This window comes from Amycolatopsis eburnea (assembly GCF_003937945.1).
Taxonomy (GTDB): domain Bacteria; phylum Actinomycetota; class Actinomycetes; order Mycobacteriales; family Pseudonocardiaceae; genus Amycolatopsis; species Amycolatopsis eburnea.
On the sequence record NZ_RSEC01000036.1, the window covers coordinates 725365 to 781507 of the forward strand.

General features: G+C 71.2%; 57 protein-coding genes (1 of these 57 cut by a window edge). 24 read left to right on the top strand and 33 right to left on the bottom strand.

The window, feature by feature from the left end:
- Positions 1-187 precede the first annotated feature (187 nt).
- Both EIY87_RS16085 and EIY87_RS16090 read left to right on the top strand, forming a co-directional pair.
- Positions 188-376 (top strand): DUF3073 domain-containing protein, encoded by a 189-nt coding sequence (locus tag EIY87_RS16085; RefSeq protein WP_125308707.1) that lies wholly within the window; start codon positions 188-190, stop codon positions 374-376.
- Between the two features lie 105 nt (positions 377-481).
- Complete coding sequence (locus tag EIY87_RS16090; protein WP_225439897.1) at positions 482-1336, top strand: 3-hydroxybutyryl-CoA dehydrogenase; 855 nt, start codon at positions 482-484, stop codon at positions 1334-1336.
- On the opposite strand, the gene EIY87_RS16095 is transcribed toward EIY87_RS16090, so the two are convergent.
- The 4 genes from EIY87_RS16095 to EIY87_RS16110 form a co-directional block, all read right to left on the bottom strand.
- Positions 1327-2121, bottom strand: coding sequence for an ECF transporter S component family protein (locus EIY87_RS16095; RefSeq protein ID WP_125308709.1), 795 nt, complete (start codon positions 2119-2121; stop codon positions 1327-1329). The genes EIY87_RS16090 and EIY87_RS16095 overlap by 10 nt on opposite strands.
- A gap of 505 nt (positions 2122-2626) precedes the next feature.
- Positions 2627-4225 (bottom strand): ABC transporter ATP-binding protein, encoded by a 1599-nt coding sequence (locus tag EIY87_RS16100; RefSeq protein WP_125308712.1) that lies wholly within the window; start codon positions 4223-4225, stop codon positions 2627-2629.
- A complete protein-coding gene (locus EIY87_RS16105; protein ID WP_191984114.1) occupies positions 4222-5292 on the bottom strand; it encodes a CbiQ family ECF transporter T component in 1071 nt (356 codons plus the stop codon). Before EIY87_RS16105 ends, EIY87_RS16100 begins: the two co-directional genes overlap by 4 nt.
- The gene (locus EIY87_RS16110) at positions 5282-5902 is read right to left on the bottom strand and encodes a hypothetical protein (protein WP_125308715.1); all 621 of its coding nucleotides are present in this window, start codon (positions 5900-5902) and stop codon (positions 5282-5284) included. Before EIY87_RS16110 ends, EIY87_RS16105 begins: the two co-directional genes overlap by 11 nt.
- A gap of 77 nt (positions 5903-5979) precedes the next feature.
- Here EIY87_RS16110 and EIY87_RS16115 point away from each other — a divergent pair, with 77 nt between their 5' ends.
- The 3 genes from EIY87_RS16115 to EIY87_RS16125 all read left to right on the top strand — a co-directional run bounded on the left by EIY87_RS16115 (position 5980) and on the right by EIY87_RS16125 (position 8685).
- Positions 5980-6885: a Gfo/Idh/MocA family protein gene (locus EIY87_RS16115; RefSeq protein ID WP_125308718.1), complete on the top strand. Its 906-nt coding sequence runs from the start codon at positions 5980-5982 to the stop codon at positions 6883-6885.
- A gap of 238 nt (positions 6886-7123) precedes the next feature.
- Positions 7124-7780 carry a VanZ family protein gene (locus EIY87_RS16120; RefSeq protein ID WP_125308721.1) on the top strand — a complete coding sequence of 219 codons (657 nt, stop codon included), beginning with the start codon at positions 7124-7126 and terminating at the stop codon, positions 7778-7780.
- A gap of 170 nt (positions 7781-7950) precedes the next feature.
- Positions 7951-8685, top strand: coding sequence for a GNAT family N-acetyltransferase (locus tag EIY87_RS16125; RefSeq protein WP_125308724.1), 735 nt, complete (start codon positions 7951-7953; stop codon positions 8683-8685).
- Here EIY87_RS16125 and arfB read toward each other — a convergent pair.
- The 6 genes from arfB to EIY87_RS16155 form a co-directional block, all read right to left on the bottom strand.
- Entirely contained in the window at positions 8682-9113 is a 432-nt protein-coding gene (arfB, locus tag EIY87_RS16130; RefSeq protein ID WP_125308727.1) for an alternative ribosome rescue aminoacyl-tRNA hydrolase ArfB, read from the bottom strand. The genes EIY87_RS16125 and arfB overlap by 4 nt on opposite strands.
- Positions 9114-9116: 3 nt before the next feature.
- Complete coding sequence (purM, locus tag EIY87_RS16135; RefSeq protein ID WP_125308730.1) at positions 9117-10187, bottom strand: phosphoribosylformylglycinamidine cyclo-ligase; 1071 nt, start codon at positions 10185-10187, stop codon at positions 9117-9119.
- Between the two features lie 25 nt (positions 10188-10212).
- Positions 10213-11739 (bottom strand): amidophosphoribosyltransferase, encoded by a 1527-nt coding sequence (gene purF, locus EIY87_RS16140; RefSeq protein WP_125308733.1) that lies wholly within the window; start codon positions 11737-11739, stop codon positions 10213-10215.
- A 118-nt stretch (positions 11740-11857) separates the two neighbouring features.
- Positions 11858-12163, bottom strand: coding sequence for a hypothetical protein (locus tag EIY87_RS16145; protein WP_125308736.1), 306 nt, complete (start codon positions 12161-12163; stop codon positions 11858-11860).
- Positions 12150-12389, bottom strand: coding sequence for a DUF397 domain-containing protein (locus tag EIY87_RS16150; RefSeq protein ID WP_125308739.1), 240 nt, complete (start codon positions 12387-12389; stop codon positions 12150-12152). The genes EIY87_RS16145 and EIY87_RS16150 overlap by 14 nt, the downstream gene beginning before the upstream one ends.
- A 374-nt stretch (positions 12390-12763) precedes the next feature.
- Positions 12764-13642, bottom strand: a complete 879-nt coding sequence (locus EIY87_RS16155) for a helix-turn-helix domain-containing protein (RefSeq protein ID WP_125308742.1) — start codon at positions 13640-13642, stop codon at positions 12764-12766.
- 200 nt (positions 13643-13842) lie between these two features.
- Between EIY87_RS16155 and EIY87_RS16160 the strand changes: the two genes are divergently transcribed.
- Entirely contained in the window at positions 13843-14640 is a 798-nt protein-coding gene (locus EIY87_RS16160) for an SAM-dependent methyltransferase (protein WP_191984115.1), read from the top strand.
- 12 nt (positions 14641-14652) lie between these two features.
- Here the strand turns inward: EIY87_RS16160 and EIY87_RS16165 are convergent, their stop codons facing one another.
- On the bottom strand, positions 14653-15033 hold the full coding sequence (locus EIY87_RS16165; protein ID WP_191984116.1) for a sterol carrier family protein: 381 nt from the start codon (positions 15031-15033) through the stop codon (positions 14653-14655).
- Between the two features lie 61 nt (positions 15034-15094).
- Between EIY87_RS16165 and EIY87_RS16170 the strand changes: the two genes are divergently transcribed.
- The 5 genes from EIY87_RS16170 (at position 15095) to EIY87_RS16190 (ending at position 19866) form a co-directional block, all read left to right on the top strand.
- Positions 15095-15784 carry a type VII secretion system-associated protein gene (locus EIY87_RS16170; RefSeq protein ID WP_125308748.1) on the top strand — a complete coding sequence of 230 codons (690 nt, stop codon included), beginning with the start codon at positions 15095-15097 and terminating at the stop codon, positions 15782-15784.
- A 105-nt stretch (positions 15785-15889) separates the two neighbouring features.
- Positions 15890-16684: a lysozyme gene (locus EIY87_RS16175; RefSeq protein ID WP_125308750.1), complete on the top strand. Its 795-nt coding sequence runs from the start codon at positions 15890-15892 to the stop codon at positions 16682-16684.
- A 193-nt stretch (positions 16685-16877) separates the two neighbouring features.
- Positions 16878-17747, top strand: coding sequence for a lysozyme (locus tag EIY87_RS16180; RefSeq protein ID WP_125308752.1), 870 nt, complete (start codon positions 16878-16880; stop codon positions 17745-17747).
- A gap of 174 nt (positions 17748-17921) precedes the next feature.
- On the top strand, positions 17922-18806 hold the full coding sequence (locus EIY87_RS16185) for a hypothetical protein (RefSeq protein ID WP_125308754.1): 885 nt from the start codon (positions 17922-17924) through the stop codon (positions 18804-18806).
- Between the two features lie 4 nt (positions 18807-18810).
- The gene (locus EIY87_RS16190) at positions 18811-19866 is read left to right on the top strand and encodes a pentapeptide repeat-containing protein (RefSeq protein ID WP_125308756.1); all 1056 of its coding nucleotides are present in this window, start codon (positions 18811-18813) and stop codon (positions 19864-19866) included.
- Between the two features lie 37 nt (positions 19867-19903).
- Here the strand turns inward: EIY87_RS16190 and purL are convergent, their stop codons facing one another.
- On the bottom strand, positions 19904-22210 hold the full coding sequence (purL, locus tag EIY87_RS16195; RefSeq protein WP_404800045.1) for a phosphoribosylformylglycinamidine synthase subunit PurL: 2307 nt from the start codon (positions 22208-22210) through the stop codon (positions 19904-19906).
- A 232-nt stretch (positions 22211-22442) separates the two neighbouring features.
- On the opposite strand from purL, the gene EIY87_RS16200 reads away from it, so the two are divergent.
- The 4 genes from EIY87_RS16200 (at position 22443) to EIY87_RS47630 (ending at position 26874) form a co-directional block, all read left to right on the top strand.
- Complete coding sequence (locus EIY87_RS16200; protein WP_125308758.1) at positions 22443-24077, top strand: ABC transporter ATP-binding protein; 1635 nt, start codon at positions 22443-22445, stop codon at positions 24075-24077.
- Complete coding sequence (locus EIY87_RS16205; protein ID WP_125308760.1) at positions 24074-25819, top strand: ABC transporter ATP-binding protein; 1746 nt, start codon at positions 24074-24076, stop codon at positions 25817-25819. The genes EIY87_RS16200 and EIY87_RS16205 overlap by 4 nt, the downstream gene beginning before the upstream one ends.
- Positions 25820-25881: 62 nt before the next feature.
- Positions 25882-26310: a pyridoxamine 5'-phosphate oxidase family protein gene (locus EIY87_RS16210; protein ID WP_125308762.1), complete on the top strand. Its 429-nt coding sequence runs from the start codon at positions 25882-25884 to the stop codon at positions 26308-26310.
- A 105-nt stretch (positions 26311-26415) separates the two neighbouring features.
- The gene (locus EIY87_RS47630) at positions 26416-26874 is read left to right on the top strand and encodes a hypothetical protein (RefSeq protein ID WP_158641307.1); all 459 of its coding nucleotides are present in this window, start codon (positions 26416-26418) and stop codon (positions 26872-26874) included.
- A gap of 37 nt (positions 26875-26911) precedes the next feature.
- Here EIY87_RS47630 and purQ read toward each other — a convergent pair whose 3' ends face one another.
- Together purQ and purS are read right to left on the bottom strand one after the other, a co-directional pair.
- On the bottom strand, positions 26912-27589 hold the full coding sequence (gene purQ, locus EIY87_RS16220) for a phosphoribosylformylglycinamidine synthase subunit PurQ (protein WP_125308764.1): 678 nt from the start codon (positions 27587-27589) through the stop codon (positions 26912-26914).
- The gene (gene purS / locus EIY87_RS16225; RefSeq protein ID WP_125308766.1) at positions 27586-27825 is read right to left on the bottom strand and encodes a phosphoribosylformylglycinamidine synthase subunit PurS; all 240 of its coding nucleotides are present in this window, start codon (positions 27823-27825) and stop codon (positions 27586-27588) included. Before purS ends, purQ begins: the two co-directional genes overlap by 4 nt.
- Before the next feature lie 167 nt (positions 27826-27992).
- Here purS and EIY87_RS16230 point away from each other — a divergent pair, with 167 nt between their 5' ends.
- Positions 27993-29561: a GMC family oxidoreductase gene (locus tag EIY87_RS16230; RefSeq protein WP_125308768.1), complete on the top strand. Its 1569-nt coding sequence runs from the start codon at positions 27993-27995 to the stop codon at positions 29559-29561.
- On the opposite strand, the gene EIY87_RS16235 is transcribed toward EIY87_RS16230, so the two are convergent.
- Entirely contained in the window at positions 29558-31054 is a 1497-nt protein-coding gene (locus EIY87_RS16235; RefSeq protein ID WP_125308770.1) for an aldehyde dehydrogenase family protein, read from the bottom strand. The genes EIY87_RS16230 and EIY87_RS16235 overlap by 4 nt on opposite strands.
- A 33-nt stretch (positions 31055-31087) precedes the next feature.
- Complete coding sequence (locus tag EIY87_RS16240) at positions 31088-32227, bottom strand: MFS transporter (protein ID WP_125308772.1); 1140 nt, start codon at positions 32225-32227, stop codon at positions 31088-31090.
- A 61-nt stretch (positions 32228-32288) separates the two neighbouring features.
- On the opposite strand from EIY87_RS16240, the gene EIY87_RS16245 reads away from it, so the two are divergent.
- A complete protein-coding gene (locus EIY87_RS16245; RefSeq protein WP_191984118.1) occupies positions 32289-33221 on the top strand; it encodes an ArsR/SmtB family transcription factor in 933 nt (310 codons plus the stop codon).
- Between the two features lie 235 nt (positions 33222-33456).
- Here the strand turns inward: EIY87_RS16245 and EIY87_RS16250 are convergent, their stop codons facing one another.
- Complete coding sequence (locus tag EIY87_RS16250; protein WP_125308776.1) at positions 33457-34335, bottom strand: hypothetical protein; 879 nt, start codon at positions 34333-34335, stop codon at positions 33457-33459.
- Positions 34336-34588: 253 nt separating this feature from the next.
- Here EIY87_RS16250 and EIY87_RS16255 point away from each other — a divergent pair, with 253 nt between their 5' ends.
- The gene (locus tag EIY87_RS16255; RefSeq protein ID WP_125308778.1) at positions 34589-35224 is read left to right on the top strand and encodes an MBL fold metallo-hydrolase; all 636 of its coding nucleotides are present in this window, start codon (positions 34589-34591) and stop codon (positions 35222-35224) included.
- 17 nt (positions 35225-35241) lie between these two features.
- On the opposite strand, the gene EIY87_RS16260 is transcribed toward EIY87_RS16255, so the two are convergent.
- Positions 35242-36180 carry an SDR family NAD(P)-dependent oxidoreductase gene (locus tag EIY87_RS16260; protein WP_225439898.1) on the bottom strand — a complete coding sequence of 313 codons (939 nt, stop codon included), beginning with the start codon at positions 36178-36180 and terminating at the stop codon, positions 35242-35244.
- Between the two features lie 89 nt (positions 36181-36269).
- Between EIY87_RS16260 and EIY87_RS16265 the strand changes: the two genes are divergently transcribed.
- Positions 36270-36920 carry a TetR/AcrR family transcriptional regulator gene (locus EIY87_RS16265; protein WP_125308780.1) on the top strand — a complete coding sequence of 217 codons (651 nt, stop codon included), beginning with the start codon at positions 36270-36272 and terminating at the stop codon, positions 36918-36920.
- A 36-nt stretch (positions 36921-36956) separates the two neighbouring features.
- Here the strand turns inward: EIY87_RS16265 and EIY87_RS16270 are convergent, their stop codons facing one another.
- From EIY87_RS16270 to EIY87_RS16280, 3 genes are all read right to left on the bottom strand, one after another.
- Positions 36957-37652: a DUF2334 domain-containing protein gene (locus EIY87_RS16270; RefSeq protein ID WP_191984119.1), complete on the bottom strand. Its 696-nt coding sequence runs from the start codon at positions 37650-37652 to the stop codon at positions 36957-36959.
- Positions 37653-37726: 74 nt separating this feature from the next.
- Positions 37727-38191 (bottom strand): NADPH-dependent FMN reductase, encoded by a 465-nt coding sequence (locus EIY87_RS16275; RefSeq protein WP_125309843.1) that lies wholly within the window; start codon positions 38189-38191, stop codon positions 37727-37729.
- Positions 38112-39107 carry a phosphoribosylaminoimidazolesuccinocarboxamide synthase gene (locus EIY87_RS16280; protein ID WP_125308782.1) on the bottom strand — a complete coding sequence of 332 codons (996 nt, stop codon included), beginning with the start codon at positions 39105-39107 and terminating at the stop codon, positions 38112-38114. The genes EIY87_RS16275 and EIY87_RS16280 overlap by 80 nt, the downstream gene beginning before the upstream one ends.
- A gap of 47 nt (positions 39108-39154) precedes the next feature.
- Between EIY87_RS16280 and EIY87_RS16285 the strand changes: the two genes are divergently transcribed.
- Complete coding sequence (locus tag EIY87_RS16285; RefSeq protein ID WP_125308784.1) at positions 39155-39961, top strand: SAM hydrolase/SAM-dependent halogenase family protein; 807 nt, start codon at positions 39155-39157, stop codon at positions 39959-39961.
- Here the strand turns inward: EIY87_RS16285 and EIY87_RS16290 are convergent.
- Positions 39844-40725, bottom strand: coding sequence for an MOSC domain-containing protein (locus tag EIY87_RS16290; protein WP_191984120.1), 882 nt, complete (start codon positions 40723-40725; stop codon positions 39844-39846). The genes EIY87_RS16285 and EIY87_RS16290 overlap by 118 nt on opposite strands.
- A gap of 117 nt (positions 40726-40842) precedes the next feature.
- Here EIY87_RS16290 and EIY87_RS16295 point away from each other — a divergent pair, with 117 nt between their 5' ends.
- A complete protein-coding gene (locus tag EIY87_RS16295) occupies positions 40843-42069 on the top strand; it encodes a glycosyltransferase (RefSeq protein WP_125308786.1) in 1227 nt (408 codons plus the stop codon).
- Between the two features lie 10 nt (positions 42070-42079).
- On the opposite strand, the gene EIY87_RS16300 is transcribed toward EIY87_RS16295, so the two are convergent.
- The 10 genes from EIY87_RS16300 to EIY87_RS16345 form a co-directional block, all read right to left on the bottom strand.
- A complete protein-coding gene (locus EIY87_RS16300) occupies positions 42080-42820 on the bottom strand; it encodes an amino acid ABC transporter ATP-binding protein (RefSeq protein ID WP_163046638.1) in 741 nt (246 codons plus the stop codon).
- Entirely contained in the window at positions 42817-43584 is a 768-nt protein-coding gene (locus EIY87_RS16305; protein WP_125308789.1) for an amino acid ABC transporter permease, read from the bottom strand. The genes EIY87_RS16300 and EIY87_RS16305 overlap by 4 nt, the downstream gene beginning before the upstream one ends.
- Positions 43585-43590: 6 nt before the next feature.
- Positions 43591-44370, bottom strand: a complete 780-nt coding sequence (locus EIY87_RS16310; RefSeq protein ID WP_125308791.1) for an ABC transporter substrate-binding protein — start codon at positions 44368-44370, stop codon at positions 43591-43593.
- A gap of 7 nt (positions 44371-44377) precedes the next feature.
- Entirely contained in the window at positions 44378-45145 is a 768-nt protein-coding gene (locus EIY87_RS16315; protein WP_125308793.1) for an ABC transporter substrate-binding protein, read from the bottom strand.
- A 1-nt stretch (position 45146) separates the two neighbouring features.
- Positions 45147-45965 (bottom strand): substrate-binding periplasmic protein, encoded by an 819-nt coding sequence (locus tag EIY87_RS16320; protein WP_125308795.1) that lies wholly within the window; start codon positions 45963-45965, stop codon positions 45147-45149.
- A gap of 115 nt (positions 45966-46080) precedes the next feature.
- Positions 46081-47508, bottom strand: a complete 1428-nt coding sequence (gene purB / locus EIY87_RS16325) for an adenylosuccinate lyase (RefSeq protein ID WP_125308798.1) — start codon at positions 47506-47508, stop codon at positions 46081-46083.
- Positions 47505-48350, bottom strand: a complete 846-nt coding sequence (locus tag EIY87_RS16330; protein ID WP_125308800.1) for a DUF4380 domain-containing protein — start codon at positions 48348-48350, stop codon at positions 47505-47507. Before EIY87_RS16330 ends, purB begins: the two co-directional genes overlap by 4 nt.
- On the bottom strand, positions 48344-49489 hold the full coding sequence (dgoD, locus tag EIY87_RS16335; RefSeq protein ID WP_125308802.1) for a galactonate dehydratase: 1146 nt from the start codon (positions 49487-49489) through the stop codon (positions 48344-48346). Before dgoD ends, EIY87_RS16330 begins: the two co-directional genes overlap by 7 nt.
- 13 nt (positions 49490-49502) lie before the next feature.
- Positions 49503-50186: an SDR family NAD(P)-dependent oxidoreductase gene (locus EIY87_RS16340; RefSeq protein ID WP_125308804.1), complete on the bottom strand. Its 684-nt coding sequence runs from the start codon at positions 50184-50186 to the stop codon at positions 49503-49505.
- Between the two features lie 14 nt (positions 50187-50200).
- A complete protein-coding gene (locus EIY87_RS16345; protein WP_125308806.1) occupies positions 50201-52240 on the bottom strand; it encodes a glycoside hydrolase family 27 protein in 2040 nt (679 codons plus the stop codon).
- Positions 52241-52352: 112 nt separating this feature from the next.
- On the opposite strand from EIY87_RS16345, the gene EIY87_RS16350 reads away from it, so the two are divergent.
- From EIY87_RS16350 to EIY87_RS16360, 3 genes are all read left to right on the top strand, one after another.
- Positions 52353-52970, top strand: a complete 618-nt coding sequence (locus EIY87_RS16350) for a bifunctional 4-hydroxy-2-oxoglutarate aldolase/2-dehydro-3-deoxy-phosphogluconate aldolase (protein ID WP_125308809.1) — start codon at positions 52353-52355, stop codon at positions 52968-52970.
- On the top strand, positions 52963-53964 hold the full coding sequence (locus tag EIY87_RS16355; RefSeq protein WP_125308811.1) for a lactonase family protein: 1002 nt from the start codon (positions 52963-52965) through the stop codon (positions 53962-53964). The genes EIY87_RS16350 and EIY87_RS16355 overlap by 8 nt, the downstream gene beginning before the upstream one ends.
- Before the next feature lie 191 nt (positions 53965-54155).
- Positions 54156-54764 (top strand): hypothetical protein, encoded by a 609-nt coding sequence (locus EIY87_RS16360; RefSeq protein WP_125308813.1) that lies wholly within the window; start codon positions 54156-54158, stop codon positions 54762-54764.
- A 13-nt stretch (positions 54765-54777) separates the two neighbouring features.
- On the opposite strand, the gene EIY87_RS16365 is transcribed toward EIY87_RS16360, so the two are convergent.
- Positions 54778-56143: the 3' portion of an alpha-galactosidase gene (locus EIY87_RS16365; protein ID WP_225439899.1), read on the bottom strand. 644 nt of this gene lie beyond the right edge of the window; 1366 of the gene's 2010 nt are visible here — the last part of the coding sequence; the start codon falls outside the window, past its right edge; the stop codon is at positions 54778-54780.

A 56143-nucleotide genomic window follows, 5' to 3' on the forward strand; every position in this document is an offset into this window, starting at 1 on the left:
ACCTGCGCCGATCGTCACCGACCGGCCGGTAACCGGTGTCCGGCCGACACTGTCACCACCGGCACACCGTGCCACGTCGCATCGAACCCCCCGGACACGGTACGGTGTGAGCAGGAAAGAATTGTCGAGACGATGCGGGGCCGCCGATTCCCCCGGCCGCCCCGCCCCTGTGCGAGGGGGTCGAGCCATGGGGCGCGGCCGGGCTAAGGCCAAGCAGACGAAGGTGGCGCGCGAGCTCAAGTACAGCTCGCACGAGACCGACTTCGATGCTTTGCAGCGCGAGCTGTCGAGTAACTCCTCCAGCGGTCATCACGAGGAGTCCGACAGCGAAGATCAAGACCCGTACGACGACGGGTACGACGAGTACCGTCGTTGAGCACGCGTAACCGCGCGAGGGCGAGCCGGGCAAAACCCGGTAACCGCCCTCGCGCGCTGCGTGCTGCCCAAGAACGGGCCTGCGAAGCGATGAAGGAGTGAGCCGGTGGTCAGTCGAGTCGGAGTCGTCGGAGCGGGCCTGATGGGGTCCGGCATCGCCGAGGTGCACGCCAGGGCCGGGTTGGACGTCGTGGTCACCGAGGTGAACCAGCCGGCGCTCGACGCGGGCAAGGCGCGCATCGAGAAGTCCCTGCAGCGCGGCGTGAAGAGCGGCAAGCTGTCGGCCGAGGACGCCGACGCGGCCCTCGGCCGGGTCCGGTTCACCACCGACATCGCCGAGTTCGCCGACCGCGAACTGGTCGTCGAGGCGATCCTCGAGCAGGAGCAGGCGAAGGTCGACGTCTTCCGCCAGCTGGACAAGATCGTCGAGGCGGAGGACGCGGTGTTCGCGTCCAACACGTCGTCGATCCCGATCATGAAGCTGGGCATGGCGACGAGCCGGCCGCAGCAGGTGGTCGGCATCCACTTCTTCAACCCGGTGCCGGTGCTGCCGCTGGTGGAGCTGGTGCCCTCGCTGCTGACGAGCGAGGAGACTTCCCGCCGCGCGGAGGAACACGCGACGACGGCGCTGGGCAAGACCGTGATCCGCTCGCAGGACCGCGCCGGGTTCATCGTGAACTCGCTGCTGGTGCCGTACCTCCTTTCGGCGATCCGCATGATCGAGTCGGGCTTCGCTTCGGCGGAGGACATCGACCGCGGCATGGAGCTTGGCACCGCCCACCCGATGGGTCCGCTGCGGCTGTCCGACCTGATCGGGCTGGACACGATCAAGGCCATCGCGGACTCGATGTACGCGGAGTTCAAGGAGCCGCTGTACTCGTCGCCGCCGCTGCTGCTGCGCATGGTGGACGCGGGCCTGCTCGGCAAGAAGACCGGCCGCGGCTTCTACTCCTACAGCTGAAAGGCCGCCCGCCGCGCGGCTCGGCGCAGCACCGCGAGGATGGCCGGCCCGAGGAAGACGATGGCGACGGCGTTGGTGATCGCACGCCCGGTGTCCCAGCCGAGGGTCGAGGTCAGCACGGTGTACACCGCGAACCGGTGGAGGTTCTCCACCAGCGGCGCGCCGGCGACGAAGCCGAGCTGAGCGCTGTCACCGGCGAGGAACGGCCACGACCACAGGCTCATGAGCAGCCCGAAGAAGTAGGCCGCGAACACGCCGTACGCGACGAGCAGCGCGATCTCGGCCTTGCCGCGCGCCCGCGGCAGCAGCCCGGCACCGAGCCCGATCAGCGACGACGCAAGCATCTGGAACGGCAGCCACGGCCCGACCCCGGCGGTGAGCAGCGCGCTGGTGAACAGCGACGTCGAGCCCAGCACGAACCCGAACCCGGGCCCGAAGACCCGCCCGGCGAGCACGAGCAGGAAGAAGACCAGCTCGATGCCCCCGGTCCCGGCCCCGAGCGGCCTCAGCCCGGCGTTGACGGCGGAGAGCACCCCGAGGAGGGCGAGCGCCTTGGCGTCGATCCCCCCGCGGGACAGCTCGGCGAGGACGACGAGGATCAGCACCGGCAGCGTCGCCATGAAGACGAACGGCGCGTCGGCGGTGTGGGCGGCGGCAGTGGGTTGCGGGTGGGCGAAGAGGGGCCAGCAGAACATGGCCAGGCCGAGGAGGCTCGCGGTGGTGAGGACCAGCGCGGGCCTGGGGGTGAGGCGGATGGTGCGGGAGGCCGGGAGGAAGTCGGTCATGGCGCCGGCTTCGGTGCTGGTTCGGGGGCTTGGGGTGTTCGGGGCACGCCGGTGGCCGACCCAGCTCGAGCAGCTCGAGGCACCCAGGTAGCCGACGCAGCACCGGCAGCACCGGCAGCACCGGCAGCTCCGGCAGCTCCGGCAGCTCCGGCAGCTCCGGCAGCTCCGGCAGCTCCGGCAGCTCCGGCAGCTCCGGCAGCTCCGGCAGCTCCGGCAGCTCCGGACGAGCCTGCGCCGCTCGCTGGCCGTGCTCGGCCGCGGCTCGGCGCCGTGCAGGGCGCGGCTGGGTAGCCGGGCACGCTGAAGCCCGCGCCGACCTGCGGCTGGGGCGCCCCAACGCCCCTGGCCGACCGTGCTCCGGCAGCTCCGGGCACGCCGGTGTCCGGCCTTGCGCGGCCGCAGCTCGGCGCGCCGGGCACGACCGGGCGACCCGCCGCGCTCACTCGCGCGGGGGCGTGCAGCCCGGCCGGCGTGGGCGGGCGTGGCGGTGGTGCCGTCGGAGGTCTCATGCCAAGGCCTCCGCGACCTCGTCCACCGTCAGCCACCGCTCCGGCGCCAGGATCTTCGCCACCTGCGGGGCGAACGCCGGTGAGGCGACGATGACCTCCTTGGTCGGGCCGTCCGCGACGATCTCGCCCTCGGCCATGACCACCACGCGGGTGGCCACCGTGGCCACGAACTCGACGTCGTGGGTGGCCAGCAGCACCGCGTGGTCCTGCGAGGCCAGCTCTCGCAGGACCGCCGCGAAGCGCCGTTTCGCGTGGTAGTCCAGGCCGCGGGTGGGCTCGTCCAGCAGCACGACCGGCGGTGCCGCGGCCAGCTGGACCGCCAGCACCAGGGCCAGGCGCTGTCCCTCCGAGAGGTCGCCGGGGTGCGCTTCGCCGGCGATTCCCGGGGACAGCCGGTCCAGCAGCTCACGCGTCGTTCCCGCCGCCACCCGCGATTCGGTGTCCGCCTGTGCGCACTCGGCGGCCACCGAATCGAGGTACAGCAGGTCCGCCGGTGTCTGCGGGACCAGCCCCACGCGCTGACGGGCCGCTCGTGGCTTGAGCGACGCGGGATCCGCGCCCCCGACGTCGACCTTCCCCGCCGACCTCGGGCCGCTGCCCTGCACCGCCCAGAGAAGCGACGACTTGCCGGAGCCGTTGCGTCCCATCAGCGCGATCACTTCCCCCGGCCCGGCACGCAGGTCCACCCCGCGCACCGCCGAGACATCTCCGTAGCGGACCACCACCCCTCTCACGTCCAGTGCTTGACCGGTCACCGACAGGCTACGACCCACCACCGACAATTTCTGCAGCCTCGATCGCAGGGGCCCCGCGACGCGCCGCGCGTCCCGGACCGACAGCGGCAGCGGTGACCAGCCCGCGAGCCGTCCCAGCTCGGCGATCGGGGGTGCGATCGAGGACGTCGCCAGGATCTCCGCGGGCGGCCCGGACCGGACCGAGCCGTCACCCGGCAGGTACAGCAGGCGGTCCGCGTACTGCGCGACGCGCTCCATCCGGTGCTCCGCCACGACCACCGTCGTCCCGAGGTCGTGCACCAGCCGGGTGATCGCCGCGAGCACGTCCTCGGCCGCGGTCGGGTCCAGCGCCGACGTCGGCTCGTCGAGCACGACCACGGACGGGTGCGCCGTCAGCACCGAGCCGATCGCGACGCGCTGCTGCTGGCCACCCGAAAGCGTCCGAAGTGGACGATTGCGCAGGTCTGCGATGCCCAGCAGGTCCAAGGTTTCCTCGACCCGCTTGCGCATGACGTCCGGCGGCACCGCCAGCTGCTCCATCGCGTACGCGAGCTCCTCCTCGACGGTGTCCGTCACGAACCCGGCCAAGGGGTCCTGCCCGACGACGCCGACGACCGAGGCCAGCTCGCGAGGGGGATGCACCGCGGTGTCCAGCCCGGCCACGAGCACCCGGCCCGCCATGCGGCCGCCGGTGAAGTGCGGGACGAGCCCGTTCAACGCGCCGAGCAACGTCGATTTCCCCGCCCCGGTCGGCCCCGCGACCAGGCACAGCTCGCCTTCCTCGACCTCCAGCGTCACGTCGGAAAGCACCGGGCGCGAGGCGTCCGGGTAGGTCACCGTGACCCGCGAGAACTCGATCACCGGACGACCTCCGACAACGACGGCGGCGGGGGCGCGACGAACGCCGGCAGCGCCGCGACCAGCACGGACAACGCGTGCACCCAGGAAACCTCCGGCCAGCGCAGCGGGCTCAGCGAGGGGAACAACCGGCCGGGGTCGATCCGCGCGGTGGCGAACAGCAGCGCGCACGCCCCGACCCCGGACGCGACGACCAGCGTCTCCGGCCACCGCCACGGGTCGGGCCGGTACGCCGTCCGCCGGACGCGCCGCCCGCCGAGGACGAACCCCACGACCGCCACCACCAGCCCCGCGGCCAGCAGCGGGATCCCGAGCCACGACGACGTCCCGTCGAGCACGCCGTAGACGCCGACGCACACGCCGACCAAGCCGGCCAGGACGCAGGTGGCGATCAGCGCCCGCAGGCCGAGGCTCAGGTACGCCCGGCGCCCGTAGCCCCGGGAGTCCATCGCGGCCGCCAGCCGCAGCGAGCGGTCCATCGCGTCCTCCAGCACCGGCACCACGATGCCCTTGACCGCCCGCGGCCCGCGAGTCCGGCCCGCCCGCAGCCGCCGCGCACGCCGGACGCGTTGCACGCTTTCGACGAGCTGGGGCGCGACCGACAGCGCCACCGTCACGGCCGTGCCCACCTCGTACAGCGCGCCCGGGACCGCCTTGAGCAGCCGTTTCGGGTTCGCCAACGCGTTCGCCGCGCCGACGCAGACCACCATCGTGGCCAGCCGCAGGCCGTCGTAAAAACCGCCGAGCAGCTCCTCCGCCGACGTCGGCCCGAGCAGGGACAGCCCGGCGGCGAGCGGGATCCGCGGCAGCGAGAACAGCACGTGCCCGCCGTCGTCCCCGCCGACCAGGATGCGGAAGACCACGCGCGAAGCGACGATCACGGCGCCGACGTACGCGTAGAGCCGGAACGCCAGCGCCCAGGGCGCGTCACTCCGCCGGTTCGCGACGACGAACCCGGCGACGGCGATGATCAGGCCGAGCAGCAGCGGGTTCGTCGTGCGGCTCGCCGCGACGGCCAGCGCGAGCGCCCACGCCCACCAGGCGCCGGGGTGCAGCGCCCTACTGCGCACGCCGGCGACGGGCGACGACGATCCCGGCGCCGCCGACCACCACGATCACGACCGCGCCGATCACCAGGCCCCACGGGAACGAACTGCCCTGCTCAGCGGGTGCGGGAGCAGCCGTCGCGGCCTGCCGCACCGGCGCCACCCGCGGCGGCGTGGGCAGGTCGTTCGCCGACTTCGGCCGCGCGAACGCCCAGCCCTCGAACCCGCCGGGCGCCGGCTTCGCGGTCTGCGCGCCCTCCTGGCTCGACGTCCAGCTGCCGCCGGCGGAGGCGTGCCAGTAGCTCCAGTACGCCGTCGCCGACGGCATCCCCGCGCACGACTCGACGTCGGGTCCCGGCTTGCCCGCGATCCGGCAGGCCACGGCCAGGCCGTACTTCTGCGAGCCGGCGACCTCGATGCCGGCGTCCTGCAGGGCCGCGATGCCGTTCGCCGGCGTGCCGGGGGCGCAGCGGACCAGCGGCTGCGGGCCCAGGTCGCCGAAGTCGACGACCACCGTGACGCCGCCGCCCTCCGGGCAGGTCCCGTCCGTGCCCGCCGCCGATGCGGGCGCGGCGCCCACGAAGGCGGCACCGAACAGGAGTGCGCAGACGACGGCGAACCGGGAGGCGATCATGCAGGCACTTTATCCAGCGCGGCCCCCGCCGAAGGTGCGGTTCCGGCGCGACGAGCGACACACCTAGACTGCGGGCCGTGGGACAGCTCATCGCGGACGGACAGCTGCGCGTCGGCCTGATCGGCGCCGGCCCGTGGGCGAAGACGGTGCACGCACCGGGCCTCGCGGACCACCCCGGCACGGCACTGACCGCGGTCTGGGCGCGGCGGCCGGAGGCGGCGCAAGCGCTTGCGGAGGCCCACTGCGCGAACACCGCGGGCAGCGTCGAGGAGCTGTTCGAGCAGGTCGACGCGGTCGCGCTGGCCGTCCCGCCGTCGATCCAGGCCGAACTGGGCGTGCGCGCGGCCGAAGCCGGGAAGCACCTGATCCTCGAGAAGCCGATCGCCGCCGACCTCGACGGCGCGCGACGGCTGGCCGACGCGGTCGCTGCCGCCGACGTCGCCGCGCTCGTCGTGCTGACCCTGCGGTACTCGACGCAGACCCAGGAGTGGCTGGCCGGCCTCGCCCAGGCGGGCGGCTGGGCGGGCGGGGGCGCGCGCTGGCTGTCCGGTGCGCTGCTCGGCGGCCAGTACGCGGCGTCGGAGTGGCGCCAGGACGACGGCGGCGCGCTGTTCGACATCGGCCCGCACGCGCTCGACCTCCTCGACGCCGCGCTCGGCCCGATCACCGGCGTCGTCGCCGCGCGGCGGAGCCCCGGCGACCTCTGGCACCTGATGCTCGCCCACGACGGCGGCGTGATCAGCACCGCCACGCTCTCGCTGCGGCTGCCGGTGCAGCCGACCGTCGTCGAACTAGCCGTCTGGGGCGAGCACGGCTACCGGACGCTCGGCCGCAAACCGGGCTCGGCGCAGGAGTCCTACACCGCGCTCCTGGACGACTTCGCGGCGATGATCGCCAGCGGCACGACGGCCCACCCGTGCGACGTCCGGCGCGGCCTGCACCTGCAGACGCTGCTCGACCAGGCCCGCCGGCTCGCCGAGTAGTACACAGGCTGCTCGCGCGCGTTTCCGTTGCCGAACAACGGTTTCCGCCACCATCCCCCATTTCTTCCACAGGGTTGTCCACAGTTTCCACTGTGGACAGTGTGCCTCCCGACCGAACCACGGCGGGGCGGACTCCGCCACCGGAAAGATCACCGAATAGTGCGGCTCGCTCGGACTGCCGAGTCGATCTTGCAATGCGAAGGTGATTTCAGTGGAGGGGTTCCGAGAGAGGAGGCGCATGGAAGCCCTGCTTCGCGCCTTCTGGGGGATGATTCCGATAACCGCCATCGCGCTGCCGTACGCGCTGCTCGGCTGGCCGCTGCTCGCGGCCCGGCGCCGCCGAAGACTCCCGGCCCGCTTCGCGACCGCGACAGCCGGCGTCGACTGCGCCGCCCTGCTCGTTGCCCTTCTGGTGTTTTGCCTGGTCATCATGCCGGTCGGCGACTCTTCCGAGAGCACCCTCGATCTCGTTCCCGGCTCCGACATCACCGCGGCGTTCGCCGACGACGGTTCACTCTGGCAGGTGATCGGCAACGTCCTGCTCCTCTGCCCGCTCGGCGCCCTGCTCCCCCTCCGGATGCGGCGGCTGCGCACGCTCGCGCGCGTCGCGCTGGCCGCGTTGCTCGCGTCGCTGCTGGTGGAAGGTACGCAATATCTGATCCACTCCGGCCGGGTGACCTCGACCGACGACGTCCTGCTGAACACCGCGGGCGCGACCCTCGGCGCGGCGCTGAGCCGCCGCGGCTGGCGCGCGCTGGACCCGCCACCGCCGGTGCCGGTCGCCATCCCGGCGCAACGCAGGCGGATCTGCGAGTCGCCCACGCTCCGCACGCGCGTGCCGCGTTCGGTGTGGGACACGCGCTACGCCGCCATCTCGCACCAGAAGCGCCGATAATCCGGTTGAAGCCCGTGCGAAACTGAGCGCGAAGAGCCCCTTCGAGTCAAGGACTGACCGCCTATGCCTGGCGCCGCTTCCGGCGTCGGCCTCCGCTAGGCCCGACGCCCGGCGATCCACCCGCGAGCCCACCGGGCCGCGGTTCCTTGACGTGCTTTCGAAAGGCTCGAATGTCCACCATCCAGAACTACGTCCGCGCAACGGCGCCGCGCGGCCGCGAGACCGAGCGGGTCGGCCCGTTCCTGGCGACCTACTCGCCGGGCACGGCGCACACGATGCTCAACTACGCGATCCCGGACGACGGCGCGAAGCCGGCCGCGGCCGAGATCGCCGCGCTCACCGCGGCGTTCCGGCGGCGGGACCTGCTCCCGCGGCTGGAGTACTTCACCGACGTCGCCCCCGACCTGGAGAACCTGCTGGTCGAGGCGGGGTTCGCGCTGGAACGGCGGGTGCCGCTGATGACGTGCGGCCCCGCCGACCGGGTCGACAAACCGGCACCGGCGGGGATCCGGCTGCGCGCTCCGGAGTCCGGCGAAGACTTCCGGCGCCTGCGGGCGGCGCAGAACACGGCGTTCGGCGAGCCCGCGGAGATCGGTGACGACGAAGTCGAAGAGCCGAGGTCCGGCGTCCGGCACCTCCTCGCGGAGGCCGACGGCGTGGTCGTCGGCGGCGGCCTCGCGCTCGAGGTCGTCGACGGCACCACCGAGATCGCCGGCATCGCCGTGCTCGAGCCGTACCGGGGCCGCGGGATCGCCGCGGCGCTCACCGCGCGGCTCACCCGGGAAGTCCACGAAGCCGGCGCGCACACGGCGTTCCTCACCCCCGGCGACCTGGGGATCGGGAACGTCTACGCCCGGGTCGGCTACCGGCCGGCCGGGGAGTGCGTGCACCTCTCGCTGGCCTAGTCGTCGAAGCGGCCGGAGCGGCCTCGTTTCACGTCGCTCCGGCGCTTCTTCGACGCCAGGCGGCGTTCCTTCGAACCCCGCGAGGGTTTCGTGGGGCGCCGCTTGGCCGGCGGTGGTGCCGACGCGTCGAGCAGCAGGTTCGCCAGCCGGCCGCGCGCCGCTTCGCGGTTCTGCAGCTGCGAGCGGTGTTCGCTGGCCGCGATGGTCAGGACGCCGTCGACCAGCCGGTTTTCGAGCGCGGCCAGCACGCGGTCGCGCAGGTGCTCCGGGATCGACGGCGACGCGGCGACGTCGAACGACAGCTCGACGCGCGAGTCCGTGGTGTTGACGCCCTGACCGCCGGGGCCGGACGAGCGCGAGAAGCGTTCGCTCAGCTCGGCTTCCGGGATGACGAACCGGGAGCCGACCACGACGTCCCCGGTGGCCACGCCTCAGAACCGCGGGTGGTCGCCCGAGAGCACCGCGCGCGGGCCGTCGACGTCACCGGCCGGCTGGACGTCGCCCAGGATCCACGCCGGGACGTGCCGCGCGGTCAGCATGGCCAGCGCGCGGTCGACGTCCTCGGAGCCGACGATCGCGACCATGCCGACGCCCATGTTGAACGTCTTTTCCAGCTCGGCTCGCTCGACCTTGCCGCGCTGGCCGATCAGGGCGAACACCGGCGCCGGCGTCCAGGTGCCGCGCTCGAGGCGGGCGACCAGGCCGCGCGGCATGACACGGGCGAGGTTGGCCTCCAGGCCACCGCCGGTGATGTGCGCGAACGTCCGGACCTCGGTCTCGGCGGCGAGCGCCAGGCAGTCCTTCGCGTAGATCCGCGTCGGCTCCAGCAGCTCCTCGCCGAGCGTGCGGCCGAACTCCTCGACGTGGCCGTCGAGCGGCATCCGCGCGATGTCGAGCAGCACGTGCCGGGCCAGGGAGTACCCGTTCGAGTGCAATCCGGACGAGCCGAGGGCCAGCACGACGTCACCCGGACGGACCTTTTCCGGCGAGAGCAGCTGCGCCGCCTCGACCACGCCGACGCCGGTGGCCGACATGTCGTAGTCGTGCTCGCCCATCAGGCCCGGGTGCTCCGCGGTCTCGCCGCCGAGCAGGGCGCAGCCGGCCTGGACACAGCCCTCGGCGATGCCTCCGACCAGGGCGGCGACCTTCTCCGGGTGCACCTTGCCGACGGCGATGTAGTCCTGCAGGAACAGCGGCTCGGCGCCAGTCACGACCAGGTCGTCGACCACCATGGCGACCAGGTCGATGCCGACCGTGTCGTGCTTGTCCAGCGCCTGCGCGACCGCGATCTTGGTGCCGACGCCGTCGGTCGAGGACGCGAGCACCGGCTCCTTCCACTTGTCGAGCTTGAGGGAGAAGAGCCCGGCGAAACCGCCGACACCGCCCATGACCTCGGGCCGCGTGGCCCGCTCGGCGTGCGGCTTGAGCAGCTCGACGGCTTGGTCGCCGGCGTCGATGCTGACTCCGGCGGCGGCGTACGTGGCGCTCGTGGACTCGCTCACGGTGGAAGGACTCCCTACTGGACTGTCACGGACGCCGGACGGCGTCTTCGGCACCGTACCCGGCGGGGCTGACGGGAGTTGCCGCACCATTGACCGAGTCGAGGCTTTCGAGCAGGTGCTTCCCGATCAGCGCGTCCTCCGGGAGCGCGATCGGGTACTCGCCGGAGAAGCACGCCGTGCACAGCCGCGACTTCGGCTGTTCCGCCGCCGCGACCAGGCCGTCCAGGGAAATGTAACCCAGGGAGTCGGCCCCGATCGAGCGCCGGATGCCGTCGAGGTCGACGCCGTTCGCGACCAGCTCGGCGCGCGAGGCGAAGTCGATGCCGTAGAAGCACGGCCAGCGCACGGGCGGTGACGCGATCCGGACGTGCACCTCGAGCGCGCCGGCCTCCCGCAGCATCCGGACGAGCGCGCGCTGGGTGTTGCCGCGGACGATCGAGTCGTCCACCACGACCAGGCGCTTGCCGCGGATGACGTCGCGCAGCGGGTTCAGCTTGAGGCGGATGCCGAGCTGGCGGATGGTCTGCGACGGCTGGATGAACGTGCGCCCGACGTAGGCGTTCTTCACCAGGCCGGTGCCGTAGGGGATGCCGGAGCCCTGCGCGTACCCGATCGCGGCGGGCGTCCCGGATTCCGGCACCGGCATGACCAGGTCGGCCTCGACCGGCTGCTCGGCGGCCAGGCGGCGGCCGATCTCGACGCGGGTGGCGTGCACGCCGCGGCCGGCGATCGTGGTGTCGGGGCGGGCGAGGTAGACGTACTCGAAGACGCAGCCCTTGGGGTCCGGGTTCGCGAACCGCGAAGAGCGCAGGCCCTCGGCGTCGATCGCGATCAGCTCACCGGGCTCGACCTCGCGGACGAAGGACGCGCCGACGATGTCGAGGCCGGCCGTCTCGCTCGAGACGACCCAGCCGCGCTCGAGCCGCCCGAGCACCAGCGGGTGGACGCCGTGCGGGTCACGCGCCGCGTACAGCGTGTTCTCGTCGGAGAACACCAGGCAGAAGGCGCCCTTCAGGGTGGGCAGCAGCTCCATGGCCGCGGCCTCGATGCCCTTGTCGGCGGCGTTCGCGGCGAGCAGGCCGCAGATCAGGTCCGAGTCGCTCGACGAGCCGGTCAGGCCCGCGTGCGGCTTCAGGCCCGCCTCGATGGTGCGTTCGCGCAGCTCGGCGGTGTTGACGAGGTTGCCGTTGTGCGCGAAGGAAAGGCCGCTGCCGGTCTCGGTGGTGCGGAAGATCGGCTGCGCGTTCTCCCAGATGGTCGCGCCGGTGGTCGAGTACCGGCAGTGCCCGACGGCGATGTGCCCCTGCAGGGACTGCAGGATCTGCTCGTCGAACACCTGGCTGACCAGGCCGAGGTCCTTGAAGACCACGATCTGCGAGCCGTCGGAGACGGAGATGCCGGCGGCCTCCTGGCCCCGGTGCTGCAGGGCGTAGAGGCCGTAGTAGGTCAGCTTCGCGACTTCTTCCCCGGGAGCCCAGACGCCGAAGACGCCACACTCCTCGCGGGGTTCCGGTTCGGGCTGGTCGGACACGAGCTGGGGGTCGGAAACCACCGAGGAGCTCCTGGGAAGACGTGGTCAGGCCGGTTTCAGTGTAGACGGTGCGGACATGACTCAGGCCCCGCCCGGAGTGGTTCTGACCACTTCGAACGGGGCCTGAAAGCTTGGGTTCCTAGCACGCGTCCGGCAACGAGAGGATCTCGGAGAGCACCTGTGCGCCTTCGCCACGGCGGCGCCACAGCCACCGCTCCGGCTCGAAGATGTTGTCTTCGGTGCCGGGCATCCGGGTCGCCACCACGTCGTCCTCGGCATTGAGCCGGACCACGTCCACCACGTCGTCGTGCACCCGCACGCCGACGACGGCGAGGACCTCGCCGGTCTCGTCGGCGGGGTGGACGAACTGGTAACCGCGAGCCACCAGCTCCTGCAATCCGGTTTCGATGTCGAAGACGGAGGCGACAGCCTCAGCCGAGGACATCGTCGAATTCACCGTCCTTGGCGCCGGCCAGGAAGGCCGCCATCTCCGCGCGCGTGTAGACGAGCGCCGGACCGGTCGGGAAGCGCGAGTTGCGCATCGCGATCTCGCCGCTGGCCAGCGGCGCCACCTCGACGCAGTTGCCCACCGCGCCGCTGTAGCTCGCCTTGCGCCACTGGGCGCCGGAGAGCCGATCGGCCGGGATGCCGTTCTCGAATCGCTCAGCCATGTTCCCACCTCTCGAAGCGGAATATGCCCTCGGGCACTGCATCTGCATGTGCATTTGCCCGCGTATCGAAGGCTAGCACGTGTGCCTGCAACGGTAAATGCACGTGCAGAATTTCTTGCAAAGTTCTCCGACGGTAAAGAATCACCTGGTCACGGTTAACCTATCGGGTGATAGGTGGATGCCCTTTCGGGTTAACCACTACGAGTAGTTACCGGTGACCGGGGCTGGTTTGGCCGGAGACTCCGGAGAGTGACGACGGAACGCGGCAGGCTGGGATGTCGTGAAAGGGTCGTTCATGTCGTCTGGCGAGGTGAACGACTCGTTCATGTCATTGCGGCCGGCGTCGAAGCCGCGCGTCAGATCGACTCTGCGCGTCAGATCTCCGCGCGTCGCTTCGCCAGCAGGGCCCGGCTCCGCTCCGGCGTCTCCGAGTCGACCGCCAGCATGTCGAGCGCCCGGCTGTACTTCTCGATCTCTTCGCGCTTCTCGATGTAGTGCGCGCCGGTCAGGTATTCGACGTAGGCGATGTTCGGCAGTTCCGGTTCACCGAACCGCAGCAGCGAAAACGCGTGTTCCGCGGACAGCCCGCTGCGGCTGTACGGCAGCACCTGGACCGATACGTGCGGCAGCGCGCTCATCTCGAGCAGGTATTCGATCTGCTGCTTGAGCACCTTCACGCCGCCGATCGGCCGGTACAGGACCGACTCGTCGAGCACCATCCACACGCGGGGCGCGTCCGGCCTGCTGAACATCTTCTGCCGGCGCATGCGCAGCGCGACCAGCTGGTCGACCCGCTCGTCGGCCATCTCCGGGCGGCCGTGGCTGAAGATCGCGCGGGCGTACGGCTCGATCTGGAGCAGGCCCGACACGTAGATCGGCTCCCAGATCTGGATTCGCGCGGCGGCTTCTTCCAGGCCGACGAGGTCGGTGAACCAGTTCGGCATGGTGTCGCCGAAGCGCCGCCACCAGCCCGGCTCGTTCGACTGCTTGACCATGTCGAGGAACGTCTGGCGTTCCGTCGAGTCCTCGACGCCGTACATCGTCAGGAGGTCGGTGACGTCGCGTTCCTTGAAGCCGACGCGGCCCAGTTCGAGGCGGCTGATCTTCGATTCGGACCCGCGGATGTTGTACCCGGCCTGCTGGCGGGTGATGCCGGCTTCCTCACGGAGCCGCCGCAGCTGCGAGCCCAGGATCATGCGGCGCGCCGTGGGGCCGATGTTCTGTTCTCCTGCGGACGCGTTCACCGCGTTCATTCCCGGACCTTCCGCGCTCACGTCACCAGGGGGTTCTAGCCCGACTACCGAAAGTACACGTTAACCCGTCCTGCGCAAAGAGGTGACCCGGTTTACCCCGTGCGCGCGTCGGCCTACTCTACGTAGAGTACGAGACTTTCGACACAGAACTTGCGAGGTTCAAGATGCCCGACGCCGCGACCCGGACCGAACGAGTTCCCGTGGGGGTCGACCCGACCCGTGCCAGCATCGCGCGCGTGTACGACGCCTTCCTGCTGGGGAAGGACAACTACGAGATCGACCGGGAGGTCCTGCACAAGGTGCAGAAGGCCGCCCCGGAGGCGCAGGACCTCGCGTTCGAGAACCGCGGCTTCCTCATCCGCGCCTGCCGGTTCCTGGCGAGCCAGACCGGCATCACCCAGTTCCTCGACCTCGGCTCGGGCCTGCCCACGGCGGAGAACACCCACCAGGTCGTCCAGCGGATCAACCCGGAGACCACGGTCGTCTACGTCGACAACGACCCGGTCGTCCTCGCCCACGGCCGGGCGCTGCTGGAGGAGAACGAGCACACCCACTTCGTCGCCGAAGACATCTTCGAGCCGCAGCGGATCCTCGAGCACGAGGTCATCCGCGAGCACATCGACTTCACGCAGCCGCTCGTGTTGCTGCAGATGGGCACGCTGCACCACTTCAACGGCGACCACCACCGGCCGGCCGAGATCATGAAGGAGTTCGTCGACGCGCTGCCGTCCGGCTCCTTCGTCGGGGTCAGCCACTTCTTCGACCCCGAGGACGAAGACTCCAAGACCGCCCGCCGGATGGAGGAGTTCTTCCTGCACAGCCCGATGGGCTCCGGCACCTTCCGGACGCAGAAGGAGATCGAAGAGCTGTTCCCCGGCCTCGAGATGGTGCCGCCGGGCGTGGTCCGGTGCGCCGACTGGTGGCCGGACGGCCCGCGGCTCAAGGACCTGAACGTCGCGCAGCGGACGATCGCCGGCGGCGTCGGCCGCAAGCCGTAGGGCTCCCGTCCGTCAGAGGCGGACGAGGGGGAGCCAATGGGAGAGGTCGGCCCGGGTGCCCGACGCGGACACCCGGCCGTCCGCCACCGCGGTGGTCCAGTCCAGTCGGCCGGTGGCCAGTTCGAGCCACGTGCGCGGGTCGGTCTCGACCACGTTCGGCGGGGTGCCCCGGGTGTGCCGCGGCCCTTCCACGCACTGCACCGCCGCGAACGGCGGCACGCGGACTTCGACCGTGCGGCCCGGCGCGTCGGCCGCCAGCGCGCGCAGGCTGAGCCGGACCGCCGCGGCGAGTTCGGGGCGCGCGGGGTCCGGCGCATCCCCCTGCAGCCACGGGGAAACCGCCACCACCGCCGCACGTAACTGTCCGGGGTCGACCGAACGCGAAGAGGCCATGGGCAAACAGTAGAGTGGCCCACCAAGAGTTTTACGGCACACCCGAGAACGTGGGGACTAGATGGCGCAGCGGGACGAGGCGGATCGGATGGTTTCGCAGCAGCCCACCGGAAGCGGGCCGGAACACCCCGGCAGGCACAGCCGCGCGGCGCGGCGCGGGGGCCAGCAGGCCCGGCGCTCCGGCAAGCAGGGCACGCCCGAGATCACCGCGGAGATGCGGGCGAACGCGCGCGCCAACCCCAACAGCTGGCTCTACGTCATCGACGAGGCCTTCGACCCGAACGGGCCGGTCCCGTCGTGGGCGGTCGTCGGCGCCTACCCGGTGAACGGCGTCGGCGACGTCGTCGCGGACTTCCACCCCAACGACCGCTACCGGCCTTCGCCGAAGGCGCTCGGCTTCCCGGAGCCGACGAACGACCTCGAGCACCTGCTGCAGCTCGTCCGCACCGAGCACCGCCCGGCGTCGGACCTGCCGAAGGTCGTCCTCGACTCGACGCTGTTCGTCTACGCGATGTCGCCGGTGCAGCGCACGGTCATCGGGTTCCACAACACCGACGGCCGCGTGATGGTGCCGGCGTACACCCGCAAGGCGCTGGTGCCGAGCGAGTGGCCGCACGCCCGCGCCGTGCTGGGCCGCGACATCGTCGGCCTGCTCGGCGGTCACCCGGTCGCGATCAACCCGCACGACCTGATCACGGCCGTCGTGCCGGCCGAGCACCTCGTGAAGGCGATCGCGGACGAACAGCGCTGACCTGCGGGTTTAACCCCATCGAGTGACCACCCGAGTCGCCGGATCTGCGGCTCGGGTGCATCGTGAGGCTGGAGAAGACTCACGAGATCGGTGGGGAGCAAGAGGGTGAACAGACGGGTATTGCTTCCCTTCGCCGCCGCGGTCCTGCTCGTCGCGGGGCAGGCGCCGGCGACCGCCCAGGACATCTACGCGGGGGCCGAAGACCACTTCGCGGGCTCGCAGATCGCCAAGGTCGAAGGCGTCGACGCGGTCCCCGGCGTGCTGTACGGGTCCGACGACCAGCAGCTCGGCCACGACGTCAGCGGCCACCAGGGGCCGGTCGACTGGCCGGGCGCGGCGCGGTCCGGCGCCAAGTTCGTCTACGTCAAGGCGACCGAGGGCACCGGCTTCGTCAACCCGCAGTTCGCGCAGCAGTACAACGGCTCGTACGACGCCGGCCTGATCCGCGGCGCCTATCACTTCGCGCGCCCGGACATCTCCGACGGCGCGGCGCAGGCGCGGTACTTCCTCGCCCACGGCGGCGGCTGGTCGGCCGACGGCCGGACCCTGCCCGGCGCGCTCGACGCGGAGTACAACCCCTACGGCGAGACCTGCTACGGCAAGGACGCCGCGGGCATGGTCCGCTGGCTCAGCGACTTCTCCGAGACCTACCGCGCGGCGACCGGCCGCTACCCGACGATCTACACGTCGACGAGCTGGTGGAAGCGCTGCACCGCGAACAACGGCGGCTTCGGGGACAACCCGCTCTGGATCGCCCGCTACAACACCTACATCGGCGAGCTGCCCGCCGGCTGGGGCGTCCACACGATCTGGCAGTTCGCCGACCGCGGCACCCTGCCCGGCGACCAGAACTGGTTCAACGGCTCGGCCGACCGGCTGCGCGCCCTCGCGCTGGGCTGAACGGCGCAACGCCGCCGGTAATAGGTGTTAACCAGTCACGAATTGAAGATCGACTTCCCGAGAAAATCACCCACCCGTATACCCAATTTCACGGAACTGAGTGACAAACCGCCATCTCGTCCTCAACAATCGTGCCCGGGCGGCTACCTGCACATAGCCGCCCTCAGCGAGGGTTCTGTGAAGGGATTCCAACATGTCCACTTCCCGAAGAGGGCGGTTCTTCGCCGCCCTGGTCGTCCCGGCCACGCTGCTCCTGCTCGGCAGCACGGCGCAGGCGGCGACGTTCTCCCCCGAGGCCGACCCGGTCGCCGCGATCAACGCGGACATCGCACAGCACAACCACGAACTGGGGTCGCAGATCCGGCGCGTCGAAGGCGACAAGTCGACACCGGATTCGCAGAAGGCGGCGCAGCAACCGCAGCCGGCCCAGGCCGTCCCCAACAGCGTGCTGGCCACCGTCGCCGGCATGGACGTCGCCAGCTACCAGGGCAACGTCAACTGGGCGAGCTGGTGGAACCAGGGCAAGCGGTTCGTCTGGACCAAGGCCACCGAGAGCACCAGCTACACCAACCCGTACTTCGCGCAGCAGTACAACGGCTCCTATAACCAGGGCTTCATCCGCGGCGCGTACCACTTCGCCACGCCGAACACCTCGAGCGGCGCGGCGCAGGCCAGGTACTTCGTCGCCCACGGCGGCGGCTGGTCCAGGGACGGCAAGACCCTGCCCGGCGCGCTCGACATGGAGTACAACCCGTACGGCTCGACCTGCTACGGGCTGAGCAAGGCCGGGATGACGTCGTGGATCCTCGACTTCCACGACACCTACCACTCCCTGACCGGCCGGTACCCGGTGATCTACACGTCGACGAGCTGGTGGAGCAGCTGCGTGAGCGGTGACTTCTCCAGCACGGCCCCGCTGTGGGTCGCGCGGTACGCGTCGACGGTGGGCACCCTGCCGTACAACTGGAGCTACTACACCGTCTGGCAGTACACCTCGAGCCCGCTCGACCAGGACACCTTCAACGGTGCCTACGACCGGCTCCAGGCGCTCGCCAACGGCTGACCCGCCCCCACCCGGCTCCCGGATCGTGACGACTTCGCGTCGGCACGGCCGGGAGCCGGTTTCATGCCGTACCGTCCGACCTTGCAGAATGCTGCGCACACGTCCGGGGGAACCGCTCGCGTCCGCCGGACGTCGGATCGCAGACGTTCAACCAGCGCCCGGAAGGCATGAAAGATGACGTACCCGCCTCAGCCGGGCCAGCCCGGCCAGCCCGACCCGTACGGCCAGCAGCCCCAGTCCGGTGGCTTCCAGCAGCCGTACCCGCAGCAGGGTGGGTGGGACCCCAACCAGCAGCAGCAGCCGTACCCGACGCAGCAGTACCCGCAGGGCTGGGACCCGAGCCAGCAGCAGGGTTACCCGAGCCCGCAGCCGCAGTGGGGCGACGGAGGTGCGCAGCAGCAGTCGGCGTGGGCGGACCCGAACGCGCAGCAGTACGGCCAGCAGGCCTGGGACCCGAACCAGGGCGGCCAGATGTCCGGCTGGGACCAGTCGACGGCCGGTTACGGGCAGGGCTTCGGCGGGCCGCCGGCGCCGCCGAAGAAGAGCAAGACCGGGATGTGGATCGCCATCGGCGCCACCGTGGTCGTCGTGCTGGCGGCGCTGGGCGTCACCGGCTTCGTCGCGCCCGGGTTCTTCCTTTCGAAGGACGACAACACGACCGTCGCGGCGCCGCCGTCGTCGAGCACGTCCGCGAAGCCGACGGCGCCGAAGACGAGCACGCCCAAGAAGACCACGACGCCGACCTCGAAGCCGCCGTCCAGCTCCGGCGCGTCGGACGCCAAGGCGGTCCTGCAGGGCTTCATCGACAAGCTCAACGGGGGCGACAAGGCCGGCGCGCTCGCGCTGGGCTGCTCCGACTCGAAGGACCTGCTCGACTCGTGGCTCGACACGTTCCTCAAGCCGCCGCTGCAGCTGAAGCTCGGCGAGGTGCCGGACGACGAGTACCTGGTCGAGGGCCAGGTGACCGGGACGTCCGCGGGCAAGAACGTCAAGGGCACGCTGAGCGCGACGAACTTCGACGACAAGGGCTTCTGCGTCAGCACCATGCTGGTTTCCTGAGCGGGTGAAGCTGTGGCGATCGCCGCTGGCGTGGACGTTCTTCGCGTCGGTGGCGCTGCTGCTCGGGGTCGGCGGCTGGCTGCTGACCGACCCCGCCACCAGCCGCAGTGACGCGCTGAAGACGGGCGGCCTCGCCGGCGGCGCGGTCGTGGCGCTGTACGCGCTGTGGCTCAACGACCGGCGCCGCCGGGTCGAGGAAGGCCGCCACGACGTCGAACGGCGTCGGCACGAACTCGAGTCGCAGCGCGCGGAACAGGACCGCGAGCGGGTGGCGGACGAGCGGTTCGCGAAGGCGGTCGAGCTGCTCGGCCACACCGCGGACCAGGTGCGCGTGGGTGCGCTGCACGCGCTGGCGGGGCTGGCGCGCAGCCGTCCGGAGTACACGCAGACGGTGCTGGACGTGCTGTGCTCGTACCTGCGGCGGCCGTTTTCGCACACCCGCGACCCGGAGCAGGAACGCGAACTCACGGTCCGGCTCACGGCCCAACGGCTCGTCACCGACCTGCTCCCGGCCCGCGACGCCGAGGGTCCGGTCTACGACCTGGACCTGACCGGTGCCCGGCTGGAGTACTTCGACCTCTCGGGCAAGCTGATCGGCGGCCTGCTGCTCCGGTACGCGGAGCTGCACAGCAGCACGAACCTCAGCGGCTGCCGCTTCACCGGCCGGGTGTACTTCACCGCCGCGGGCACCGAGTCCGGCCGCCTGATCGGCTACTTCCGGTGCCGCGGCGCGGTTTTCGAGAGCCACGCGTGGTTCAGCGGGACGGCCTTCGCCGAAGACGTGGACTTCACGGACACAACGTTCGCCGGGGAGACGACGTTCAAGGACGCGAAGTTCGCGAAGGACGCGACGTTCGGCGGGGTCCGGGCGACGGGGTCGCTCGACCTGCGGCGGGCTTCGTTCGCCGGGCAGACGGATCTGCGGTTCGCTTCGCTGCCGGCGGCGGTTTCGCTGTACAACACGCGGGTTCGGGCCGAGAAGGACGTGCGGTTGCCGGAAGCGTGGGACTTCGAGGAACTGCACGACGGGGAACTGCGGATCGTCGCGAAGCGGGGCTGAGCGGAGGGCACTGGCCGAAGCCGGCGCCCTCCGGTGCTCAGTCGAACAGCGCCGGCAGGGCGCCTTCCCACGCCTCGCGCAGCTCGTCCAGCGTGAACTCGGTGATGCCCTGCAGCTCCAGCGTGCCCGACTCCGGGTCGACCACGCCGGTCTTGCGCCACGGCAGCCCGCGGGCCGTGCACATCTCCGTGAAGCGCAGCTCCTCCGTGCGCGGGACCGCCACCAGCACCCGGCCCGCCGACTCGGAGAACAGCTGGACGAACGGGTCCTGGTCGGTGTCGAGGAAGACGCGGGCGCCGCACTGTCCGATGAGGACGGTCTCGACCAGCGTCTGGATCAGGCCGCCGTCGGAGAGGTCGTGCGCCGCCGAGATCATGCCGTCGCGGGAGCCCGCCACCAGGATCTCGCCCAGCAGCTTCTCGCGCGCCAGGTCCACACGCGGGGGCACGCCGCCGAGGTGGCCGTGGAGTTCGCGGGCCCACGCGGAGCCGTCCAGCTCGTCGTGCGTTTCGCCCAGCAGCAGCAGGGTTTCGCCCGCTTCCGCGCCGATGCCGGTCGGGATGCGGCGGGTGACGTCGTCGATCACGCCGAGGACGCCGATCACCGGGGTCGGCAGGATCGCCGTCGAACCGGTCTGGTTGAAGAAGCTCACGTTGCCGCCCGTCACCGGGATGCCCAGCTCGACGCAGCCGTCCGCGAGGCCGTGGACCGCCTGCTCGAACTGCCACATCACGCCCGGGTCGGTCGGGGCGCCGAAGTTCAGGCAGTCGGAGACCGCGACCGGGGTCGCGCCGCCCGCCGCGACGTTGCGGTACGCCTCCGCCAGCGCCAGCTGCGCGCCGCGGTACGGGTCGAGGTAGACGAACTTGCTGTTGCAGTCCGTCGCGACCGAAACACCGCGGCCGGACGACTCGTCGATCCGGATCATGCCGGAGTCCGACGGCTGCGAGAGCACGGAATTGCCGCGCACGTACCGGTCGTACTGCGAGGTCACCCATTCCTTCGACGCCTGGTTCGGCGAGGAAATCAGGCGAAGGACGTCCGCGCGGATTTCGTCCGAAGTGGACGGACGAGGAAGCGAAGCCGATGTGTCCGCGATCAACGCGTCCTGAAAGGACGGACGCTCGATCGGCCGGTCGTACACCGGGCCCTGGTGCGCCACGGTGTGCGCCGGGACGTCGACGACGACCTCGTCGTTCCACGTGATGACGAGGTGCTCGCCGTCGGTGACCTCGCCGATGTCGGTGGCGATGACGTCCCACTTGCGGCAGACCGCCATGAACGCCTCGACGTTCTCCGGCGAGACGACCGCGCACATGCGCTCCTGCGACTCGCTCGAGAGCACCTCGGCGGGCGTCATCCCGGTGGCGCGCAACGGAACGCGGTCGAGGTAGATGTGCATGCCGCCGTCGCCGGCCGCGGCCAGCTCCGACGTCGCGCAGGACAGCCCGGCGCCGCCGAGGTCCTGGATGCCGACGACGAGCTTCTGGGCGAACAGCTCGAGGCAGCACTCGATGAGCACCTTCTCGGTGAACGGGTCGCCGACCTGCACGCTCGGCAGCTTCTTGCGGCCGGACGCCGACTCGTCACCCGAAAAGGTGTCACTCGCCAGGACGGAGACGCCGCCGATGCCGTCGAGGCCGGTGCGCGCGCCGAACAGGATGATCTTGTTGCCGGTGCCGGACGCGAACGCCAGGTGCAGGTCTTCGACGCGCATCGCGCCGACGCAGAGGGCGTTCACCAGCGGGTTGCCGGAGTAGGACGGGTCGAAGACGAGCTCGCCGCCGATGTTCGGCAGGCCGAGGCAGTTGCCGTAGCCGCCGACGCCGGCCACGACGCCGGGCAGCACGCGCTTGGTGTCGGGGGCGTCGGCCGGGCCGAAGCGCAGCGCGTCGGCGACCGCGAGCGGCCGCGCGCCCATCGCCATGATGTCGCGGACGATGCCGCCGACGCCGGTCGCGGCGCCCTGGTACGGCTCCACATAGGACGGGTGGTTGTGGCTCTCCACCTTGAAGGTGACCGCCCAGCCCTCGCCGATGTCGACGACGCCCGCGTTTTCGCCGATGCCGGCCAGCATCTTGGCCTTCATCTCGTCGGTGGCGGTCTCCCCGAAGTACCGCAGGTGCTTCTTCGACGACTTGTAGGAGCAGTGCTCGCTCCACATCACCGAGTACATGGCCAGCTCGGCGTCGGTGGGCCGGCGGCCGAGGATTTCCCGGATGCGGGCGTACTCGTCGTCGGCAAGGCCCAGTTCCCGATACGGCTGGGTGTGCTCCGGGGTCGCCCCGGCGCGCTCGGTGGTGTCAACGGTGCTGGTCACGGTGTCCGTGTCAGGGTTCGCCACGGCCGCCAGGATACGGGGCGCACCCGGGTGCCCCGGACGGTGGGCCGCCGAAATCGGACGGCCGTCGCGCGGTGTGAGCGGCGCGACACCACGTCCCGGCCTGGGGGCAACCCAGACGCGCGGCGCCGGAATTGTCGGTCCCCGCGGGTAACGTTGAAACCGGGGGTCCCCCGAGCCGCGGCGCGCGAAAATCGGTCGCCTTCGCCCGGGTACCGGCTTAACGTCGAGAATCGTGCTTTCCGCCACATACCCCCTTCCGCCGCTGCGGCTGCCCGCGCGGCCGACCGCGAGCCGCTTCCTGCTCGCCGTCTTCCGGGCTCGGCTCGGGACGGTGCTGGGCGCGGCCGCGATCGGTGTCGTCTGGGCGCTTCCCGGTGCGCTGCTGCCGCTGGTCGTCGGCCAGGGCATCGGCGCCATCGGCGCGCACGACGGCGCCGCCGTCGGGCGCTGGGCGCTCGCGGCGGCCGTCCTCGGCCTGGTCCAGACGGTCTTCGGGACCTGGCTGCACTTCCTCAACTACGGCCTGTGGCTGCACGGCGCGGGCACGACGCAGCGCACCGTGTCGGCGCACACCACCCGCGTCGGCGCGGGCCTGCGCGAGCAGACGACCACCGGCAACCTCGTCGCCGTCAGCACCACCGACATCAACCACGTCGGCAACACCGTCGAGATGACCGGGCGGGCGGTCGGGTCGCTGCTGGCGTTCGTCGTGGTCGCGGTGTGGCTGGTTTCGACGTCGCCGCTGCTCGGCGTGGTCGCGCTGGTCGGCGTGCCGGTCGCGGTGCTCGGCATCGGCCCGCTGCTGGCGCCGCTGCAGAAGCGCAAGGCAAAGCAGCGTGAGCAACGCGGGGACGTCAACGCCCTGGGCGCGGACATCGTGTCCGGCCTGCGGATCCTGCGCGGCATCGGCGGCGAGCGGCGGTTCTTCGCCCGCTTCCGCGAGACGAGCCAGCGGGTGCGGCGGGCCGGCATCGAGGTCGGCAGGGCCGAGGCGTGGCTGGCCGCGGCGGAGATCGCGCTGCCGGGCCTGGTCACGGTGGTGATCACCTGGCTCGGCGCGCGGCTGGCCGTGGCCGGCTCGATCGACGTCGGGCAGCTGGTGGCCTTCTACGGCGTTTCGGCGTTCCTGATCTGGCCGGTCACGGCCGCCACGGAGGCGGTCGGCTCGATCACGTCCGGGCTGGTCGCGTCGCGGAAGGTCGTGGCGCTGCTGGCGATCCGCCCGAAGCTGGCCGACCCGGAGACGCCGGTGCCGCTGCCCGAAGGGCCTCTGGAGCTGGTCGACACCGAGTCCGGGGTCCGGGTCGCGCCCGGCCGCCTGACGGTCGTCGACTTCGGCGCCGACGGCGAAGCGGTGGCCGACCGGCTGGCCCGCTTCGCCGACCCGGCCGACGGCGAAGCGGTGCTGGTCGGCGGCGTCCGGGCGGACCAGGTCGCGCTCGCGGAGCTGCGGCGGCGGATCGTCTACGCGCACAACCAGGACATCTGGTTCTCCGGTGTGCTGCGCGAGCAGCTGGCACCGGCGCGGGAGACGGGCGTGGGCATCACCGAAGCGCTCTACGCGGCCGACGCCGACGACATCGTGGAGGCACTGCCCGGCGGCGTCGACGAGGTGATCGGCGAGCGCGGGCGCGAGGTGTCCGGCGGCCAGCGGCAACGGCTGAACCTGGCCCGCGCGCTGGCGACCGACGCCGACGTGCTGGTGCTGGACGAGCCGACGTCGGCGGTCGACGCGCACACGGAGGCACGCATCACCGAGCGCGTCGCGGCCCTGCGCCGCGGCAAGACGACGGTGGTGTTCAGCCAAAGTCCTTTGTGGACACACGTAGCGGACGAAGTCTTCACGGCGAAGGTGGTGACGGTGTGAAACGGCTCCCCACGGCGTCCCGGCGGGACGTCCGCCGCTGGGCGCTGCGGACGGCGGCGGTCCACAGACGCGAGTTCGGCCTGCTGCTGGGCTCGCTGGCGGTGGCCACCCTGATCGGGCTGGCCGGGCCGCAGCTGCTCGGCGCGCTCGTCGACGACGTCGCGGCCGGCACCACCACCGGCCACGTCGACGTGCTCGCGGCGGCGTTCGTCGGGATCCTGCTCCTGCAGGCGCTGGCGCGGAAGATCGCGCGGATGCGCGGGGCGGTGTTCGGCGAGCTGGTGCTGGCCAACACGCGCGAAGAGTTCGTCGGGACGGCGCTGAAGCTGCCGCTCGGCACCGTCGAGGCGGCCGGCACCGGCGACCTGCTCAGCCGGGCCACCACCGACCTCGGCCGGATCGACCACGCGGCGCGGTTCGCGGCGCCGGAGATCCTGGTCGCGGCGGTGACCGTGGTGTTCACGGTCGTCGCGATGGTGCTGACGTCGCCGCTGCTGGCGCTGGGCCTGCTGGTCGCGGTGCCGCTGCTGGTGCCGGTCAACGTCTGGTACCAGCGGCGGATCCCAGCGGTCATGCAGTGGATGCTGGACCGCTGGGCGGACCTGACCACGAGCGTCCACGAGACGGCCGAAGGCGCGCGCACCGTGGAGGCGCTCGGCCTGACCGACCGGCGGGTCGGCGCGGCGTACGACGCCCTGGACCGCGGCATCCTCGGCGAGCGCCGGATGCGGGCGCTGCAGCTGCGCTGGCTGCCGTCGCTGGAGATCAGCTACGTCGTGCCGCTGGCGGTCATGCTGCCGCTCGGGCTGCTCGCGTACACGCGGGGCTGGGCCGGGCTCGGCGAGATCACCACGATGCTGCTGTACATGCAGGCGATGGCGGCGCCGCTGAACGAGGCGCTGTTCTGGCTGGAGGACCTGCAGGTCGCGGCGGCCGCGGCGCGCCGGATCCGCGGCGTCCACGCGGTGGCCGCCGAGGGCGCGGAGAAGGTGACGGAGGTGCCGCGCGGACGTGACATCGACGTGCGCGACGTCCGGTTCGCCTACACCGCCGACCGCGAGGTGCTGCACGGCATCGACCTGCGGGTACCGCGCGGCGAGCGGCTGGCGATCGTCGGGCCGTCCGGCGCGGGCAAGTCGACGCTGGGCCGCCTGCTGGCCGGCATCGCGGCGCCGTCGTCGGGTTCGGTGCGGATCGGCGGCCAGGACGTCTCGGCGCTGGCCGACGACGTCCTGCGCGGCGAGGTGCTGCTGCTGACCCAGGAACACCACGTGTTCTCGGGGACGCTGCGGCAGAACCTGGCGCTGCCGGCCCGGCGCTCGGGCGGCGACTGGACCGACGACGAGCTGCTGGCCGCGCTGGCCTCGGCGGGCGCGGCGGAGTGGGTGGCGTCGCTGCCGTCCGGCCTCGACACGAAGCTGGGCTCCGGCGAGCACCCGGTGCCGGCGGCGATCGCGCAGCAGCTGGCGCTGGCCAGGGTGGTGCTGGCCGACCCGCACACGCTGGTGCTCGACGAAGCGACGTCGCTGCTGGACACGGGCTCGGCGCGGGACCTGGAGCGGTCGCTGAACAGCGTGCTGTCCGGCCGCACGGTGATCGCGATCGCCCACCGCCTGCACACGGCCGCGGCGGCCGACCGGGTCGCGGTGGTCGAGGACGGCCGCATCACGGAGCTGGGCCCGCACGCGGACCTGCTGTCGGCGGGCGGCTCCTACGCGCGTCTGGTGGCGGCGGCTTCGTAGTCCGGAATGTCCGGACGTGGTGGCGTGTTGCTCCCCGGTGTCAACGGACACCGGGGAGTGGCATGTCGTCTTTCGTGATGACCGCGGCGGAGCGCGAGGAGTTCCTGAGCGGGGTGCACGTCGGGGTGCTGGCGGTGGAGCGCGCGGGCCGGGCCCCGCTGGCGGTCCCCGTTTGGTACGACTACTCGCCGGGCGGCGAGCTGCTGATCTGGATGGAGCGGGACACGGTCAAGGACCGCTCGATCCGGGCCGCGGGGCGGTTGAGCCTGGTGGCGCAGGACGAGAACCCGCCGTACCGGTACGTGACGGTCGAGGGCCCGGTGGTGGCGAACGACGCGCCGCCGACGCGGGAACAGGCGCTGCGGATCGCGCACCGGTACTGGCCGCCGGAGCAGGCGACGGCCTATGTGGACGCGTCGCTGGGTGAGCGGTCGGTGCTGGTGCGGGTGCGGCCGGAGAAGTGGCTGTCGAACGACCAGAGCAAGACCTGACGACGGCTGCTCCGAACAGGTGAAAGGTCCGCTCGGGTCCCAACCGCGAGCCCGGGCCGGGCGTGGTGGCCGGTGCTGGAGCCGCCCGACCCGAGGAGAAGTTTGATGTCGCCGACACGCCGAGCACTGCGGACCGGGGTGGCCGCGGCCGCCGCCGCGATCACCATGACGGCGACGGTGGTCGCGCCGGCCGCGGCGGCGACCTGGCCGAACGACACCTTCGATCTGTGCGCGACGAACTGCGGCGTCGGCGGGACCTGGGGCGGTGTCGTGTGGGGCAATCGCACCGCCGAACTACAGGGGACCATGTACGACAGCGGCGGGGTCGGTACGACCGTCTACTTCGAGGCCTACGCCGGGTCCGTCAAGATCGACGGCACGACCAGGAGCACCCCCGCCGATTCGGCGTCGCCGTTCCACTTCACGATCGGCGACCCCGACCTCGTCGGCGGGTTCGACCGCCTCAAGATCCAGGTGTGCCAGACGAACAGCGGCCCCTACTGGTGCAGCAGGCCGGTCAACGCGGACCGCGACGGCGTGGCTGAACACCTGAGCAGCAACTGAAGGAACGGGCGGGCGCCCCGCGTCGCCCGCCCGTTCGTCAGGCCTTGACCAGCGCGTCCACCGCGCTGAAGAACATCCCGAGCCCGTCGTCCGACGGCCCGGTCAGCGCGTCGATCGCGTGCTCCGGGTGCGGCATCAGGCCCACGACCCGGCCGTTCTCGCTGCGGATGCCCGCGATGTCGTTGCGCGAGCCGTTCGGGTTGCCGCCGACGTACCGGAACACCACGCGGCCCTCGGCCTCCAGCTCGTCCAAAGTGGACTGCTCGGCCATGTAGCAGCCGTCGATGTTCTTCATCGGGATGAGGATCTCGGCGCCCTCGTCGTAGCGCGTCGTCCACGCCGTCGAGGTGTTCTCCACGCGGAGCCACTGGTCGCGGCAGATGAAGTGGAGGCCCTGGTTGCGGATCATCGCGCCCGGCAGGAGGCCCGCCTCGCACAGGATCTGGAAGCCGTTGCAGATGCCGAGGACCGGCATGCCGCCGCGCGCCGCTTCGATCACCGGGGTCATCACCGGCGCGAAGCGGGCGATCACGCCCGCGCGGAGGTAGTCGCCGTAGGAGAAGCCGCCCGGGACGACGACCGCGTCGACGTCGTGGAGGTTCTCGTCCGCGTGCCAGAGCGGGACCGCCTCGGCGCCGGCGTAGCGGACCGCGCGGGCCGCGTCGCCGTCGTCCAGGGTGCCCGGGAAGGTGATGACGCCGATGCGCGCGCTCACGCGTCCACCCGCTTGATGGTCCACTGCTCGATCACCGGGTTCGCCAGGAAGCCTTCGGCGATCTTCTCCAGCGTGGCGTCGTCGACCGTGTCGTCGACCTCGATCTCGAAGTGCTTGCCCTGGCGGATCTCCTTGATCCCGGTGAAGCCGAGGCGGCCGGCGGCGCCGAGCGCGGCCTGTCCCTGCGGGTCGAGGATTTCGGGCTTCGGCATGACGTCGACGACGACTCGGGCCACGGCAGGCTGCTCCTTATTCACGCAGGTCGTGGGTACCGGACCAGCATAGTTGACCCCGTTCGCCGCCCTCGCGCCCAGGTGGCGAGGGCCACCGGAAAACCTAGACTGGCCGAGGGCGCGGCGCTGCGCCATGATGAGTCGTTGACATCTCGCCAACAGGAGGCACCGTGGCCGTCCAGGAGTCCTTCGACTACGTCATCGTCGGCGCCGGCAGCGCGGGCTGCGTGCTCGCCAACCGCCTGACCGAAGACCCGTCGGCCCAGGTCCTGCTGCTCGAAGCCGGCGGCGAGGACACCGCGGACGAGGTCCACATCCCCGCCGCGTTCCCCTCGCTGTTCAAGACCAAGTGGGACTGGAACTACGAGACCGTCGAGCAGAAGCACACCGGCAAGACGTCCTACTGGCCGCGCGGCAAGCTGCTCGGCGGCTGCTCGTCGATCAACGCGATGATCTACATCCGCGGCAACCGCGCCGACTACGACGGCTGGCGCGATTCCCACGGCGCCGAGGGCTGGGGCTGGGACGACGTCCTGCCGTACTTCAAGCGCGCCGAGGGCAACCAGCGCCTCGGCGGGCCGCTGCACGGCACCGACGGCCCGCTGCACGTCGAGGACCGGCGGTTCACCCACGAGCTGTCACACGCCTGGGTGGACTCCGCGGTCGCGTGGGGCCTCAAGCGCACCGACGACTTCAACGGCGAGAGCCAGGAAGGCGCCGGCGTCTACCAGGTGACCTGCAAGAAGGGCCGCCGCTGGTCCACCGCGGACGCCTACCTGCGCCCGGCGCTCGAGCGGCCGAACCTCACCGTGAAGACGTGCTCGCCCGCGACCCGGATCGTCTTCGAGGGCACCCGCGCCGCCGGCGTGTCCTATTTGGACAACGGCGTCGAGCGCACCGCGCACGCGTCCACCGAGGTGCTCCTCTCCGGCGGCGCGGTGAACTCGCCGCAGCTGCTGATGGTCTCCGGTGTCGGGCCCGCGGAACACCTGCGCGAGCACGGCATCGACGTCGTCGCCGCGCTGCCCGGCGTCGGCGAGAACCTGCACGACCACCCGGCCTGCGGGATCATCTGGTCCACCCGCGGCACCACCGACCTGGTGGACGCGGCGACCCCGCGCGGGCTCGTCCGCTACCAGCTGACCAAGCGCGGGCCGCTGGCGTCCAACATCGGCGAGGCGGGCGCGTTCTTCCCGACCGGGGACGGCCTGCCCGCGCCGGACATGCAGATCCACGTGGCGCCGACGTTGTTCTACGACAACGGGTTGCGCGAACCGACGGTCCCCGGGTTCACGTCGGCGGCGACGCTGGTGGACGTCGCGAGCCGCGGCCGGCTGCGGCTGAAGTCGGCGAACCCGTTGTGGAAGCCGGAAATCGACCCGGCGTACTACGCGGAGCCGAAGGACATGGAGACGATGATCGCCGGCCTGCGCGCGCTGATCGACATCGGGAAGTCGGGGCCGCTCAAGCGGTTCCTCGACCAGCCGTTCCTGCCCGCGCGGCACGACCTGAGCGATTCCGAGCTGGCCGACCACATCCGCGAGAACACGCAGACGCTCTACCACCCGGTCGGAACCTGCTCGATCGGCACGGTCGTCGACCCGCAGCTGCGGGTCAACGGCGTCGAGGGCCTGCGCGTGGTCGACGCGTCCGTGATGCCCGTGGTGCCGCGGGGCAACACGAACGCGCCGACCATCATGGTCGCGGAAAAGGCGGCGGACCTGATCCGGGGCCGCTAGCGCTTGCCGTGCAGGATGGTCACCAGCTTGGCGACCAGCGCGTCCGTCGATTCCTTGCGGCTGAACGACGTCAGCGTCAGCGGGGCGGTGAACCGCTGACGCGCGATCGCCTTCGTGCGGGCGAACTCGCGCAGCCCCTCCGGGCCGTGGATGCGGCCGAAGCCGGAGTCGCCGACCCCGCCGAACGGCAGGGAAGCGATGCCCGCGAACGACAGCGGCGCGTTGATCGCCGTCATGCCCGTGCGCAGCTTCTCGGCCAGCTCGACGCCGCGGGACTTCGAGAACACCGTCGAGCCCAGGCCGTACTTCGTGCTGTTCGCCAGCTCGACGGCTTCGTCCATGTCGCGGACCTTCGCGATCGTCACCGTCGGGCCGAAGGTCTCCTCGGTGACCGCCTCGGAGTCCTCCGGGACGTCGATTAGCACCGTCGGCTGGGCGTAGCGGTCGCCGACCGCGTCCTCGCCGCCGAGGACCGCCTTGCCGCCGCGGGCCAGCGCGTCCTGGATGTGGCGCTTGATCACGCCGAGCTGGGACGGCATGGTCACCGGCCCGTACTGCGCGGCCTCGTCCGACCCCGCGCGCACGTCCTTGGACTTCTCGACGACCTTCGCGACGAACGCGTCGTGCACCTTCTCGTGGACGTACACGCGCTCGACGCCGATGCAGGTCTGGCCGGAGTTGGAGAACGCGCCCCAGACCGTGGCGTCGGCGGCGGCGTCGAGGTCGGCGTCCGCGTCGACGAGCACCGGGTCCTTGCCGCCCGCCTCGATGACGACCGGGGTGAGCGTCTCGGCGGCCGCGGCCATGATGCGCTTGCCGGTGGCGGTCGAGCCGGTGAACGCGATCTTGTCGACGCCGGCGCCGACCAGCGCCGCGCCGGTCTCGCCGAAGCCGGTGATCAGCTGCAGCACCGGCTGCTCCGGGACGATCTCGGCGAACGCGTCGACCAGCCACTTCCCGACGCCGGGGGTGTACTCGCTGGGCTTGAAGACGACGGCGTTGCCCGCCGCGAGCGCGTACGCGATGGAGCCGAGCGGGGTGAACACCGGGTAGTTCCACGGGCCGATCACGCCGACCACGCCGAGCGGCTGGTACTCGACGGTGGCGGCCTGGTTCGACATCAGCAGCCCGGCCGAGCGCTTCTGCTTGCCGAGGATCTTCTTCGCGTGCTTGCCCGCCCAGGCGATGTGCTCGATGGCCAGGACGCTCTCGAGCTGCGCGTCGACGATCGGCTTGCCCGTCTCGTCGCGGACCACCTGGCACAGCTGCGGCAGCCGCCGCGTCAGCACGCCCTTCCAGCTCCTCAGCCGCTCCGCGCGCCCGGCGAAGCCGAGCCCTTCCCACCACTGGGCGGCGACGCGCGCCCGCTCGACGGCGGCCTTGACGTCTTCCGCCGTGTGGATCGGGTAAGTTCCGACCACCTCGTCGGTCGCCGGGCTGAGCGAGTCGAAGGTTTCGCCGACCGACGTCGGCTTCGGCTGGACGGCGGTCATCGGCGTCTCCCGTGGGTCGAGGTTCAGCCCAGGTTACGACGTTACTGACACTGTGCCAATAGCTCGCGCGGGCTTCACCACCAGCATTGCACCGGCGATCGCCGCGGCAAAGACACCGAAGAGCGGGGCGAGCCACAACGGCAGCACGCCGACCGCCAGCGAACCCAGCCCGAACCCGCACGCCTGCACGGTGAAGCTCAGCGAGAACCCCGCTGACCTGCGGTTCTTCGGCAGCAGACGCTGGAGGTTGACCGACGTCGTGGCGACCAGCGGCCCGGTGCACCCGCCGATGACCGCGATCGAGGCGATCAGCCCCGGCCAGCCGAGGTCGGCGGCGAGGGTGAGCCCGCCGGCGACGAACCCGGCGAGGAACAGCCGTGGGTCGCCGGTCTTGCCGCGCCACGCGTAGAGCGCGCTGCCCAGGATGCTCGCCCCGCTGAGCACGGCGATCACCACCGGCGCGGCCGTCTCCGGCGCGCCGAGGCGCTGCACCAGCGGCAGCGGCGCGACCTCGATCGTCGACAGCAGCAGCCCGACGGTGAACGCGCAGCACAGCCACGGCAGGTAGGTGAGAACGCCCGCGGGCGGGACGTCGTCCGCGGATTCCACCCGTTCGTGCTCACCCACGCGGCGCGGGACGAGTGCCGCGGCGGCCACGCACGCGACCGCCATGGCGGCGACCGGCACCACCGGGCCGGCCAGGTCGAGCAGCGCGACCAGCGCCGGGCCGCCGATCAGGACGCCTTCGAGGATCATCGCGTCGACGGAGATGGCGCGGGGCAGCAGCTCGTCGTCGACCGTGTCGGCCAGGAGCGTCCGGAAGCCGCCGGACAGCGCGCCGGCCGGGATCCCGGGGAGCAGGACGAGCGCGAGCAGCACCGGCGTCGGCGCCTCCGCGGCGGCGGCCAGCACGGCGAACCCGGCGGCGGTGAAGAGCAGCAACGCCGTGAGGCCGCGGGCCGGCCCGACGCGGTCGAGCAGCCGTCCGACCGGCACCGCACCGGCCATCTCGGCGACGACGAAGACCGACATGAGCACGCCACCCAGCCGGTACGACCCGGTCGTGGCCGTGGTGAGCAGGGTGAACGCGAGCGGCGCCATGGTCGCCGGGAGCCGGGCGAACTGCACGCCCGCCGACCAGCGCCAGTAGGCGCGATGGGTGAACAACGACATGACTGCACCCTCGTCGGCGGCATTCGTACGGCACACTGATTCGGGTGAGAGCGAATCCGCGATGATCGAGCTCGTCCTGACCGCGGCCGGCAGCCAGCGCGTCCGGTTCGCGATTTCACCGCTGGAAGAGGTGCTGGGCGCCGTCCAGACGCTGCTCGGCGTCCGCGCGCACCCCGCGCACCCGCCGTGGCTGTCCGAGCTACCCGACGTGCCCGAGCTGGCCGCGGTGCTGGGCGCGCGGCACTACATCACCGAGTTCCTGAGCCCACCGCCCGCCGGCCCGGAGACGACGGCCGCGGCGCAGCTGCGTGCCGTGCGCGCGACCCCGCCGTCCCAGGTGGCGCTGGAGCTGGGGATGGTCGACGCGGACCTGTCGCTGTTGCCGGACGACCCGGCGACCGCGCGCGACCTGCTCGCCGACCAGCTCGAGACGGTGTGGCACGCGCTGCTCGAACCGCAGTGGCCCCGCCTGCGCGAACTGCTGGCGGCGGACATCGCGTTCCGCACGCGGCAGCTGGGGTCGGGCGGCATCGCCGCGATGTTCTCGGAGCTGCACCCGCGCGTCCGGCTGTCGGGAACGTCGGTGCTGGTCGACGTCCGGGCCCGCGAACGGCTGGAGATCGACTCGCGGGGGCTGCTGCTGATCCCGGCGGTGTTCGCGTGGCCGGGCGTGGGCGTGGTGACGGTGCCGCCGTGGCAGATTTCGGTGCTGTACCCGGCTCGCGGAGTCGCTTCGCTCTGGACGTCGGCGCCGGCGTTGCCGAACGCGCTGGCCGAGGTGCTCGGCCGGACCCGGGCGCTGTTGCTGGCGACGTTGGACCGTCCCGCGGCGACGACCGAGCTGGCATCGCGGCACGGCTTGGCCCCGGCAACGGTGTCGGCGCACTTGACGGCGTTGCGGGGCGCGGGATTGCTGGCTTCGGAACGGCGGGGGCACCGGGTGCTGTACCGGCGGACGGAACTCGGGGACGCCTTGCTCGCGGGGAAGCTGTGAGCAACGGACAACAAGACCTTCACGACTCTTCACTTAAAATAAATCATCTTATCGAGCGGAAAACCGCTCGTGATCGGCTTCGAGGCGCTAGAGTCGCCAGTCTTCGACCGGCTCGTCCGGCCGAAGAGTTCCGTGATGTCCAGCAGAGGATGAGAATGATTCACAACGGTGGCGAAGGCGGAGACACGTAGTTCCGCCTGCAACAGCACAAAGAGGGCCCCGTCCCTCGGGCGAGCTACCTCGGCTTTTTGAGGTCAAGGCGCATCCCGACGCGCACCCGTGGCGGGATGTTCCTCACCACCAGGGAGACCTCGGTCGGCCCGACACCGTTGCGCCGGACCGCCAGCGTGTAGTCGTGCTCCCCCTTCACCAGTCCGATCGCGTCGCAAGCCACGTCGCTCCCCTCCGGTAGCTGCACGGCGTACTCCAAGTAGTCGGCGACACAAGCGAACGTCAACGCGAATTCGTCGGGCTGCCGGTCCCGCATCAGGGGAGCACACTTTCCCGGCCATTCCTTTTCGATCACCATGACGATTTCGTCACCACGCCTGGCGGGACTTCCGAAATGGGCGATGACTTCCAACCTGTCGTCATTCAGCCAGGTGGATGTCGCATCGCGACGCGTGCCACCGATGCCGTCCACTTCCAGCGACTTGACGTTTATCTTCACTTTGCGGCGCGCCTTCTCGGACTGGTGCCAGCCCGCGCCGGTGCGAATGGCGAAGAAATCGAGCAGGTCGCATTCGACGACCGCCCTGACGGTGATCACCTCGCTCGCGTCGCCGTTGGCCCGCACCGCGGCGGACTCCACCCAGCTGGCGATCCGCCACGAGTGACCGTGCCGTTCCTTGAGGACGCTGCAGTAGTACTGGAGCAGCCGTCGGTCGAGTTCCGTTCGTGACCGCCATTCGACCCGGTTCGCGATCAGGAGGACGTACAAGCCGATCACCCCGAGGAGAACGGCGACGATTGCGCCCGCCTTTATCGCGGTATTCCCGAGCAATGCGCTGAGCAGCCCGCCGAAGGCCAGGATACCCAGCACGCCTTCCACCAGCCCCACAATGCCGGTGTAGACGACGTAGTCCCGGAGCCAGCCGAGGAAACTCTTGAGCATCTGGACGCCCACTCCTCACCGCGACGAGTGCCAGACACTCCAGAATAAGCCACCGAGACACAATTCGACGAAGTTGCTCCGTTCGGGGTGGACAGATCAAGGACATTTTTCGAAACAGAAACCGAGCGTCACCGACGACGCGGATTCCGGCTCAGCCGCCGGGCCGCGGCCGACGCCCGGCCACCGAGCGTGTTGGCGAGGTGACGACAAGCGGGACTAGGCTGGAATCGTCCACGTGCAAAGGAGAACATCGATGCGTATCGTCCATTTCGGACACGCCTGCCTGCTGCTGGAGACCGGCTCCGAGCGGATCCTGATCGACCCCGGCGCGTTCTCCACCGGGTTCGAGGGCGAGCGGGAGCTGTCCGCCGTGCTGGTCACGCACCAGCACTTCGACCACCTCGACGTCGAGAAGCTGCCGAAGATCCTGGAAGCCAACCCGGAAGCGAAGCTGATCGTCGATCCCGGGTCCGCCGAAGCCGTCCAGAAGCTGGGGGTCCAGTTCGACGTAGCCAACGTCGGGGACGCCTTCGCGATCGGGGACACGTCCGTCAAGGCCGTCGGCGGGGAGCACGCCGTCATCCACTCGGACATCCCCGTCATCCCGAACATCGGGTACGTCTTCGACGACGGCGCCTTCTTCCACCCCGGTGACTCGTTCTTCGTGCCGGAGCAGAAGATCGACGTGCTCGGGCTGCCGACCGGCGCGCCGTGGCTGAAGGCCGGGGAAGCCGTCGACTACCTGCGGGCCGTCGCGCCGCGGGTGGCCGTGCCCATTCACGAAGCCGTGCTCGCGAACCCCGCCATGCACTACGGGCTGTTCGGCAACCTCGCGCCCGAAGGGACCGAGGTCAAGGTGCTCGAGCGGGCCGAGCCCGCGAAGTTCTGAGCCGCGCGGCGTGCCGGTCACGACACCGGTACGCCGCACAACTCGGCCGAGCCACGCCACAGCTCCTCCTCCCGCTCCTCGTCGTACGACTCCGGTGAAGACGGCACGACCCGGCCGCGGTCGAGGTACGCCCCGGACTCGCCCGGCCGAGCCGTCGTCATGGCCGCCGCCAGCTTGACTCCGGCCGCCTGCGGGCTGGTCGCGATGGGCGTCGCCCACAACAGCGGAAGCAACCACCGGAACCCGAAGCGCTGGATCGGGCCGGCGTCACGGGCGAGGCCCGTGCCCGGGACCAGCCCGGGGGTGTAGGCGTAGACGTCGAGCTCGGGGAACCGCCTCGCGAACGCGTGCACCAGGTACTGCACGCCGAGCTTGCTCGTCGAATAGGCCCGGCGCCCCGCGGTCACGGTTTCGGCTTCGGGGCCGGTGCCCGGCCGGGCGAGATCCCGGGTGCTCGTCCAGCGGGGCGCCGGAACGAGACCCAGGTTGTGCCGGAAGTCGCCGAAGTGCGACTCACTGCCGGTGAGCACCACGCGCGCGCCCGCTTCGAACCGGTCGGCGAGCAGGCGGAGCAGCAGGTAGTTCGCCAGGACGTTGATCCCGAACGTGGCTTCGAAGCCATCCGCCGTCACCTTCGCGGCCGACGCCATCTGGACCCCCGCGTTGCCCAGGAAGCCCGCCAGCGGCGGGATTTCCCGCTCGTCCAGCATCGCCCGCACGGCTTCCGCCGCCGCGCGCACCTCCGCCAGGGAGCCGAGGTCGCACGACACCGGCCGGACGTTCGCGTTCCCCGTGCGCTCGGCCAGCTCCCGCGCGAGCCGGCGCCCGGCCTCCTCCCCGCGCACGACGACGAGCAGCAGCTGGTCAGGCCGGTCCCGCAGCAGCCGTTCGGCCGCGACCCGGCCGATGCCCCGGCTCGCACCGGTCATGAGCAGCGTCTTCGTCGCTTCGGTCATCCCGTCCCCCTTCACTCGATCAGGTACTCGATTCGAACTGGTACTCGGTACCGTAGCGCACTCGATACCGGATCCGCTACCGTGGAGCCATGAATCAACGCCCCTCGCTGCGGGAGCGGAAGCAGAAACAGGCTCGCGAGCAGATCGTGGAGGCCGCCTTCGAACTGTTCGCGGAGCGCGGCTTCGCCGAGGTCACGGTCACGGACATCGCGGAGCGCGCGGAGGTCGGGCGCACGACCTTCTTCCGGTACTTCGGCGACAAGCAGGAGGTGGTGTTCTCGGACGAGCAGCAGCTGCTGGACCACCTGGCGGAGCGACAGCGGGCCTTACCCGGCGAGGCACCGCAAAGCCTGCCGGCCGCACTGGAGCAGATCCGCGCCCTGGTGCTGGAGGTGTGCGGCGAGGCTACGACGGACGCCAAGCGCTACGAGATGCACCAGCGCCTGGTGGAGCAGAACACGGAGCTCAAGGACCGCAGCGCGCGGAAGCTGCAACGGTTCGCCGAGCTGGGCGAAGCGATCCTGCTGGAGCGCGGCGCGCCCCGCGAGGTCGCGGTACTGGCGGCGCAGATCGCCGTGGCCTGCTACCAGGCGGGCAACCGGCTGGCCGGGGCGGACGCACCCGCACTCGCCCCGGCGGTCGACGTGGCCTTCGGTCAGCTCGACGCGGTGCTCGACCCGAACCCGGTGCACGGATTCGGGAGCGAGGTCCGTCCTCCCTCGGGAGGCGGCGGTGTTTGACAACTCCAGAGTGAGAAGCGATGTCCCGCGGGTCGTTCAGGCCGCCACCGCGCGCAGCGAACCGTAGGTCGCGCCGAACGCGCGGTTCTCCAGCGCGACGTCGACGGCGTCCAGCAAGGCCTGCCGGAGGCCGGGGCGGGTGAGGTCCGTGGCTTCCACCCCCAGCCGGACCAGCCCGCCCCGGCGGGCCGCGCGAGCCGCCGCCAGCACCAGCGCGAAGCAGCGGACCGTCTCCGTGCGGTGCGACTGGCTCGTGAACTCGCTGACGCGGGCGCGGCGGACCTCGCCGGTGACGAGGTCGCGCACCGCGCCGAGGTCGGCGCACAGCCGGAAGCCGTGCTCGGCCAGCGCCTGCAGCGTGCCCTGGGACGCGATCCAGCGCGGCGGCGCGAAGCCGTCGACGTCGAGGCCGGCCGTGTCCAGCAACGCCTTCGCCGCGATCAGCCGGAGCCGGGCCTCGTGCGCCGGCAGCGTCGCGAACTCCGCCTTCTTGCCCAGGTACACCGTGCGGTGGGTGGGCGTGACGGTGTGGTCGTAGCCGTGCAGCAGCACGGAATCGCCGCTGCGGGCGCGGGCGCGCACCCACTCCGTCACCGGGCCTTCGCCGGTGCGAGCGGCGTACAGCAGGGACAACGGCACTTTCCGGCGGTCGAGTTCCGCCGCGAGGTCGGCGCACCGGTGCAGCGTGCGCGGGGTGATTCCCGACAGCGAAACCAGCAGGCGAGCGTCCACGCCACCATTGGGACGCACGCGTCTGACACTCCCGTGAACTGCGCAGAACGGGCGGGCGACCGTTGCCGGAAGGGTCAGACGCCGTCCCGCAGCAGCCGCACGGCCATCGCGATCCGCCCGCGCAGGTCGGGGTCGGCGACCTGCCCGTCGGCGACGTCGGCGCGCGAGACCGGGATCCGGGCGCACGCCTCGTCGACGATCTTCGCGCCCGCGTACGTAAGCACCTTGCGCAGCGTGTCGTGCGCGTCCCGGCCGCCGGTCGGCGCCGCGATCGAGGACGCGTTGATCCACGCCACCGGCTTGCCGTAGATCTCGCCGCCGCCGACCGTCCAGTCCAGGAGGTTCTTGAACGAGCCCGGCAGCCCGCCGGCGTACTCCGGGGTGCAGATCAGGATCGCGTCGGCGGCCTTGATCGCCTCCCGGAGCGCGGCGACCTCCGGGTGCAGCGGGTCGCGGTCGTCATCGGGGTTGAAGTGCGGCAGAGCGCCGAGACCGGTGTACGTCTGGCTCGCGGTGAGCGTCGCGACGGTCCCCAGCACCGCCGCATTGCCCGAGCCTGCTCGCAGGCTGCCGCAGATCAACAGGATCACGCGGCCAGTCTGCCAGGGAAAGCCCGGTGATGCGGTGGTACGCCTCGAGGTACCGGTCGCGCGTGGCGGTCACCACGGCCGGCGGCAGCGGCGGCGGCGCGGACACGCAGTCCCAGCCGGACGACGGACCGACCAGCCAGTCGCGCACGTGCTGCTTGTCGAACGACGGCCGCGGGCGGCCGGGCCGGTGGTCGCCGGCGAGCCAGTAGCGCGCCGAATCCGGGGTCAGCACCTCGTCCGCGAGCACCAGCCCGCCGGACGCCCCGATGCCGAACTCGAACTTCGTGTCCGCGAGCAGCAGCCCCTGCTCCGCGGCCCGCGCGGCGCCCCGGCGGTACAGCTCCAGCGACGCCTCGCGGACCTCTTCGGCGAGCGTGCGCCCGAGGATCGCCGCGAAGGTGTCGAAGTCGATGTTCTCGTCCGGTTCACCCGGTCGCGCCTTGGTGGACGGCGTGAAGATCGGCTCCGGCAGCCGGGCGCACTCGGGCAGCCCGGCCGGCAGCCCGAGCCCGCAGACCACGCCCGACCGGCGGTAGTCGGCGTACCCGCGCCCGGTCAGGTACCCGCGGACGACCGCCTCCACCGGCAGCATGTCGAGCCGCTCGACCAGCAGCCCGCGGCCGCGGAAGGCGGCGGGTACCAGGGGCCCGTCCGAGGCCACCAGGTGGTTCGGCAGGACGTCGGCGAGCTCGCGGAACCAGAACGCGCTCATCGCGGTGAGCACCCGGCCCTTGTCCGGGACCGGGGTGGGGAACACGCGCTCGAAGGCCGAAATGCGGTCGGAGGCGACGACCAGCAGGTGGTCGGCGCCCACGGCGTAGAGGTCGCGGACCTTGCCGGCGGCGACGGTGGGGAGGGGTGTCACGGACTGAACCCTAACGCGCACCCTCCGCCACCATGGATGATGCTGGCATGGCGTACGACTGGATCTCGGTGACCACCGACTACGGCCTGCGCGACGGCTTCGTGGCGGCCTGCCACGGCGTGATCGCCCGGCTCGCGCCCGCCGTGCGGGTGATCGACGTGACGCACGAAGTCCCCCCTCAGGACATCCGGCACGGGGCCATGGCGCTGGCCCAGACCGCGCCCTTCCTGCCCGCGTCGGTGCACGTCGCCGTCGTCGACCCGGGCGTGGGCACGGCCCGGCTCGGCGTGGTCGTCGTCGCTGGGGAAGGGCTGCTGGTCGGGCCGGACAACGGGCTCCTGCTGCCGGCCGCGCACGCGCTGGGCGGGGTCCGGGCGGCCTACGAGCTGGCCGAGCCGTCGCTGCGGCTGCCGGTCACGTCGGCGACGTTCCACGGGCGGGACGTCTTCGCCCCCGCGGCCGCGCACCTGGCGCTGGGGGTCGAACCCTCGGCGTTCGGCGACCCGGTGACCGACCTCGTCGCGATGCCGGAACCGTTCGTCGCGGCCTTCCCCGGGAAGCTGGTGTCGGAGGTGCTGACGGTCGACCACTTCGGCAACGTCCAGCTCGCCGCGACGCCGGCCGATCTCGAGCTGTCCGGGCTGGCCGGCGCGGTGTCCGTGCACAGCGAGCGGGTCGCGGTCACGACGGTGCTCGGGCGGACGTTCGCGGACGTCCCGGCCGGCGCGAGCGTCCTCTACACCGACTCGGCCGGGCGGCTCGCGGTTGCCGTCAACGGTGGTTCGGCGGCCGCGGTGCTGGGGCTCGGGCCCGCCCAGGAGTGCACGATCACCTCGTCGCCCACCGCCAGCTGACCCGGGCGCAGCACGGCGGCCTTCATCCCGAAGACCACGCCGCCGTCGGCGTGCCGCCGGTAGGTCGCCAGCGTGCGGATCGGCTCCGGGCCGGCCTTCTCGCCGGTCTCCTGGTCGACCATCGGCACCGTGCAGCGCACGCACTGCTTCGCGTAGCCGAACTCCGCGGTGCCCGCCGCCATCGAGCGGACTTCGTCCTCGGTGTGCGGCTCGAGCCAGCCGGAGACGACGACGTTGGGGCGGAAGCGGTCCATCGGCACGGGTTCGCCGCCGCGTTCGAGGATGCGGGCATTCAATCCGTCCAAAGAGGACTCCGACGCGACGAGCAGCGCGTGGCCGTCGGCGAACGCGGCCGTGCCCGGCGTTTCCCCGCTCGTGACGCGTTCGTGGTCCGGCGCCACCCCGATCAGCACCGAGGGCAGGCCGAGCAGGTCCGAGAACCACTCGGCCGCGGCTGTTCCCTGGTGGACGCCTTCGCCCTGCCAGGAAAACGTCGAACCCGGGTGCCGAGGGCCGTCGCGGCGGATGTCGAGTTCGAGGTCGCCGTGACCCGGCGCGGACAGCGCGAGCCGGTCGCCGAGCACCCGCGGCCGGACCGCGGCGAGCACCGGGTAGCGGCGCTGGCTGCGGAAGTCGCCGTCCGGCGCGACGACCTGGAAGACCCGGTCGTGCGCCAGCCCGGCCGGCCCGACCTCGGCGGTCGGCACCGAAGTGCCGGCACACCCCTTGACCGGGTAGTACGTCAGCCGCGCGATCCTCGCCATGCCCGCAGGCTACCCGGAGGACGCTCCGGGGCCGGACCGCATTTCCGGAGACGCCTGGTCGTCGCGGCCGGTGCCACGCTCTTGTCGCGCGAGTCAGGAGAGGATCGGTCGGTCACCATGACTTCGGACCAGGATCGGCCACGGATATCGGTGGTCATCCCCACGTACAACCGTTGCGAGATGCTGCGCACCACCCTCGAACACCTCACGCGGCAGCAGCTGCCGGCCGCCGAGTTCGAGGTGATCGTCGCCGACGACGGGTCCTCCGACGCGACGGCGGAAGTGGTCCGGTCCTTCGCGGACCGGCTGCGGGTGAAGTACCACTTCCAGGAGGACCTCGGGTTCCGGGCGGGCACCGCGCGGAACGCGGGGGCCGCGCTGGCCACCGCGCCCATCCTGTTCTTCCTGGACACCGGGCCGCTGTTCGGCACCGACCTCCTGCTCCACCACCTCGCGGCGCACAGCCGGGACACCGAACGCCGGGCGGTCATCGGGTACGCGCACGGGTACAGCCCGGAGAAGGACACGTCCTGGGTCACCGAGGCCGTGGAACGGCTGGGACCGGAGGAAACCGTCGCGCGCTACGCCGACGACCCCGATTTCCGCGACGTCCGGCACGAGCAGCTGATGAACGTCAAGGCAGGCACCGACCTCCTGCCCTGGCGGCTGTTCTGGACCATCAACTGTTCCCTGCGCCTGGCCGACTTCCGCGCGGTGGGCGGCTTCGACGAGCGGTTCCACGGCTGGGGCGGGGAGGACACCGAACTCGGGTTCCGGCTGGCCCGCCACGGCGTGCGGTTCGAGGTCGGCGAAGACGCGTGGGTGGTCGACCTGCCCCACGAGCGGGAGCAGTTCGACCTGTGGGAACAGTTCGCCCAGAACATGCTCCACTTCCTGGCGGAGCACCGCGAGCCGGTCGTCGAGATCGGCTGGGCGCTGGCCGTCCAGCACCTCTTCATCAGCTACGAAGAGGACTACCGCGCCCTGGTGGAGTGGCAGGAGCGGGCGCGCGACACGGACATCGCGGCCGAGCTGGCCGAGGCCGTGCGGCACGTCCCCGCGGGCGCGAAGATCGCCGTTCTCGGTGCCGGCGCGGAAATCCCGGCGGCCGTACCGCCCGCGATCGTGCTGGACTTCGACGCCTCGCTGCTGGCGAAGGCGACCGCGTCGGGACGGCACACCGGGCACCACACCATGGGCCTGCGCACGCCGTTGCCCGACCAGTCCGTGGACGCGGTGATCGTCACGTCGAGGATGGCCGGGCTGTGGGACCGGTGGCGGACCGAGCTGCTGGCCGAAGCCCGCCGCATCGGCCGCGAAGTCCACGTCCCGGACGGCTTCTGAGTGCGGTCGTTCAGAGCACCTGGGACAGGAACCGCTGCAGGCGCGGGCTCTGCGGCTCGTCGAAGAGGCGGGCCGGCGGGCCCTGCTCGACGATCTTCCCCGCGTCCATGAACGCCACCTCGTCGGCCACGCTCCTGGCGAACCCCATCTCGTGCGTGACCACGATCAGCGTCAGGCCCCGCTCCGCCAGGCCGGCCATCAGGTTCAGCACGCCCTTGACCAGCTCGGGGTCGAGCGCGCTGGTGGCCTCGTCGAAGAGCATCACCTCGGGGTCCATGGCCAGCGCCCGCGCGATCGCGACGCGCTGCTGCTGACCGCCCGAAAGCGCGCTCGGGCGGTACGGCGCCTTGTCCGCGAGGCCGACCTCGGCGAGGCGGGCGCGCGCGATCTCCGCCGCTTCCTCCTTGCCGAGCTTCTTCACGCTGCGCAGCGGAAGCACGATGTTGTCCAGCACGCTCCGGTGCCCGAAGAGGTTGAAGTGCTGGAACACCATGCCCACGCGCTGGCGCAGCGCGTCCGGGTCGGCCTTGATCACCGACTCGCCGTCGAGCAGCAGGTCGCCGGAATCGGGCTCCTGCAGGCGGTTCACGCACCGCAGGAGCGTCGACTTGCCGGAGCCGGACGGCCCGATGACGCACGTCGTCTTGCCGCTGGGCACCTTGAGGTCGACCCCGCGCAGGACTTCCAGCGTGCCGAAGCTGACGTGGATGTCGCGCAGCTCCACACTGGACGTTCGCACCGCCGTCGTCACCACGTGCTCACCCTCCCGCCCGGGCTGAGCTCCACCGGGTCGCCGTCGTCCGGGTCGTCGACCCGCACCTTGCGCCCGGTCCGGAGCTTCTCGTCGATGTAGTTCACCAGGTGCGTCAGCGGCACGGTGATGACCAGGAAGAACACCCCGGCGGCGACCAGCGGCGAGAGGTTGCCGGTGTTGGCCGCGAGGTCCTGGCCGATCCGGAACAGCTCGCGCTGCCCGGACAGCAGCCCGAGCACGTAGACGAGGCTGGAGTCCTTGACCAGCGCGATGAACTGGTTCACCAGCGCGGGCAGCACCCGCCGGACGCCCTGCGGGATGATCACCAGCAGCATCGACTTGGTGTAGCTCATCCCGAGCGCCCGGCTGGCCTCCATCTGCCCCTTGTCCACGCTCTGGATGCCGGACCGGAAGATCTCGCCGATGTAGGCGGCGGCGATCAGCGACAGCGCCAGGATGCCCATCGGGTACGGGTTCGTGCCGACGACGTCCCGCGCGAGCGTGCCGAGCCCCTGGCCGATCAGCAGGATCGTCAGGATGGCGGGCAGCCCGCGGAAGATGTCGGTGTAGATCCGCGCCGGCCAGCGCAGCCACCACTTGGTGGACAGGCCCATGACCGCCAGCACCATGCCGACCACGATGCCGATCAGCGCCGAGGACACCGACAGGACGAGCGTGTTCAGCAGGCCGGTCTTCAGCAGGTCCGGCAGGACCTGGGAAATGTAGTCCCAGTCGAGAAAGGTGTTGATGAAGTCGTCCATTGTGGACTACTGCCCCGCCTTGAACTCCGCCGGCACCGGCGCGGTGGGCTCGAACTGGTCGTGCACCTTGACCCAGGTTCCGTCCGCGATGACCTTCTTGAGCCCGTCGTTGATCTTGTTGATGAGGTCCGTGTTGCCCTTCTTGAAGGCGAACCCGTGCGGGATGGTCGTGGTGATCGCCTTGGTCACCTTGAGCTTCGCGTCGGCGTTGTTCTTCGCGTAGTCCTCGGCGGTGGCCTGGTCGAACACCGCGCCGTCGATCGCGCCGGTCTTGAGCGCGTTGAGGGCGGCCGCGTCGTTCGGGAAGCGGACGGCCTGCGCGGTCGGCGCGTTCGAGCCGAGCCAGGTGTCCGACACCGTGCCCTGGACGACGCCGATCCGCTTGCCGGCCAACGAGTTCTCGTCGGTGATGCCGGCGGTCTCCTTGGCCTCGATGCCGAGGGCCTGGTAGTTGTACGGCGCGGAGAAGTCGACGGTCTTCTTGCGGGCCTCGGTCTGGGAGATCGCCGAGCTGCCGATGTCGAAGGTGCCGTTGGCGACCTGGCCGAGCAGCGCCGAGAACTCCGTCGCGGCGAACTCCAGCTTGAGGCCTTCCTTGGCCGCGATGGCCTTGAGCAGCTCGTTGTCGAACCCGGTGTAGTTGCCGTTCTCCTGGTAGGCGTTCGGCTTCGAGTCGCTCAGCGTGCCGATCCGCAGGGTCTTGCCGTCGCCGCTGTCCGAGCCGCCGCACGCCGTGAGCGCCGCCAGCAAGGTCGCGGTGAGCGCCGTGACCAGTGTCTTCTTCATGCTTCTCCTAACCCTGGAACCCGGCCGGCACCGGAGCGGTCGGCAGGAACTGCTGGTGCAGCTTAAGCCAGGTCCCGTCGGCGATCACCTGCTTGAGCCCGTCGTCGACCTTCTTGAGCAGGTCGGCGTTGCCCTTCTTCACGGCGAACCCGTGCGGCACGTCGGTGACGAAGCTCTTCACGACGACGAGCTTGGCGTCCGGGTTGTCGGTGACGTTCTTCTCGGCGATGCTCTGGTCGAGGATGTACGCGTCGACGGCGCCGGTCTTCAGCGCGGTCAGCGCGGCGGCGTAGTCGGGGAAGCGCACGGCCTGCGCGGCGGGCACCGTGCTGGTCAGCCAGTGGTCGCCGACGGTCGCCTGGATGACGGCGACGCGCTTGCCCGCCAGGCCCTTCTCGTCGGTCACCGGGGTGCCCTGCTTGGCCTGGATGCTCATGGTCTCGAAGTCGTAGGCCGCGGAGAAGTCGACCGTCTTCTTGCGCTCGTCGGTCTGCGCGATCGCCGAGCTGGCGATGTCGAAGCGGCCGGAGGCGACCTGCCCGAGCAGCGCGGAGAAGTCGGTCGCGGCGAACTCCAGCTTCAGGTTCTGCTTGGCCGCGATGGCCTTGAGCAGCTCGTTGTCGAAGCCGGTGTAGTTGCCGTCCTTCAGGTAGATGTTGGGCGGCGCGTCGCTCAGCGTCCCCACGCGCAGCGTCGTGGAAGCGCTGTCGGAACCCCCGCCGCACGCGGTGAGCGTGAGCGCGGCGGCCAGCACCGTGACGATCAGCTTCTTCATGTCACGCACCCGCGTTCTTGACCGGCAGGCCGGGGCCGCCCTGCTGGAGTTCCTTCGACAGCGGCGTGTTCTTGTAGAACTGGCCGTAGATCCGGGCGACCGTACCGTCGGCGACGGCCTTCCGCAGCCCGTCGTTGAGCTTGTTCAGCAGATCGGTGTTCGTCTTGGCCACCGCGAACGCCGACGGGGTGTCCTTGTCCTCGACCGTGTAGCCGAGCTCCAGCGGCACGCCGGGGTTCTGGTCCAGGTACTTCTGACCGATGTCCTGCGGCACGACCCAGCCGTCCAGCGTGCCGTTCTTCAGCTGCGCGAAACCCGCGTTGTAGTCGGGGAAGCGGACGACCTGGGCCCCGGCGGTCTTGCCGGCGAGCTCGTCCTGCACCGAACCCTGGACCACGCCGAGGCGCTTGCCCGACAGCGCGGCGACGTCCTTGAGGTTCGCGCCCTTGGCCGTGACGACCGTGGTGAAGCCGGTGTTGTAGCCGTCGGAGAAGGCGACCGTCTTCTTGCGCGCCTCGGTGCTCGAGATCGTCGAGCTGCCGATGTCGAACTTGCCGGTCGCGACGCCGGCCAGCAGGCTGGAGAACTCGGTGCCGACGAACTCGACCTCGAAGCCCTCACGCTGGGCGATGTCGCGCAGCAGCTCGTTGTCGTAGCCGGTGAAGCGGCCGTTCTCCAGGTAGATGGACGGCGGGGCGTCGCTGAGGGTCCCGACGCGCAGGGTCTTCGTCCCCGCGTCGGAACCACCGCAGGCGGCCAGGGTCAACGTCAGCGCACCCGCGGTCAGGGCGGCGGCGATCTTGGACAGCGTGGATCTCATCGCTTCTTCCATGGTGAGGATGAGCGCGGGACAGCGCTCGCGGGGTCAGCGATCGAGATTAGGGATTTCGCCCGTTCGAGTGGATTCGTTCCATTCTGTGGACGGGTGCGTCAGCTCACAGGATCGGCTGCGGCGCGTAGCCCGCCGCCTCGGGGAACCGCTCCAGGAGCCGCTCGACGCGCTCGGCCACCTGCGCCACCTGGCGCCCGGCCGTCCCGGTGAACGAGATCCGGTCGGCGAGGAGTTTGTCCAGCTCACCGCGGTCGAGCGGGATGCGCTCGTCGGCGGCGAAGCGGTCGAGGAGGTCGTTTTCGGCGCGGCCTTCGCGCATTTCGAGCGCGACGGCGACGGCGTGCTCCTTGATGGCTTCGTGGGCCGTCTCACGTCCGACGCCACCGCGGACCGACGCCATGAGCACCTTCGTCGTCGTCAGGAACGGCAGGTAGCGATCCAGCTCACGCTCGATCACCGCCGGGAAGGCGCCGAATTCGGTGAGCACCGTGAGGAAGGTCTCCAGCAGGCCGTCGAGCGCGAAGAACGCGTCCGGCAGCGCGACGCGGCGGACGACCGAGTCGGAGACGTCGCCCTCGTTCCACTGGTCGCCGGCCAGCTCGCCGATCATCGACAGGTAGCCGCGCAGCACGACGGCGAGGCCGTTCACGCGCTCGCACGAGCGGGTGTTCATCTTGTGCGGCATGGCCGAGGAGCCGACCTGGCCGGGCTTGAAGCCCTCGGTGACCAGCTCGTGGCCGGCCATCAGCCGGATCGTCTTGGCCAGGCTGGACGGCGCCGCGGCGAGCTGGACCACAGTGGACAGCACGTCGAAGTCGAGCGAGCGCGGGTACACCTGCCCGACGCTGGTGAACCGCCGGTTGAAGCCCAGGTGCTGCATCACGCGGTCTTCCAGCTGGTCCAAAGTGGACTCGTCGCCGAGCAGGTCGAGCATGTCCTGCGCGGTGCCGACCGGGCCCTTGATGCCGCGCAGCGGGTACCGCTCGATGAGGTTGTCGAGCCGCTCGAAGGCGACCAGCAGCTCGTCGGCCGCGGTGGCGAACCGCTTGCCGAGCGTGGTGGCCTGCGCGGCGACGTTGTGCGAGCGCCCGGCCATGACGGTGTCCGCGTGCTCGACGGCGAGCGCGGCCAGCCGCGCCAGCACGGCGGCGACGCGGGTGCGCACCAGCTCGAGGGAACGGAGCAGCTGCAGCTGCTCGACGTTCTCGGTGAGGTCGCGCGAGGTCATGCCCTTGTGGATGTGCTCCTGCCCGGCGAGGTCGCTGAACTCCTCGATCCGCGCCTTGACGTCGTGCCGGGTGACGCGCTCCCGCTCGGCGATCGAGTTGAGGTCGACGGTGCCCAGGACGCGCTCGTACGCCTCGACGACGCCGTCCGGCACCTCGACGCCGAGGTCCCGCTGCGCCTTGAGGACGGCGAGCCAGAGCTGCCGCTCCAGCACGACCTTCTGCTCCGGCGACCAGAGCGAAACCAGCTCCGCCGAGGCGTAGCGGGCGGCGAGCACGTTCGGAATGCGGGGCTTGTCCGTCACGCCCTCACGATACCCGCGTGGATGGTCAGGCTCGTCGTGGCGCCCGGCTCGAGCCTGGTCAGCGGGCCGAGCACCTCCAGCTCGACGATCCGGGCGGGCGGGTCGAGGTCGCCGAGGGACGCCAGCGGCGCCGGGAGCGGGTGCTCCAGCCAGATCTCCAGCGGCGAGCCCTCGTCCGGGTACTCGGCCGCCGGGTCGACGTCGAAGCTCAACGTCAGGGCGCCGTAGGAAACCCAGCCCGAAGTGCCCGGCACGCCGAGCTTGCCGACGACGTCCTGCGGCGGCACGACCAGCCGGTCACCGTCCACTGTGTACTCCGGCGTGCCGGTGCCCGCGACCAGCGCGACGACGTCGGGGCGCCGCAGCCCCGCGATGACCGTGCCGCCGCCGGGCAGCTGGGTCACGTTCCACAGCGCCCACCGGACCGGGCGGTCCGCGGTGTTGAGCGCGGTCAGCCGCAGTGCGTAGCCGTCGTCGAGGAGCGTGATCGCGCGGGTGAGCCGCAAGCCGGTGCGCGGGTCCGGCGCGCTGGTCATCGTCGCCGTGTCGCCGTCGACGGCCAGTGCGTACGGGCCGGAGTCGAGGACCGGGTCGGGCGGGCCCGGCCACTGGTCCGGACCGTCCCAGCCCTGTGGCGCGGGCCACGTCTTGTCGCCGCCGTAGTTGACCCAGTCGCCCAGCCGGCCGGAGTTCGGCGCGTACTCGCCGACGAGGTCGTCGCCGAGCAGGGCCGGGTTGCGCCAGAGCAGCTCGACGCCGTCGCGGGACACCGAAAGCAGCCGCCCGCCCAGCTCCGGCACCAGGCCGAGGCGCAGGCCGCCGCGCTCGAGCCAGGTCACCATTCGGCGAGCCCGCCGTCGTCGTGGCGCCAGACCGGCGAGCGCCAGCGGTGCCCGACCTCGTCGGCGCGCCGGACGGCCTCCTCGTCGACCTCGATGCCGAGCCCGGGCTTCAGCGGGCGGGCCGCGTAGCCGTCCTGGAAGGCGAAGATCGACGCGTCCGCGAGGTACTGGTGTTCGCGACCCTCGTGGTAGTGCATGCCGACGCTCTGTTCCTGGATCAGGAAGTTCGGCGTGGCGAACGCCACCTGCAGCGACGCCGCCAGGGAGATCGGGCCGAGCGGGCAGTGCGGGGCGAGCGAGGCGCCGTACAGCTCCGCGAGCGCGCCGATCCGCCGCAGCTCGGAGATGCCGCCCGCGTGCGAGGGATCCGGCTGGACGACCGCGACCCCGGCGTCGAGCACCGGCTTGAACTCCCAGCGCGAGTAGAGCCGCTCGCCGGCCGCGATCGGCACCGTGGACGCCTCGACGACCGAGCGCAGCGCGTCGCCCTGCGTCTCCGGCAGGATCGGCTCCTCGACGAACATCGGCTGGACGTCTTCGAGCAGCTTGACCAGCCGCCGCGCCATCGCGGGCGAGACGCGGCCGTGGAAGTCGATCGCGAGGTCGCGGTGCGGCCCGAGCACCTCCCGCGCCTCCCACGCGCGCGCCACCGCGGCTTCGGCTTCAGCGGGGGACGCGATCGCGGTCAGCGGGCCGGCGACATTCATCTTCACCGCGGTGAACCCGGCCTCGACCTGCGCGGAGACGGCTTCGCGGATGCCCGACGGCCGGTCGCCGCCGACCCAGCTGTAGACCCGGACGCGGTCGCGGACCGGGCCGCCGAGCAGCTCGTGCACCGGCGCGTCGCGGACCTTGCCCGCGATGTCCCACAGCGCGTGGTCGTAGCCGGCGAGCGCGCTGGAAAGCACCGGCCCGCCGCGGTAGAAGCCGCCGCGGCGCAACACCTGCCAGTGGTCCTCGATGCGCAGCGGGTCCTGCCCGATCAGCAGCTCGGACAGCTCGTGGACGGCCGCGCGCACGGTCTCCGCGCGGCCCTCGACCACGGGCTCGCCCCAGCCGCAGACGCCCTCGTCCGTGCTGAGCTTGAGGAACAGCCAGCGCGGCGCGACCAGAAACGTTTCAACCCCGGTGATCTTCACCCGTGTCCCCCATCTACGCGGAATCCTTGGCGGCGGACCAGCCGCCGTCGACGGTCAGCTCGGCTCCGGTGACGAACGACGCGGCGTCCGAGAGCAGGAAGGCGATCGTGTTCGCCACTTCGGCCGGGTCGCCGAGCCGTCCCGCCGGCGTCGCCCGGGCGCTGCGTTCGCGGTCCTCCGGCGAGATGCGCGCCCAGGCTTCGGTGAGCACCGGGCCCGGCAGCACGGAGTTGACGCGCACGCCGGGGGCGTATTCGACGGCCAGCTGCCGGGCCAGCGCGACGAGCGCGCCCTTGCTGGCGGCGTACGCGGGGTGGCCCGGCAGCCCGAAGTGCGCGTGCACCGAGGAGACCAGCACGACCGCGCCGCCGTTCTTCCGCAGCGACGGCAGGCACGCCTTCAGCGCGAGGTACGTGCCGGTGAGGTTGACGTCGAGCTGGCGTTCCCACTCGGCGCGGCCGATCTCGTGCAGGGGCCCGGTGCTGGGGACGTAGGCGTTGCTGACCAGGGCGTCCACCTCGCCGAGGCCGGCCCAGGTCGCTTCGTCGCTGACGCTGCCCCGGATCGGGACGACGCCGTCGGGGAGTTCGGCGATGTCCACGCCCAGCACGCGGTAGCCGTCCGCCAGGAGCTTCCGGGCGGTCGCCTTGCCGATCCCGGACGCCGCTCCGGTCACCACCGCCGTGCGCGTGGACATCGCCTATCCCTTCGTCAGAACTTCGCTACGTGGACATGGTCGTCCGGACCGCGCGCCGCGAACCACAGCGACGCGCCGTCGGATGCCGCGCCCAGGGTGCCCACGATGCTCCCGCTCGGGTACTCCGGCCGCTTGAACCAGCCCGCCCAGGAGCCGGTCCAGTCGTTGGCCCACAGCGTGTAGTCGCTCGCGGACGCGGTGAGCGCGACCTTCGCGCCGGCCGCGACCAGCGTCGGGCTGCTGCTGATCGTGCCGCCGATGGACGCCCAGTCCGACCACGCGCCGCCGGTCTTCGTGCGCACCCAGACGCTGTCGTCGGCGGTCCGGACGGCGACGACCGTGCCGCTCGTGGACGTCGCCGCGCCGGGACGGCCGTAGATCGGCTTGCCGCCGGGCGCGCCGAGACCGGACCACTGACCGGCGCTGGTCCGCTGCCAGACCTGGCCGTCGCCGCCGCGGACGAAGACCGTGCCGTCGCCGGTCACCGACGGCGAGTCGGTGAGCGTGCCGCCGAGCCGCTCCCAGTCACCCCAGCGGTCGGAGTAACTGCGCTGGTAGAGGGCGTTGTCGAGGCCGCGGACGTAGACGTCGATCCGGTCGCCGGACGCGATCGCCGCGGGCTGGCCGAGGAAGCCGCCGCCGACCTGGCGCGGGCCGTCGAGGCCGGTCTGCTGGAGGTTCCCGGCGCGGTCGCGGAAGAACGTGACGGTCTTCCCGCCGGCGCGGACCACCGCGGGGCTGGCCGACGCGGGCCCGGCGACGTCGGTGCCGGGGACGAGGTCGGTGCCGTGCAGGCGGAGGAACGCGGTCCCGTGCGCGGGCACGGTGACGGTGTACTCGCCGACGGCGCCGCCGCGGTCGGCGCGAGCCCGGAGGTCGCGAATGGACACTCGCCCGGTGAGCCCGGCGTCGGCGAACTCCACCGTCATCCGCGTCGGCGCTTCACCGCGGTTGAGCAGCACGACGGCCCGGTCGCCCCGCTGGGAGAGGACCTTGCTGTAGGTGTCCGTGGTGCCGGTCGTCGCGACGCGAACGCCCTGGATGCCGAGGCGATCCTGGTTGACGCCGATGATTTCCGGGTTCTTCAGGGTGTTCAGCATCGACGCGGGCAGCGTGCGCGGGTCGGAGCCGAGGATGAGCGGGGAGGCCATCTCCGCCCACATCACGAACTGGGTGGTCGACTCCTCCTCGTTCAGCTCGTAGGTGCCCTGCTCGGTCCGGCGCATCGGGATGAGGTAGTCGGGGTCGTTGTAGTGCCCGGGCCCGTTCGCCTCCGGGTGCGCGGCGTTGGCGTCCATGTTGCGCAGGACGTCCTTCCAGATGCCCTCGTACGGCGTGCCGAACGCGATGTCGGTGCTGGTGCGCCAGGAGTCGGCGACGAGCGGGCCGTAGCTGTAGGCGATGCCGGCGACCTGGTCCGGGCCGTGCGGGACGCCCCACTCGTCCGTGACCGGGTTGCAGATGTTGAGCACCATCGGGCGGCCCGCCTTCGCGAGGGCCTGGCTGAACTGCGTGAACGCCTCGGCGGGCTTGAGGTTCTGGGCGATGCCGCAGAGGAAGTCGACCTTGACGGCGTCGAACTGCCAGCTCGCGAAGCGCTTGGTGTCCTGCTCGTAGTAGCCGCCGGAGCCGGCCGCGCAGTTCTTGCCGTCCGAGGCGCCCGCGTCGGTGTAGATGCCGGCCTTCAGCCCGCGGTCGTGGATGTAGCTGACCAAAGTGGACAGTCCACTGGGGAACTTGGCGCGGTCTTCGTGGAGGTTGCCCTGCTGGTCGCGCGGATCGGGCGCGGTCCAGCCGCCGTCGATCCAGACGTAGCGGTAGCCGGCGTCGCGCAGGCCGCTTGAGACGAGGAAGTCCGCGACGGACTCGACCGACGCCTCGCTCGGCGCGCCGAGGCCGTAGTAGGTGTTCCAGCCCATGTACGGGGTCTTCGCGACACCGCTGTCGTAGTAGTCGGGAGCGCCTTGGTCCGCTGCCGGGGTCGCGTACGCGGGTGCCGCCGTGACGCCGATGGCGACCGCGGCGACCACCGCGAGGGTTCTCTTCAGGAGCATGTGCCGGACGCCTTTCTCCGGTGAACTGCGAGCCGGGAGCAGCATGCCGGGGCTCGTCGGGCGCCGTCAAGAATAAATCGTAAATTAAGATTTCACGCGGTAGGCTCGGGCGATGAGCTATCGCTGGGAGATCACCGCGAACGCACTCCGCCAAGGCGTCGTCGGGATCGTGCGCACGCACGACGCGGAGTCGGCCGTGGCCGCGGCCCGCGCGGCCCTCGAAGCGGGGCTGCGCTCGGTGGAGCTGCCCCTCACCAACCCGGGCGCGCTCGACGCGATCTCCGGGCTGTCCGCGGCCTACCCGGACGCGGCGATCGGCGCCGGCACGGTCCTCGACGAGGCGTCGGCGGTACTGGCGATCCGCGCGGGGGCGCGGTTCCTGGTGTCGCCGTCGGTGGACGCGGCGGTGATCCGTACCGCTCACCGGTACGGCGCGGCCGCCTTCCCGGGCGCCGGCTCGGTGACGGAAATCGTGCGCGCGCTGGAAGAAGGCGCCGACGCGGTGAAGGTGTTCCCGGCGTCCGCGCTGTCGCCGTCGTGGATCTCCGACGTCCGGGCGGCGCTGCCGCAGGCGCCGCTGGTGCCCACCGGCGGCATCGCACCGGAAGACGTGTCAGGCTGGCTGTCGGCGGGCGCGGTGGCCTGCGGGGTCGGCTCGGCGCTGACCCGCGGGTCCGGCGCGGAGATCGCCGTCCGGGTCGAGACGCTGTTGAGGAGCACGCATGGCTGAACTGGTCTTCGTCGGGTGCTACACCGGTGAAGCGGGCAACGGCACGGGGATCACGACGTTCTCGCGGTCTCCGGCGGGATCGCTGACCGAGGTCGCCTCGCTGCCGTTGGAGTGTCCGTCGTGGCTGGTGCGGCACCCGTCGCTGCCGGTGCTGTACGCGGTGAACGAGACCAGCACGGGCTCGGTGACGGCGCTGTCCTTCGACGCTTCGGGCTCGTTGTCCGTGCTGGGCACCCTGGAGACGGGCGGGGCGCACCCGTGCCACCTGGCGGTGACCCCGGACGGCCGCTTCCTGCTGTGCGCCAACTACACCGGCGGCAGCCTGGCGGTGTTCTCGCTGTCTTCGTCCGGCGCGCTGGAGTCCCGGACAGCGCTGGCGCAGCACTCCGGCAGCGGACCGCGCACCGACCGCCAGGAGGCGGCGCACGTCCACATGGCGGTCCCCGGCCCGGGCATCGTGAGCGCGGTCGACCTGGGGACGGACGAAATCCGCAGCTACACGCTGACGTCGTCCGGCGGCCTGGAGCCGCTGGCGGTGTCCTCGCTGCCGGCGGGCACGGGCCCGCGCCAGCTGGTCCGTCGTCCGGGGACGGATCTGGCGTACGTCGTCGGCGAGCTGGCCGGGACGCTGCTGACGGTCCGGGAGACGTCCCCGGGCGCGTTTTCGGTGGTCGCTTCGACCGCGTCGACGCTGTCGCCGCCTTCGGTGCCGAACCTGGTGGCGCACCTGGAACTGACCGACTCGCGCCTGTACGTGTCGAACCGCGGCCCGGACTGCGTGACGGAGTTCGCCCTCGACGAGGCGGCCGCGGTGGCCGACCAGCCCTGCGGCGCGAACCCCCGCCACTTCGCGCTGGTGGACGGCACCTGCTACGTGGCGGCGCAGTCGGCGGACGCGATCACGGCGTTCACGCTGACCGCGTCGGGGGAGGCGGAGCCGCGGTACTACCCGACGGGGTCGCCGACGTTCGTGCTGCCGGTTTCGCTGCCCTGACGCCCACCGCCAGCGCACCATTGAACTCGTACACAGGTACGCGAGTAACACACTCCACTTCCCGAACGACGTCACCAGGACGCTTAGAAAGGTTGATTCACCACTCAACACAACTGTCGCCGTGGGCGAGGGATCTGGGGTAGAGGATGTCATCTGCGACTCAAGTCGACACTCGATCCGAGACACTCATAGTGACAGCGCCCGAGGGCATAGACCACCTGACCAGCCTGATCGAGTACTTGTCGTGCGTTTCAGACCTGCACGATTTCTGCTGGCGCCTGACCGTGGGACTCGAGACCCTGATCGAAGGTACCGACGGACGAGCCAGTCCCGTCGCAGATCCGTTCCCCAGGTTCAGTCCAAGCCTCGATGTGCGTGAGATAAGAAGAGGCTCACTGGTCTTGGATCTCGTGAGTGACCTTGGGTCGGGGTGGAGACTGGGCATAAGTGCCACAACGGCGAGTGCAGCGCTTTGGTTGCTCCGCCGCCTGTTCAAGAACGGTCCACGCGCGGTCGCCGAATTCATCGGCGAAGTCATCAGCATGAAGGCAACGGCCACAACTCGAGCGAGCAAGTCCCGGACAGCGCTCGCCGAGGCTGAGGCCGAAGAAGCAGACGCAGAGGTAAAGGCAATCGAGGCACGAGTCCGCCGCTGGCTGGCTCAGGGGAACGAGGACCTGCTTTGGACTCGCTACCAGCAACTGCTGAACATCTCACCCGACCTTGAAGCAAAGATAGTCGACGAAAGCGGCGAGACGCTGGAAGCGCCAGATTCAGCTACTTCACGACCAGAAGTCTGAACCTGCGGATTCTTCAGTGACGCCGAAGGACCACGACGTCCGCGTCGTGTGAAGCGGTCCAGTCGAACGGGAGGCCCGCGTACTTCAGGTGCGCCCCCGAGTACCGGGCCCCCGACCCGTCCACATAGGACGAATTCGGGCGCACGTCGAGACGCACGCGCGACGAGCGGCCCGGCACCAGCGGTGCGCCCGTCAGCTCGCCGGTGTTCCACGCCAGCACGACAACGGTGTCGCCGTCTTCGGCGGTGTACTGGATCGCACCCTCCTGGACCCGGGCGACGCCGTGGTGGATCACGTCGCGGATCGACTTGTACAGCGCCACCAGGGACGCCGCTTCCGCGTGCTGAGCAGGCGTCCACCGCGAAAGGTCCGCGCCGATCCCCAGCACGCCCGCCATCGCCGTCACGAAGCGGAAGCGCAGCGACCGCGGCCGCGGGTCGAACACGCCCGGGGAGTCCGTCACCCAGGAACTCATCAGGTGCGGGGCGTGCGCCAGCAGGAAGCCGTCCTGGATCGCCAGCCGGTCGAGCGGGCCCGTGTTGTCGCTCGGCCAGACCACGTCCGCGCGGGCCACCGTCGCCAGGTCGGCGCGGCCACCGCCGCCCGCGCACGCCTCCAGCGTCACGTGCGGGTGGGAAGCCCGCAGGTGGTCCAGCACCGACAGGTAGCCGGCCACGTGCTCGGCGTCCAGGTCCGCGGCCGGCGAGCCGGGGCGGCCGCGTTCGGTCGGCGGGCGGTTCATGTCCCACTTCAGGTACGAGATCGGGTACGTCGTCAGCAACCGGTCCAAAGTGGACTTGATGAACTCCACCACCGGCGGCAGGCCCAGGTCGAGCAGCAGCTGGTTGCGGATCAACGTCGGCGGGCGGCCGTCGATCCGGTACACCCAGTCCGGGTGCTCGGCGTACAGCCGCGACTTCGGGCTGACCGCCTCCGGCTCGACCCACAGCCCGAACTCCAGGCCCAGCTCCCGCACCGAGTCGACGAACGCGCCGAACGTCGGCTCCGCCGGCGTCCAGTCGCCGAGTCCGCCGGTGTCGTCGTCGCGGCCGGTGAACCAGCCGTCGTCCACCACGAACAGCTCGACGCCGAGGTCCGCCGCCCGCTTCGCCAGCTCCAGCTGGTGGGCGCCGCGGACGTCGAAGCCGGTCGCCTCCCACGAGTTGTAGAGCACCGGACGCGGGCGCCGCCACCGCGGACCCGCCAGGACGCGGTCGTAGTCGTGCCACACCGCCGCCAGCCCGGCGAGACCGTCCACACTGGACGCCAGAGCAACCGGCGGCGTCACCAGGGAGGCACCCGGTTCGAGCAGGACGGGCCCCGGCGACGGCAGTCGCCCGACCCGGACGCGCGTCAGCCCCGACGGCTCGACATCGGCC

Coding starts and splice junctions, on each gene's coding strand:
- EIY87_RS16085 (WP_125308707.1), top strand. CDS start 188: ATGGGGCGCGGCCGGGCTAAGGCCAAGCAGACGAAGGTGGCGCGCGAG.
- EIY87_RS16095 (WP_125308709.1), bottom strand. CDS start 2,121: ATGACCGACTTCCTCCCGGCCTCCCGCACCATCCGCCTCACCCCCAGG.
- EIY87_RS16110 (WP_125308715.1), bottom strand. CDS start 5,902: ATGATCGCCTCCCGGTTCGCCGTCGTCTGCGCACTCCTGTTCGGTGCC.
- EIY87_RS16120 (WP_125308721.1), top strand. CDS start 7,124: ATGGAAGCCCTGCTTCGCGCCTTCTGGGGGATGATTCCGATAACCGCC.
- EIY87_RS16125 (WP_125308724.1), top strand. CDS start 7,951: ATGTCCACCATCCAGAACTACGTCCGCGCAACGGCGCCGCGCGGCCGC.
- EIY87_RS16145 (WP_125308736.1), bottom strand. CDS start 12,163: ATGTCCTCGGCTGAGGCTGTCGCCTCCGTCTTCGACATCGAAACCGGA.
- EIY87_RS16150 (WP_125308739.1), bottom strand. CDS start 12,389: ATGGCTGAGCGATTCGAGAACGGCATCCCGGCCGATCGGCTCTCCGGC.
- EIY87_RS16155 (WP_125308742.1), bottom strand. CDS start 13,642: ATGAACGCGGTGAACGCGTCCGCAGGAGAACAGAACATCGGCCCCACG.
- EIY87_RS16165 (WP_191984116.1), bottom strand. CDS start 15,033: ATGGCCTCTTCGCGTTCGGTCGACCCCGGACAGTTACGTGCGGCGGTG.
- EIY87_RS16170 (WP_125308748.1), top strand. CDS start 15,095: ATGGCGCAGCGGGACGAGGCGGATCGGATGGTTTCGCAGCAGCCCACC.
- EIY87_RS16180 (WP_125308752.1), top strand. CDS start 16,878: ATGTCCACTTCCCGAAGAGGGCGGTTCTTCGCCGCCCTGGTCGTCCCG.
- EIY87_RS16185 (WP_125308754.1), top strand. CDS start 17,922: ATGACGTACCCGCCTCAGCCGGGCCAGCCCGGCCAGCCCGACCCGTAC.
- EIY87_RS16210 (WP_125308762.1), top strand. CDS start 25,882: ATGTCGTCTTTCGTGATGACCGCGGCGGAGCGCGAGGAGTTCCTGAGC.
- EIY87_RS47630 (WP_158641307.1), top strand. CDS start 26,416: ATGTCGCCGACACGCCGAGCACTGCGGACCGGGGTGGCCGCGGCCGCC.
- EIY87_RS16235 (WP_125308770.1), bottom strand. CDS start 31,054: ATGACCGCCGTCCAGCCGAAGCCGACGTCGGTCGGCGAAACCTTCGAC.
- EIY87_RS16240 (WP_125308772.1), bottom strand. CDS start 32,227: ATGTCGTTGTTCACCCATCGCGCCTACTGGCGCTGGTCGGCGGGCGTG.
- EIY87_RS16245 (WP_191984118.1), top strand. CDS start 32,289: ATGATCGAGCTCGTCCTGACCGCGGCCGGCAGCCAGCGCGTCCGGTTC.
- EIY87_RS16250 (WP_125308776.1), bottom strand. CDS start 34,335: ATGCTCAAGAGTTTCCTCGGCTGGCTCCGGGACTACGTCGTCTACACC.
- EIY87_RS16255 (WP_125308778.1), top strand. CDS start 34,589: ATGCGTATCGTCCATTTCGGACACGCCTGCCTGCTGCTGGAGACCGGC.
- EIY87_RS16260 (WP_225439898.1), bottom strand. CDS start 36,180: ATGACCGAAGCGACGAAGACGCTGCTCATGACCGGTGCGAGCCGGGGC.
- EIY87_RS16265 (WP_125308780.1), top strand. CDS start 36,270: ATGAATCAACGCCCCTCGCTGCGGGAGCGGAAGCAGAAACAGGCTCGC.
- EIY87_RS16285 (WP_125308784.1), top strand. CDS start 39,155: ATGGCGTACGACTGGATCTCGGTGACCACCGACTACGGCCTGCGCGAC.
- EIY87_RS16290 (WP_191984120.1), bottom strand. CDS start 40,725: ATGGCGAGGATCGCGCGGCTGACGTACTACCCGGTCAAGGGGTGTGCC.
- EIY87_RS16295 (WP_125308786.1), top strand. CDS start 40,843: ATGACTTCGGACCAGGATCGGCCACGGATATCGGTGGTCATCCCCACG.
- EIY87_RS16305 (WP_125308789.1), bottom strand. CDS start 43,584: ATGGACGACTTCATCAACACCTTTCTCGACTGGGACTACATTTCCCAG.
- EIY87_RS16310 (WP_125308791.1), bottom strand. CDS start 44,370: ATGAAGAAGACACTGGTCACGGCGCTCACCGCGACCTTGCTGGCGGCG.
- EIY87_RS16315 (WP_125308793.1), bottom strand. CDS start 45,145: ATGAAGAAGCTGATCGTCACGGTGCTGGCCGCCGCGCTCACGCTCACC.
- EIY87_RS16320 (WP_125308795.1), bottom strand. CDS start 45,965: ATGAGATCCACGCTGTCCAAGATCGCCGCCGCCCTGACCGCGGGTGCG.
- EIY87_RS16330 (WP_125308800.1), bottom strand. CDS start 48,350: ATGGTGACCTGGCTCGAGCGCGGCGGCCTGCGCCTCGGCCTGGTGCCG.
- EIY87_RS16340 (WP_125308804.1), bottom strand. CDS start 50,186: ATGTCCACGCGCACGGCGGTGGTGACCGGAGCGGCGTCCGGGATCGGC.
- EIY87_RS16345 (WP_125308806.1), bottom strand. CDS start 52,240: ATGCTCCTGAAGAGAACCCTCGCGGTGGTCGCCGCGGTCGCCATCGGC.
- EIY87_RS16350 (WP_125308809.1), top strand. CDS start 52,353: ATGAGCTATCGCTGGGAGATCACCGCGAACGCACTCCGCCAAGGCGTC.
- EIY87_RS16355 (WP_125308811.1), top strand. CDS start 52,963: ATGGCTGAACTGGTCTTCGTCGGGTGCTACACCGGTGAAGCGGGCAAC.